This is a genomic window from Lysinibacillus sp. NPDC056185 (assembly GCF_047737915.1).
In the GTDB taxonomy this organism is placed as follows: domain Bacteria; phylum Bacillota; class Bacilli; order Bacillales_A; family Planococcaceae; genus Lysinibacillus.
In genome coordinates this window covers 1-52,588 of the sequence record NZ_JBLLLQ010000031.1, presented here as the reverse complement: position 1 = coordinate 52,588, position 52,588 = coordinate 1, and the positions used below count along the sequence as shown (strand labels likewise).

34 protein-coding genes, 3 pseudogenes and 1 riboswitch are annotated in these 52,588 nt (G+C 37.5%); of the genes and pseudogenes, 9 read left to right on the top strand and 28 right to left on the bottom strand.

Annotation, left to right across the window (positions count from 1 at the left end; translation table 11 throughout):
• Positions 1-549 precede the first annotated feature (549 nt).
• The 8 genes from ACMZ42_RS22305 to ACMZ42_RS22270 form a co-directional block, all read right to left on the bottom strand.
• Positions 550-3,609 carry a hypothetical protein gene (locus ACMZ42_RS22305; protein WP_415732816.1) on the bottom strand — a complete coding sequence of 1,020 codons (3,060 nt, stop codon included), beginning with the start codon at positions 3,607-3,609 and terminating at the stop codon, positions 550-552.
• Between the two features lie 321 nt (positions 3,610-3,930).
• Positions 3,931-4,962 (bottom strand): DUF916 and DUF3324 domain-containing protein, encoded by a 1,032-nt coding sequence (locus ACMZ42_RS22300; protein WP_415732815.1) that lies wholly within the window; start codon positions 4,960-4,962, stop codon positions 3,931-3,933.
• Positions 4,963-5,214: 252 nt separating this feature from the next.
• Positions 5,215-5,976, bottom strand: a complete 762-nt coding sequence (locus ACMZ42_RS22295) for a WxL domain-containing protein (RefSeq protein WP_415732814.1) — start codon at positions 5,974-5,976, stop codon at positions 5,215-5,217.
• Between the two features lie 19 nt (positions 5,977-5,995).
• Positions 5,996-6,769: a WxL domain-containing protein gene (locus ACMZ42_RS22290; RefSeq protein ID WP_415732813.1), complete on the bottom strand. Its 774-nt coding sequence runs from the start codon at positions 6,767-6,769 to the stop codon at positions 5,996-5,998.
• 1,088 nt (positions 6,770-7,857) lie between these two features.
• Complete coding sequence (locus tag ACMZ42_RS22285) at positions 7,858-8,724, bottom strand: GNAT family N-acetyltransferase (protein WP_415732812.1); 867 nt, start codon at positions 8,722-8,724, stop codon at positions 7,858-7,860.
• Positions 8,725-9,194: 470 nt separating this feature from the next.
• Positions 9,195-11,027 carry an ABC transporter ATP-binding protein gene (locus tag ACMZ42_RS22280; protein WP_415732811.1) on the bottom strand — a complete coding sequence of 611 codons (1,833 nt, stop codon included), beginning with the start codon at positions 11,025-11,027 and terminating at the stop codon, positions 9,195-9,197.
• Entirely contained in the window at positions 11,027-12,748 is a 1,722-nt protein-coding gene (locus ACMZ42_RS22275) for an ABC transporter ATP-binding protein (RefSeq protein WP_415732810.1), read from the bottom strand. Before ACMZ42_RS22275 ends, ACMZ42_RS22280 begins: the two co-directional genes overlap by 1 nt.
• A gap of 77 nt (positions 12,749-12,825) precedes the next feature.
• The gene (locus tag ACMZ42_RS22270) at positions 12,826-13,059 is read right to left on the bottom strand and encodes a hypothetical protein (RefSeq protein ID WP_415732809.1); all 234 of its coding nucleotides are present in this window, start codon (positions 13,057-13,059) and stop codon (positions 12,826-12,828) included.
• 577 nt (positions 13,060-13,636) lie between these two features.
• Here ACMZ42_RS22270 and ACMZ42_RS22265 point away from each other — a divergent pair.
• Positions 13,637-15,661 carry an EAL domain-containing protein gene (locus ACMZ42_RS22265; RefSeq protein ID WP_415732808.1) on the top strand — a complete coding sequence of 675 codons (2,025 nt, stop codon included), beginning with the start codon at positions 13,637-13,639 and terminating at the stop codon, positions 15,659-15,661.
• A gap of 89 nt (positions 15,662-15,750) precedes the next feature.
• Here ACMZ42_RS22265 and ACMZ42_RS22260 read toward each other — a convergent pair whose 3' ends face one another.
• Both ACMZ42_RS22260 and ACMZ42_RS22255 read right to left on the bottom strand, forming a co-directional pair.
• Positions 15,751-16,218, bottom strand: a complete 468-nt coding sequence (locus tag ACMZ42_RS22260) for a threonine/serine exporter family protein (protein WP_370082392.1) — start codon at positions 16,216-16,218, stop codon at positions 15,751-15,753.
• A 13-nt stretch (positions 16,219-16,231) separates the two neighbouring features.
• Positions 16,232-16,984, bottom strand: coding sequence for a threonine/serine exporter family protein (locus ACMZ42_RS22255; RefSeq protein ID WP_415732807.1), 753 nt, complete (start codon positions 16,982-16,984; stop codon positions 16,232-16,234).
• Between the two features lie 272 nt (positions 16,985-17,256).
• Between ACMZ42_RS22255 and ACMZ42_RS22250 the strand changes: the two genes are divergently transcribed.
• A complete protein-coding gene (locus ACMZ42_RS22250) occupies positions 17,257-18,666 on the top strand; it encodes a polysaccharide deacetylase family protein (RefSeq protein ID WP_415732806.1) in 1,410 nt (469 codons plus the stop codon).
• Positions 18,667-19,547: 881 nt separating this feature from the next.
• Here ACMZ42_RS22250 and ACMZ42_RS22245 read toward each other — a convergent pair.
• From ACMZ42_RS22245 to ACMZ42_RS22220, 6 genes and pseudogenes are all read right to left on the bottom strand, one after another.
• Complete coding sequence (locus tag ACMZ42_RS22245) at positions 19,548-21,632, bottom strand: beta-propeller domain-containing protein (protein WP_415732805.1); 2,085 nt, start codon at positions 21,630-21,632, stop codon at positions 19,548-19,550.
• Positions 21,633-21,868: 236 nt separating this feature from the next.
• Positions 21,869-22,201: pseudogene (locus ACMZ42_RS22240) on the bottom strand (PPC domain-containing protein); the annotation flags it as partial.
• A gap of 12 nt (positions 22,202-22,213) precedes the next feature.
• Positions 22,214-25,099, bottom strand: a pseudogene (locus ACMZ42_RS22235) (collagenase); the annotation flags it as partial.
• 412 nt (positions 25,100-25,511) lie between these two features.
• Positions 25,512-26,705, bottom strand: a complete 1,194-nt coding sequence (locus ACMZ42_RS22230) for an acyl-CoA dehydrogenase family protein (protein ID WP_370082402.1) — start codon at positions 26,703-26,705, stop codon at positions 25,512-25,514.
• Positions 26,706-26,715: 10 nt separating this feature from the next.
• A complete protein-coding gene (locus tag ACMZ42_RS22225; protein WP_370082404.1) occupies positions 26,716-27,888 on the bottom strand; it encodes a saccharopine dehydrogenase family protein in 1,173 nt (390 codons plus the stop codon).
• Positions 27,889-27,914: 26 nt separating this feature from the next.
• Positions 27,915-29,393 (bottom strand): aldehyde dehydrogenase family protein, encoded by a 1,479-nt coding sequence (locus ACMZ42_RS22220; protein WP_415732804.1) that lies wholly within the window; start codon positions 29,391-29,393, stop codon positions 27,915-27,917.
• Between the two features lie 484 nt (positions 29,394-29,877).
• Between ACMZ42_RS22220 and ACMZ42_RS22215 the strand changes: the two genes are divergently transcribed.
• A complete protein-coding gene (locus ACMZ42_RS22215; RefSeq protein WP_370082408.1) occupies positions 29,878-30,678 on the top strand; it encodes a TIGR00266 family protein in 801 nt (266 codons plus the stop codon).
• Positions 30,679-30,823: 145 nt separating this feature from the next.
• Here ACMZ42_RS22215 and ACMZ42_RS22210 read toward each other — a convergent pair whose 3' ends face one another.
• From ACMZ42_RS22210 to ACMZ42_RS22195, 4 genes are all read right to left on the bottom strand, one after another.
• Complete coding sequence (locus ACMZ42_RS22210) at positions 30,824-31,786, bottom strand: 2-hydroxyacid dehydrogenase (RefSeq protein ID WP_402874794.1); 963 nt, start codon at positions 31,784-31,786, stop codon at positions 30,824-30,826.
• A gap of 434 nt (positions 31,787-32,220) precedes the next feature.
• Positions 32,221-33,522 carry a protoglobin domain-containing protein gene (locus tag ACMZ42_RS22205; RefSeq protein ID WP_415732803.1) on the bottom strand — a complete coding sequence of 434 codons (1,302 nt, stop codon included), beginning with the start codon at positions 33,520-33,522 and terminating at the stop codon, positions 32,221-32,223.
• A gap of 391 nt (positions 33,523-33,913) precedes the next feature.
• Positions 33,914-34,747, bottom strand: a complete 834-nt coding sequence (locus ACMZ42_RS22200; protein ID WP_415732802.1) for an undecaprenyl-diphosphate phosphatase — start codon at positions 34,745-34,747, stop codon at positions 33,914-33,916.
• 116 nt (positions 34,748-34,863) lie between these two features.
• Entirely contained in the window at positions 34,864-35,943 is a 1,080-nt protein-coding gene (locus ACMZ42_RS22195) for a metallophosphoesterase (RefSeq protein ID WP_415732801.1), read from the bottom strand.
• Between the two features lie 426 nt (positions 35,944-36,369).
• On the opposite strand from ACMZ42_RS22195, the gene ACMZ42_RS22190 reads away from it, so the two are divergent.
• Positions 36,370-37,518, top strand: coding sequence for an acyl-CoA dehydrogenase family protein (locus tag ACMZ42_RS22190; RefSeq protein WP_415732800.1), 1,149 nt, complete (start codon positions 36,370-36,372; stop codon positions 37,516-37,518).
• 374 nt (positions 37,519-37,892) lie between these two features.
• Here ACMZ42_RS22190 and ACMZ42_RS22185 read toward each other — a convergent pair whose 3' ends face one another.
• Genes ACMZ42_RS22185 through ACMZ42_RS22170 form a run of 4 tightly spaced genes read right to left on the bottom strand, consistent with a single transcriptional unit; the run spans position 37,893 to position 41,401 of the window.
• The gene (locus ACMZ42_RS22185; RefSeq protein ID WP_415732799.1) at positions 37,893-38,342 is read right to left on the bottom strand and encodes a hypothetical protein; all 450 of its coding nucleotides are present in this window, start codon (positions 38,340-38,342) and stop codon (positions 37,893-37,895) included.
• 22 nt (positions 38,343-38,364) lie between these two features.
• Positions 38,365-40,560 (bottom strand): histidine kinase dimerization/phospho-acceptor domain-containing protein, encoded by a 2,196-nt coding sequence (locus ACMZ42_RS22180; protein WP_415732798.1) that lies wholly within the window; start codon positions 40,558-40,560, stop codon positions 38,365-38,367.
• Between the two features lie 15 nt (positions 40,561-40,575).
• Positions 40,576-40,731 (bottom strand): hypothetical protein, encoded by a 156-nt coding sequence (locus tag ACMZ42_RS22175; protein ID WP_370082424.1) that lies wholly within the window; start codon positions 40,729-40,731, stop codon positions 40,576-40,578.
• Entirely contained in the window at positions 40,709-41,401 is a 693-nt protein-coding gene (locus ACMZ42_RS22170; protein ID WP_415732797.1) for a response regulator transcription factor, read from the bottom strand. The genes ACMZ42_RS22175 and ACMZ42_RS22170 overlap by 23 nt, the downstream gene beginning before the upstream one ends.
• Positions 41,402-42,058: 657 nt before the next feature.
• Between ACMZ42_RS22170 and ACMZ42_RS22165 the strand changes: the two genes are divergently transcribed.
• Complete coding sequence (locus tag ACMZ42_RS22165) at positions 42,059-42,289, top strand: excisionase (RefSeq protein ID WP_053594071.1); 231 nt, start codon at positions 42,059-42,061, stop codon at positions 42,287-42,289.
• A gap of 51 nt (positions 42,290-42,340) precedes the next feature.
• Here the strand turns inward: ACMZ42_RS22165 and ACMZ42_RS22160 are convergent, their stop codons facing one another.
• The 3 genes from ACMZ42_RS22160 to ACMZ42_RS22150 form a co-directional block, all read right to left on the bottom strand.
• Positions 42,341-43,327, bottom strand: a complete 987-nt coding sequence (locus ACMZ42_RS22160; protein ID WP_415732796.1) for a homoserine dehydrogenase — start codon at positions 43,325-43,327, stop codon at positions 42,341-42,343.
• Between the two features lie 843 nt (positions 43,328-44,170).
• Positions 44,171-44,557: a hypothetical protein gene (locus ACMZ42_RS22155; RefSeq protein WP_415732795.1), complete on the bottom strand. Its 387-nt coding sequence runs from the start codon at positions 44,555-44,557 to the stop codon at positions 44,171-44,173.
• Positions 44,558-44,951: 394 nt separating this feature from the next.
• Positions 44,952-46,253, bottom strand: a complete 1,302-nt coding sequence (locus ACMZ42_RS22150) for an O-acetylhomoserine aminocarboxypropyltransferase/cysteine synthase family protein (RefSeq protein ID WP_370082432.1) — start codon at positions 46,251-46,253, stop codon at positions 44,952-44,954.
• Positions 46,254-46,370: 117 nt separating this feature from the next.
• A riboswitch (SAM riboswitch) is annotated at positions 46,371-46,484 on the bottom strand.
• Between the two features lie 258 nt (positions 46,485-46,742).
• On the opposite strand from ACMZ42_RS22150, the gene ACMZ42_RS22145 reads away from it, so the two are divergent.
• A complete protein-coding gene (locus ACMZ42_RS22145; protein ID WP_370082434.1) occupies positions 46,743-47,375 on the top strand; it encodes a glycerol-3-phosphate acyltransferase in 633 nt (210 codons plus the stop codon).
• 186 nt (positions 47,376-47,561) lie between these two features.
• Positions 47,562-49,043 (top strand): DASS family sodium-coupled anion symporter, encoded by a 1,482-nt coding sequence (locus ACMZ42_RS22140; protein WP_415732794.1) that lies wholly within the window; start codon positions 47,562-47,564, stop codon positions 49,041-49,043.
• A 172-nt stretch (positions 49,044-49,215) separates the two neighbouring features.
• Here the strand turns inward: ACMZ42_RS22140 and ACMZ42_RS22135 are convergent, their stop codons facing one another.
• The gene (locus ACMZ42_RS22135; RefSeq protein ID WP_370082438.1) at positions 49,216-50,736 is read right to left on the bottom strand and encodes a succinate CoA transferase; all 1,521 of its coding nucleotides are present in this window, start codon (positions 50,734-50,736) and stop codon (positions 49,216-49,218) included.
• Positions 50,737-51,020: 284 nt separating this feature from the next.
• On the opposite strand from ACMZ42_RS22135, the gene chrR reads away from it, so the two are divergent.
• Both chrR and ACMZ42_RS22125 read left to right on the top strand, forming a co-directional pair.
• A complete protein-coding gene (chrR, locus tag ACMZ42_RS22130) occupies positions 51,021-51,752 on the top strand; it encodes a class II chromate reductase ChrR (RefSeq protein ID WP_370082440.1) in 732 nt (243 codons plus the stop codon).
• Positions 51,753-51,911: 159 nt separating this feature from the next.
• Positions 51,912-52,375 (top strand): annotated as a pseudogene (locus ACMZ42_RS22125) (GNAT family N-acetyltransferase).
• Positions 52,376-52,588: the final 213 nt, after the last annotated feature.

Sequence of the window (52,588 nt, the reverse complement as noted above, 5' to 3'; positions counted from 1 at the left end):
TTGATGTCCAAAATTTTGTTTCGTTCACCAACTCAAGGTTAGCTACTAAAAACTTTATTGATTACGTTTTGCTTGTTCAGTTTTCAAGGTTCATTTCGTTACCATTTCTTCAACAGCAACTTTTATATAATATCATGTCGCAAACTCTACGTCAACAACTAATTTACTTTAATTGTTTTTCAGCAGCTGTCTTAACGACTTGTATAATACTACACTTTTAATTCAAAAAGGTCAACATTTTTCCTGAAAAAATTGCATAGTTTTTTACTTTATCGATAATCTTCCTATTATAATGGTTAAGAAATAATTTAATATTAGACTCACAATTTGAAGTTAATTTAATGTTTTATTATTATCTAAAATATCATTTCTTCATAATTTCTATTAAAAAATTAAACAAAAAGAGCCTGAGACAAAAAAAGATGACTCCAAGCATCGAAGTCATCTAAATGCCGCATAGTACGGCAATCCCTTTTTATTAAACTGTCTACTTTATAAGGTTCAATTCATGTTTGATACACTTTAGTAGCTTTCAAAACTTCACTAGATTTATTCGTTAGGCGGTACATCCTGAAGCATCCACGTGATTGATCCTTCAAAAGCATCAGCTCTTGCCTTTCCAGCTGGCACTTCTAGATAAAGTCCGTCCCCATCTTCACTCCATGTATCGGAAATATCGACTGTTCGACGATTATCTGTTGTTTTCTTTGTATAGATCTCTGCTGAGGTATCTTTAGTAAGGAATGAATCCTTCCCATTATAACGGTAAAGTAAACTATCTAATTTAGCATCTGTTTTCTTCCCTATTAACGGCTTATTAAGCTTAGCCACCACGGTCCAAGAATGTGACTTTTCCGAAAATTGCGTACGAGTATCTTTTACAGCTAAAGGCATATCGAGCTTGATTGGCTGATACTTTTTAGTTCGTGATGAAATCACTAGATTTTCTCCAAAATCGATAACTTTAGGTACCGAATCGAACTTCAACACGGCAGCAATTACAGTTCTCACTTCATTTGATGTCCCTTTGAATTCATCTTTATTACTATATGTTCCAGATACTGTTGCCTGGCCTACAATCTCTTCTTCCGTTACAGCATCTTCTTTCACTGTAGCATTATACGTAACGTATATTTTCTTAGAACGCAGTAAGTCAGCATCAGTATTCAGACTTGCTTCAATTACATTTGAAGATTCATTGTATGTGGCTTTACCAACATCTTTTCCGTCTTCATCAATTACTTTTAAGTCTGCTGGTGATTTTAAATGACGTGTATCATATGTTTGGGTAATGTTAACTTGATCATATTTACCTGTATCATACGTAATATACCCGGTATCTACTAAAATACTATAGCTTAACGTTTCTTCTGGTGCGACTTCCTCTGCTTCTTTACCGCCTTCATCAAACACTCGTTCTACAACAGTTAGTTTTGGGCGGAGTTTTATCGTTTCGATATTAGATTCCAGATCCACTTCGTCCATCACATATACAGAAATCTCGTGATCTAATCCCTCTTCCCATTCATCACTCTGAATTATGAGTTCCCACGGAGCATCTGTATTTAAATTTTCATTTTTATAATCTCCGACTTTCTTAGGCTCACTACTATCTATCATATAATAAAGACTGACCGTATCACTGTCTTTATCTTTCCATGTTCCTGTAATACGATAACCATTATCTGTATATTCGCCATCATTGTCTAATTGCAAGACTGGCGCAGCATCCGGCCTGTCAGTAACGGCCACCTCAAGATTCGCTTCAATAACTTCTCCATATCCTTGAGCTTTAGGTTCCCATCTTAATGACCAACCTGGGTGTGGCTCAAATTTATACATAGTATTTGCGTCAATGTCATTTTCAGGATAACCCGGCGAATTCAATCTATTATAATATGGACTATTATAATAGATACCATCTTTACCTGCTTGACTGAATGGTTTATAATTCGGGTTATCACCAACTCCTTTAAATTCAGCTGGTGGATTCGCAAAACCATCACGGAAGAAAGTAAGAGCATAACTTGTACCGTCACCGTCTTTCAGTCTCTTCTCATAAAAGTAAAACCCTTCATCATTTCCTAACGAAAATAGCCTACTTTCTTCGTGCTTCCCGCCAATATCCATATGAACCGAATAAGCAAAATTTGTAATGGGCCACGTACTGTTTAATTTCCAATATTTCATACTTATATTAATACGCCCTTTAATATCACCCACCGGCTGCATTTTAATTTTTACATATCCATCTACTTTATATCCACTAAGGGGATAATAGACAATTACAGCTGCATAAGCAATCAACTCATGTGTCTCTTCATTTTTAAATAGTTTTAGTATTGGCATATGTCCAGATTGAAACCTTGCGTTATCGTCCTCACTATTCCCATGAGCAATCACAAGTCCATTACCTTCCCACGATGGATCGGAAGCTATCCCTTTGTTATAATAATATGTTACGATACCATTTGCTGAATCTGGTTTCTTGTCTAGAGCTGTCGCTATTACAAAATTTTCTGCCTGTATATACTTTATTCCATCCTTGTGTCTATCCACTACACTGGCAAGTGTTGTATCCATGGTTGGCAACGGACGGGACCAATCATCACCATAGGCTATATAAGACTCCTCATCTTCCAATGAGTTAACTGACCGCGTATTGTTAAGATCCCCGAAATACAGGTACTCAGCTCTTCCACTTTTATCTCTTACTGGAAATTCAACCCCCTTATTTGTTTCCATTTGTGTAAATCTTTCTAATTCATTAGGATCATCCTCATCCAACTTTGAAAAATCAATCTCACCGATTGGACCAACTCTACTTACTGGTGGTCCCAAAGGATAAGATTTTGGAGAAAAATTTTTACATTTAGGTGCTGAATTTTCTTCACTATCTAAATCTTTTGGTTCCTCTCCTTCAATTGCTGGTTCTTCTTCACTGTTAGACCCTAGCTGTTCCTCTTCTTCAGTTACTGGTTCTTCTTCACTGTTAGACCCTAGCTGTTCCTCTTCTTCAGTTACTAGTTCTTCTTCACTGTTAGACCCTAGCTGTCCTTCTTCTGTTACTAGTTCTTCTTCAAGATAAAACTCTTCCTCACAGTCAATTGCTATATTTTCTTCATCTTTAGACTCTAGCCGTTCCTCTCCAACAGTTGTTAGATTTTCTTCACTTTCAGACTCTGATTGACTCTCACATGCATTTGCAAGATTTTCTTCATTTTCAGATTCTGGCTGCTCTTCTCCTTCAGTTGTTGGAGCTTCACCATTCTCTGTCTCTGTCTCTGGCTCTGTCTCTGGCTCTTTCTCACCTTCAGTTGTAAGATCTTCCCCATTTTCAGACTCTGGCTGTTCCTTACCTTCAGTTGTTGGATCTTCGCCATTTTCAGTCTCTGGCTTTTCCTTACCTTCAGTTGTTGAATCTTCGCTATTTTCAGTCTCTGGTTCCTTACATTCAGTAGTTATATTTTCCTCGTCGTCTGATTCTAGTTGTTCCTCACATTCAATTTCCGGCTCTGTTGGATCACTCACAATTGTTTCTGCTATAAATACATTCAGCTCGGAAAAGACTAGAACAAAAACTAATATCGATATTACTATTTTCCGCATATTTTCTTTTCACCGACCTTTTTATATGTTAAGCAGCTTCATAACGAACAATGAAGCTAACCGAATACTGATCACTTTGCTCATCTTCTCATTTTTTCAAATTATTTTTTTAATTTTTAACAAGTGATTCATCTGAATTTTTATTGATTCACTTGCTAAAAAACCAATCGCTATTAAAAGCTTGTCGTAATCAGCGTTAACTGATACACGCCTCTATTCTGCACCTCAGAAACATAAATTGGTGTATAATTTTTCTAAAACGAAGAGTCAGCAAAGTAACCGGTACAGCTACTTCAAGAACAAAGGCGTATGTTTGATCAATTAATTATTCATTTCTTCTTGTTGTTTCTTCTGCTTCTTTTTGCTATAAACTATATAGAATAGTAACCCTGCTACTAGCAAAATTAACAATCCTACCAAATACGCTAGATAATTCGGACCTTCAATAGATACATCTGTTGCGTTAAATTGCTGTACTTCTTCTGCTTTAATGGTAAAATCCTTCTCAAATTCCCATGATTCTTTGCTCGACTTAGCCTTTACATGTAACGTATAAGTTCCAGATTTGAATTTTTCACCATCTAGTGAAATCGGATATTTAAAGTTTGAATTTGGCGCCATTTGCATGTCTTGTTTTTTCGCCTCATAGAGCACCTCTTTCTTACCTTTTTTCGTAACTTCCGCATCCACCTCAAAACGGTTTAAATACGTTGCCGTTGGATTTTGAAGCGTAGCATTAATGACGTTACGCGCATTCACTTGTCCAGCTTTAACATCGTGTAATTGTAAATCTTGCTTCACTACTTCAACCGTTTCTTGCAGGGTAATACCAACTACATAAGCATATTTATTTTCAATACTTAAACCTTTAGATGATTCTTTGGTATTTTTTGACGCTGCTTCCTTCTCTTCTAATGTAATACCGCCCGCTAAAATTCCATCGAATTCTTCTTCTGGCATCGTTACATGTAACTGTAAATCCTTACTTCCCTTAGCTGGAATTGTAACTACCTTCTCTGTTTCTATTAAATCTCCTAATTCATATGGCAATGAAGAATCACGTTCAACACTTGTAGGGCCGTACTCTACAACTCCATTAATATTCGTTGTAGCTGAATGAATGATCGGCTCAATGACGACATCCTCTTCTGTATTATTTTTTAATTGAATCGTTAATGTCTGCTTTTGATTAGGCTCCATTTTTAGATTGAAATAAGATTTTTGTTTATCTATTTGATTGTCTGGAATGACGGTATACACACCAAAATTAAATTCAGATGCAGACGCAAAGGGTGTTAACCACAGGCTTACCATCAATAGTCCGATTATGGTCAATAACGTATTTTTCTTCATATTTTTTACCATCCTTACTACTTAAAAGTCATCAAAGATTTAAATTTATTGGTAAAAACCCGCAATGCTTCCCGCTATGAGCAACAGGATGTCACGAAGGAGTGATATTCCTGTCGCTACACTTTAATTCGCGCTTGTTGTAAATTGAATTAGCAGGAGTTTATACGGGTTTTTACCTGTATCTTGCAATATTGCAATGACATGATAGGATACTATTTTTACTTTTATGATAGGTCCCATCATGATTTTTTATTATTCTTGTCCTGGTACGTCTGTCAGTGTCCATGTTAATGACGTAGCATATTTTTCTGCATATTTTGTCGTTGAACCCGGGACAGAAAGTTCAATACTATCTGCCGCTGTATTGTCATCACCAAATACTAAGACGTAAGTACCGGAGCCTTCTCCTGCTTTAGCAGACATAATATTTTCGGCTACACCAGTTCCATCCGGTTTTAAACTAAATGAAGATTTTGCAATAGATGGTTTTGGAGAGGTAGAGACTGTATTCACCCAAGCTTTATTAAAAGTAATTTCAGCACCCGTCAGTAATTTACCTGAAGTGCTCTTGAATTGCCCGTCCTGTTTCACCTGCAGTGACCAACCTTCTTCTGTACCACGACTATCTGTCACTTGAACATAGTTCGGACCGTCGCCACGACTTTCTTTTTTAAATTGTTGCGCTTTTGCTTTGTAAACTTGATTGGTGGAAGTAATTTTTGGCTTACCGAAGTCTAAACTAGAAGCATAGTCAATGCTTAATGGACCAGGTGTTCCTGGTTTTGGACCGTTTGGATCAGTTGGATCTATTGGATCTATTGGACCTGGATTACCTGGATCAGTTGGATCTACTGGTGGTGTTATGATATTATCAGCTGGTTTAAATTCGATAATTGCTTTCGAATCATACACGCCACCATTTGCTGCATAAGAAGTGACGCTTCCTCCTAACACCAAACCTGTTAACATTGTTGTCGCTACGCCTAGTGCTTTTAAATTAGTATTGATTTTCATGTTTCATCATCCTTTATTATTATTTGTTACCTGGAACATCCGATAAGTTCCAGGTTAATTTTGTACTGTATGTAACAGTATCTTTTGGAGTTTTCCCCGGAATAGAAAGGGAAATTGCTTTGTTTTTTTGTACTTTTTGCCCTTCAGCATTCGTCATCTCATCTACTGTCCCCCAAAGGTTTACCCAAAGGCCAGCCCCTTCATTTGGGCCTGCTGACATGACAAGTGAATCAGTCCCAGGAACTAACGTAATTTCTTCAGCTTTTGGCGGTGTCACCTGTGTTTTACCTGTGACAGCCGGACTTTCAAATTTGATTTGCGCTCCAGTTAATTTTTTATTTTGCGTGTTGGCATTAGAAAACTGATCTTCTTGTTTAACAGTTAATGTCCATCCGGCATTTAATCCGCGACTATCTGAGATTTGCACATAGTTCGGTACATATTTACTTTCCCCACCAGAACGTATAAACTGTGCATTCGCATAATAAATCTTATTTTTGTTCGAGATTTCATTAATACCAAAATCGAGATTCGATACAAAATCAATGCCTAATGGGCCGCCAGTTCCTGGGCCTGGTGGTACTCCCGGATCAATCGGATCTACTGGATCTACTGGCTTCTCTGGATCTGGATCAGTTGGATCTACCGGGCCTTGCGTATCTTCATTCGGAATAAATGTCACCACTCCATTCGACACATATTCTTTTTCTTCTGCTGAAGCAAATAGCGATGAAATAGCCATACCACTTAGTACAATAGCGATTGCTGCAACTTGCATAGCCTTTTTCTTCAATAGTTAAATTTTCCTTTCATGTATTTTTTTATATTTACGTATCAGATAAAATGCTAATACGATAAATAACACTTCCTACAAAATAGTCGAATTACAAATCAACTATTTTTTAAATAATTTGTAATAAAATTACATTTTTAAAGTAAAAAAGGGCCTCATTTCCATTTAATTATCCTCTTATTTCTCATTGTATTTTTATTTATATTTACGTATCAGATAAAATGCTGGTACGGTAAATAACAATCCAGAAAATGTTATTCTTCAATAAGATACGTCCCTCATTTGAGGATTTTTTCTTGCCAATAGACGATGGATCCTTTCCGAATCAAGGGCTTACAATTTAGCATTAGATGAAAAAGAAATAGTTAGAAACGTCACTATTATTACCAAAAATACTAGTTTGTTTACTTTTTACACTTAACATATACCTTAATCCGAACTTCTTTAAACCTATTTTTTCTCTTTTAATTCTTTTTTTCTTTTCATCACTTGCAGTTACCGATTGTAACGTATTTTACAACACAATAAAAATCAACTTTTGTTGCTTTCTTAACATAATTTGATAATGGCAAATTTCGAGTGAATTATCATAAAATTCACGCTTTGTTTAAGTTTTTTAACGGGTATTATAAATGGTTATCGTTACTATTAGGTTTTTTTTAAATATTACATCGCAGGTTGAACGTTACCACCTTCTATATTCCTAGCAACAGACTGATTAAAAACCTCCATTTTCATACTGTTTTTGAAAAATTATTCCATCCTTGAATCAAAACAAAAAGGATTCCTTTTATCTTTTATTAAACATAAAACCTTCCAGAAAAAGATGCAAATCAATCTTTGCTCACTTTTGAACATATTTTGATAAACTTTTTACTTGAATTATTAGAATCACATTTCCGACCATATATTATGGGTTTGAATGATAGTTCCCTGGATTTCCTTCAAAAGACTTTCCTTTCCTTTTATGTCGTTCACCTATCTCCATCTGAAAATTCTCCACAACCTTTATTGCTTAGATGTCTGAACTTCATTTTTAAACAAAAAAAGTGAGGAGCGATGCACAAAGCACACTCCTCACTCTTCACTTAGTGTTTTACATAATAGTCTATTTGTTGAGCCTTCATAAAGCCGGCCTTCTCATAAACAGAAAGCGCCTTTCGATTGTCAATTTCTACATCGAGCATGACGAATTTGACTCCAATTTTGCTCGCATAATCTTTGGAAAATGACAGCATCGCAGTACCAATCCCTTGCCCCTCACAGTTTGGATGAACTGCCAATGCTGTTACCCATTGAATTTCATTTTCCTGGGCAGTCGTCACAGTTCCAACAACTTCGCCATCTTTACGCGCTACCCATAGCTTTCTTCCAGTCGTTGATGTATTAAAAGCGATTAGCTCCTCAGATTCTTCAGGTAGGTCTCCAAACGCTGCACTATAAATAGCAATCAGCTCTGCCTGTTCATCTGTATAAGGAATGATTTCGATATCATTCTTTAATTCTACTGACTCTGCTCTTGTTTCTAAAGTGGCCTCTGAAAAGCTATATGTAAAGCCTTTCTTTTCAATAAACTTGTGTCCACAAGGTGAGCCATCTATCACTACCGCCAATTGACCTTCTGCCCCACGATCTTCGAGGCCGGCCTGTAAAGCTTCTACTAAAGCGGTTCCTATTCCATTTTGACGGTACTTAGGTGTTACAACTAAAGACCATTCATATGTATGCAGCCCCATTAAATCTATTGCACTAGCTGCACCAACTAATACATCTTTGTCATCTTCATATGCAAGTACCATAAAGCCCTTCGATTCAAAGGAACTCGCCATAGGCAAACCCATAGCAGTCTCATATACACGATAATCATGTGTGGTCGCTTCTTCACACAATATTTTTAATTCATTTAATGTTTCCCCATCTAACGGAAAAGACACTGTCATCACTGAAATATTCATCATTTACTCCGTTCTTGTATAGACTATTGCCCTATTGTAGCAAGAAAGAAAATAATCTTGCAACAAAATAAATTTGATACTTCTAATTATTAACAATTTCACTTTAAATATAGTGAAATTAAAAGTTTTATATGATTATTGACGGTTATAATGACTGAAAGTTACTAGAATTAGGTGTGTATTTTTATACACGGCCATTTATCTGAAGATCCGATTTCTACTGCGAATTAACGTCTAGTCGCTCCCTCACCTAAGCAAAATATCATCAATAAATCTTCTATCGGTGAATAATAAACCTCTATTTTCCATTTGTCATTATCCATAATTATACTATTTTTATAGATAAATTACATTTAAAATTTAAAATGATATGCTATATTCCAACTAAAAAAGAGCAATCCCAAAAATTTCGGAATCACTCTTTCTTATGTTTGAGGAATGAAATTTATACCTACATCGTTTCGTTCACCCTACTCATCAAGATGATGGGATGAAGATTGTAACATCTGCGCATAGATGCCACCGGATTCCATTAATTTTTGTTGAGGACCTGCTTCAACTAATTCACCTTTGTGCATAACAAGCACAATATCAGCATTGTGCACTGTATTTAAACGGTGAGCAATAACAAAGCTTGTGCGTCCTTGCATTAACACATCTAGAGCATCTTGTATCGCAAGCTCCGTAACAGTATCAATACTGCTTGTCGCCTCATCCAACAACAATATTTTCGGATCAGCAATCAATGCTCTTGCTATTGACAATAACTGCTTTTGGCCTTGCGAAATTCCACTGCCATCTGCGGCAAGTACTGTGTCATAGCCATCCTTTAGCGTCATAATAAAGTCATGTGCATTCGCACGCTTCGCCGCTTCCCCTATCTCTTCATCGCTAGCATCTAATCGACCATAACGGATATTTTCACGTACAGATGCTTCAAACAAAAACGGATCCTGTAATACAAAGGCCATTTGCGAGCGCAATGCTTGTCGTTCTATTTGCTGAACGTTTACACCATCAAATAAAACCTCGCCCTTTGATACTTCATAAAATCTTGCAATAAGCTGCAAGATCGTAGTTTTTCCTGCCCCAGTAGCCCCAACAAGAGCTACCGTTTGTCCGGGCTCCACGTTAAAATTAATGTCCTTCAAAATGTAAGCTTCCTCTGCTTGCTCATATTTAAAGTACACATGTTGAAAGCTCACTTGCCCTAATAGTTTATGCTTCTGTGCGGAAGCAACTTCCTCCTCAGGCTGTTCATCCAGTAATGCAAATACACGCTCAGCACCAGCAATCGCAGACAGTACGGTATTAAATTGATTGGCCAAATCATTTAAAGGTCGTGTAAATTGCCTTGCGTATTCTGTGAAAATAACAATTACGCCAATTGATACATGCCCGTAAAAAGCAAGTACACCGCCAATACCAGCTACAATTGTAAAGCTCATATTGTTTAAAAAGTTCATGACCTTTGGGATATACCCAGAGTATGTCTGTGCCCAAAAGCCAGTACTTTTTAAGCGTAAACTTTTTTCGCGGAATTCCTCTTTCATACGTTCTTCTTGTGAGAAAGCTTTGACAATTCTCTGACCCGAAATTGTTTCTTCAATCATGCCATTCAGAGCTCCTATGGCAGCTTGCTGTTCTTTAAACAAAGGTGCCGTTCTCCGTGTGATCCAACGCATTGCCCAAAACATAATCGGTATAATGGTCATCGTTAATACCGTTAGTAAAGGGCTTAAACTTAGCATGATAATCACCGTTCCCGTAAGCGTTACTACACTAGAAAACACTTGGATAAAGGAGCTATTTAATGTTGAGCTAACTGCTTCAATATCATTCGTCATCCGACTCATTAATTCTCCATGCTGACGACGATCAAAAAAGGCAATCGGCAGCCTTTGGAAATGAGCAAATACACTCGTTCGTAATCTATAAATCGTTTGTTGGGCAACACCAATCATCCAATAGTTTTGCAAAAATAATGATATTGCTAAAAGAGCATAAATGCCGATTAACAGCATAATCCCCTTCTCAAGTCCTGCAAGCTCTCCATGCGTTACGTACATGTCAATCATTTTACCGATTAAATACGGCCCAAGAAGAGACAAAATGGAACTCGCCAAGACAAGTAACAGCACAATAATTAGTAGTACACGTTGTTCATCGACTATTTTCCATAAACGTAGTAGTGTGCTTTTCCAATCTGTCGCGCGAGGTCCCTTCTTTTTCTTAACAACTTGCTTCACATCATCTTTCGTCAAAATCGGCTCATAGCCAAAAGGCTTTTGGAAAAATCCCATTATTCCTCCACCTCCTGTTGAGAGATTGCGATTTTTTTATAAAGCACTGACGTTTGTAAAAGCTCTTCATGCGTCCCGTATGCGACCACTTTTCCTGCATCAATAAGTAAGATGCGATCTGCACCTTTAGCTGTCCGAATTTTTTGAGTGACTACTAGCATCGTTGCTTGTTCCTCACTCAATGCTTCCCATAATGCCTGCTCCGTTTTAACATCAAGTGCACTTGTACTATCATCAAGCATTAATATATGCCCTTTTCTTAATAACGCTCTTGCAATCGATAATCTTTGTTTTTGACCGCCTGAAAGATTGACACCCTTCTGACCGACTTTTGTTTCGTAGCCACTTGGGAAATCCTCCACAGAAGCATGGATTTGCGCTTGCATTGTAGCCTGTAGTACTGCATCCATTTCAGCCTCTGCATCACCCCAACGAACATTATCAGCAATGCTTCCTGTAAATAATAACGATTGTTGTGGAACATAGCCGATGATTTCACGCAGTTCTTGTAAATCCCATTGCTGTACATCTTTCCCCTCAACTACTATTGTGCCTTCTGTGACATCATAGAAACGTGGAATAAGCTGTAACAGCGTTGATTTCCCTGCACCTGTTGCCCCCATAATGGCAAGCTTTTCACCAGATGTCACTCGGAAGCTTACATCGGATAGTACAGGCGAGTCTTCCCCAGGATAAGTAAAGCTAACATGCTCAAAAGCTAATTCTCCAAAACTCAAATCTTTAGACGTTTTCTCTGAAGATGATGGTAGCTCAATCTCATTTTCAGTTGAAAGAACTTCTGCCATACGCTCTGCAGAGGCTTTGGCACGTGCATAAAAAATAATAATAAAGGCAAACATCGAAAACGAGCCTGTCATACGCATTGCATAATTGACAATGGCAACTACATCTCCAAGTGGTGTTGTACCTGAAGCTATTTGTTTTGTCCCAAACCACAATACTGCAAGTAGACTCATATTCATAATGAATAACAGCACAGGCATAATATACTCCATTGTGCGTAGAGCCTTTACAGTATCTATTTTTAAGCGTGAGGCAACTTCATCAAAGCGAGAGGCTTCATAGGCACCACGTAAGTATGCTTTCACCAATCGAATAGCCTGTAAATTTTCCTGTAGTACTCGATTCAAACGATCTACTCTCTTTTGCACACGTCCAAAATAAGACACGCCTTTTGCCACCATAAATATAAGAAAAATCAAAATAATCGGTGCGCCAATCACTAAAAACAACGCTAATTTAGCATTGACAACAAAGGCCATAACGATGCTACCAACAACGGCAAGTGGTGCACGAAGCATAATACGCAAACTCATAAACAACACCGTCTGAACTTGTGTCACATCATTCGTTAACCTTGTAATAAGAGATGCTGTTGGGAATTTTTGATAAGTGGTTAATGTAAAGGATTGTATTTTTTCAAACAATACATTTCGTAAATCATAGGAGAAACTCTGTGCAGTATGCGATGAAAAATACGAATTAACGACACCAGCTATAAAGGCTACGAAAGATAAGCCAAGTAAAACAATACCCCATTGCCAAATCATCCCTTGGTTTTGAGCTCGTACTCCATCATCTATGATTTTAGCCATGATCAGTGGCTGAGCGAGCTCCACAAACAATTCCAACAGCATTAAACAAAACGCGATAAATGCAGTCCATTTATATGGCTTTACATAGGAAAAAATCTCTTTCACATTCTTCCCCCTTGCTCTTCGCAAAGAAGTTCCATAAATTTCAAACATAGTAAAGAACTCCTGTGCAGATAGTATTTTTATGCTTTTCCTCTACCTACAGAAAGCCATGTTACACAAACAAGCATAACTAATTGCCAAAAATCTAACGATGTACCAAACACGATAACTGAAATAACCATCGCTGTTAGCAATACTTGTCTCAACTTAAAAATAGCACAAAAACCACTGATTTGACTCCAATTGCAACAATTAGTCTCTAATGTAAATCCCCTATCAGCATTCCCCATCCGACAACAAGTAGTACGTTCCATTCTTTCACCATACGTGCAGGGTACAATGTGAGAAGGCAAAAGTAAAACCAACCGCTACTCCCGCAATAGGGCTTTACTACTGACTAACAAAAAATCAAATGAAGCGTTCGTTAGTAGGAGTCAAAGACCCATAAGTGTACCAATAATCCCTATCACTTGATATTTCGATGGACATTTCTTTAAACTAAGAGAGACATAGGCAACTACAAATAACTGCAATAAGGTAAACCCACTGAAGATCAATATGTAAGTACTACTGCGAGCGATCAACGAATTGTTAACATAAAGGAGACTGTCAATGGTTTACGGTTAAGCAACTACTCCACAAAAGTCAGTTACTCCCCATAAAATCGCAACCAAGACAATAATTACTATTTTTTATCCGTTTCATACACTTCTAGCTTCCTATATATATACTAAAAAATGTTATTTTTCTTCAAATCTTTCCATGTTTTTCGTTAAAAAAGTCCCTATTTTTTTTATTATCAAATATTTACAATCATATTCATAATGACTAATTCCCGATAATTAACTATAATAATAGTATATATAGATTACTCAAGGAGATCGAATAATCATGAGTCATATGCATAAATCATTTACGATCGATGAACATTATTTAAATTCACTTCCTTTTCCTGCTATTGTCATGAATCAAGATGGACAAGTTATAAATTTGGGAGAGCTTGCTGAACAGCTATTTGATTTTTCAGTTACTACTATTAAAGAACATACTACTTCATTCATTCATGAAAATTTACTACGTCAGCTTTCATTAGAAACCTTTCAAGCCATTTTGCAGAATAATGACAGCACGTATATTAATCAAATTCAATTAAAAACGTATACAAATGAAGAAATTACAACAGCGCTACTAGCTAAACCATTTACTGAACAAGGAGAGCATTTCGTTCTTATGATGTTCATGCTACCAGAGTTAATGATTAATTCTGTCTCAAGTAGCAGCACTCTCGTAGACTTAAAACAGGGATTAGACTCGACATTTATGACAGTAACACTTGATCATGATGGGTTCATTTTAGAATGTAATAATGAATTTCTAAAAACGAGTCAATGGACACCAAAACGCGTGATTGGCAAAACATTTTGGCAGCTATTCCCTGAAAATAAAGAAAGTGAAAAGATCACAAATACGATCTGGCGGAATTTAAACAATGGCCAAACGTGGCAAGGTGAAGTCGAAAAAGTTACAAAAGCAGGTCAATCTTATTGGGTGCTACTAACGGCTATCCCAACATTTAATATTGAAACGAATGAGCAACAATTTTTTTTAATTGAAAAAGATATCACGAAGTCCAAGACAATACAACATCAGCTTGAAAAAATCGCTTATATTGATACAGAAACAGGTCTGATGAATGCGCATCGACTCGAAAAAGTGATTTCTAATATGATTGAGGATGAAAGAAACTTTTCTTTTGTCTATTTAAGTATTGATAAATTTTATACATTAAAAGAGTTACATGATCAGCAAATCGGTCAAAGTCTTATTGTAGAGTTTACAAATCGTATAAAAATGTACTTCCAAGATAGCACAATGGCACGTATTAACGAAAATGATTTTGTCGTGATTACACCATTAAGTGAATGGTTTATTCAAGGCTTCTTGTCTTACTTACAACAACATCCAATTTATAACAGTAATGTTGCTGTCCCTATTTCTATTAGTGGCGGAATTACACGTTATCCAGAGGATCAAACTACATTCTCCCAACTAATGAAGGCATCCATTGCTACTATTACAACTGTACGTGAAGCAGGTGGCGATAAAGTCGTCTCACTATCCAAAGCAACACATAAAGCATTAAATCGTAAAGCTTTAATTGAAAAACGTTTACTTCAAGCTCTTGACCAAAAAAACCTAAAAGTTCTCTATCAGCCGCAAATTGATGTTAATACAGGTAAAATCACAGCTGTAGAAGCACTAGTTCGTTGGGAAGATGAAGTAATAGGCGTTGTCTCACCAGATGAGCTAATCCCAATTGCTGAGGAAACTGGTCTTATTAATAATATCGGTTCCTATATGCTAGAAAAAGCTTGTGAACAGGCACTAATCTGGAAAAAAGCTGGTCTTGATTTAAAAGTATCCATTAACTCTTCTGTACGCGAATTCCGTGATAAAAACATGGCAAAGTCAATCCTTGGAACTTTGGCAAAAACCGGCTGTCCTGCAAGCCTTATTCAAATCGAAATTACTGAGAAATTTGCGTTAGAAGCAGAAGCTGCTACCTTTATCACACAGCAAATGCGTAAGCTTGAAAATGAAGGTATTGCCTTTATACTAGATGATTTCGGTACCGGATATGGTTCATTTAGATATATGCAGATTCTACCAATAGATACATTGAAAATCGATAAAACATTTACAAGTTCTTTATTAAAATCTGAGAAAACCCAAAAGCTAATGCATGGTATGGTGCAGCTCGGAAAATCTATGGAACTTAAAGTTGTCGCAGAAGGTGTCGAAACGGCTGAACAAGCAGATCTTTTAACTTCTTATGGCTGTGATGCTATTCAAGGTTACTATATTAGTAAACCGGTTCATGCAGAGGAAATTGAAGCATACTTGGTAAATAGTTAATTTGAAAAAGGAGGCTACGTTTAAGACGTAACCTCCTTTTTTATATTTGTTCTATCCGCCGTGCTCATTCCTACATTTGATGTAGAACCTTATTTCTTATAGACCTTTTTGAATGTCGCTTTACTAGTACGTACAGAACGGAAAATAAGCTGTATTAGTACCTCTGCAAATACAAGTCCTATAACGATGGCACCTGTAATTAAAAATGCCTTTAATCCATACTGTAGCCCTTGTATATAATCATCCTCTACAATATTTCTCATTGCATTATAAGCCATACCTCCCGGAACTAACGGGATAATACCACCGACAATAAAAATAATCATTGGCATTTTGAAGCGCCGAGCATATAAATGGGAAACGATAGCAATTATGAAAGAACTAAAGAATGAGGCATATACTATATCCATGCCATGCTCTGTTAGGATGAAGTAAATCATCCAGCCTACTACCCCAACAAAACCACAATAAACTAGATTTCTTCTAGGTACATTAAAAATAATTGCGATCCCTGCAGTCGCAAAAAAACTAAGTATCAACTGTATGATATAGTCCATGTCATCTGCCCTCCTAAAACGATAGAGTGACGGCAATAGCTGCACCGATTGCAAAAGCTGTTAAAAAGGCCTCTACGCCCTTCGCCATCCCCGACATAAAATGACCTGCTATTAAATCCCGAACTGCATTCGTAATCAAAATACCCGGTACTAGTGGCATAACGGAGCTAATAACAATTTTATCTATTTCCGTACCATGGCCATATTTCACTGAAAAGACAGCAATAGACCCTACTACTAATGAAGCTGTAAATTCTGCGAAAAATTTTACTTTTGTTAAATCATTTATCAATAAAAGCACTAGGAAGCCTAACCCCCCTGCTAAACAGGCAAAAAGGAAATCGGACCATCCTCCCTTAAACATTATAAGGAAACAACCACTCGCAAGAGCAGCTGATATGACTTGAATATATGTTGGTAAAAAATAATTTGTTTTTTGTATCGACTTTAGCTCGTCATAAGCTTCTTCTAATGTTATCATGTGAGATGTGAGTCTCCGAGATACTGAATTTACCAAGGCTATTTTTTGCAAATCTGTCATCCTGTTGGAAATTGATGTAATTCTCGTCGGCTGTGTCTTGCCTAACGAAAAGATGATCCCTGTAGGTGTAGCATAACATTGTGCATCTAGCATATTTTGAGAATGTGCCATGCGTAGCATTGTATCCTCCACACGGTATGTTTCTGCACCACTTTCAATCATAATTCGACCTGCAAGCAATAAGCAGTCAATCGTAAATTCATTATCCACTTCATGTAAAACCATTACAGTTATCTGCCTCCTTTAAAAGGTTCCTTGCCAATAGTATCGAACTGCAAATAAAAACTCAACTAAAAAATTTTTTAACTTTTAACCAAAGTACTTTGGCTTTCATATGCTGAAAATGGTAAGCTATTGAGTAATTTATTTATGAAGATGGGTTTCCCATAAATTGATAGCAAAACTTTATAGATTCGTATAACTTTTTCAAAGACTAACACGTCTGATTTTATAAGCAGTATAGAAAATTAAATAAGGAAAGGAGCGTATCCACCAAAATGCCGGAACGCAGAAAAAAACGCGGCCCAATGATTGATTTCCTATTAATTGGCCTCATCATTACATTAACAACTATTATTTTAGTCATTATCCTATCAAAGGATGACTTTAAGTTTCAAAAAATTAGTGCCTCTAAAGAGGAGAAAACTTCAGATTCAATAAAGAGTAACCTATCCACAGATAGCTCTGCGTTTCCAGGCATACGTATTGTAACAGATGTCTCTAATGATAAGCGAACTCCTTTTGCTATTCACTATCCAGAAACAGATAATAAAGCTTTTAATGATGCTGTATTACAGTACATAACGGATTCAAAAGAAAACTATCTGTCATCTATGAAAGAAAATAAAGATAAAGAGGTAATGGGTGAGCTTAATATTAGTTTTGAGACTTTCCCATATCAAAAGCATTACTATTCCTTTGTGCTAACAAAAATGTTGTATACAGGTGGTGCCAACCCAGAAGTTTCAACAAAAACATTCTTCATCAATCATGAAACTGGTGAACTAATCTCCATTAAAACATTGTTGAACAACGATAAAAACAACTTATCAGCCTTAGCTACTCATGTACGTAACGACTTACAACAAAATCTCAAGTTAAAGGATGAGCTTTTCAAGGAGGATTTAGTAAAGTCAACTGAACCAAAGTGGTCTAACTTTAATCGCTTTGCTATCGTTAATGATTCGATACAATTCTATTTTGATGAGTATGAGATTGCTAGCGGGGCAGCTGGTTCTCCAATTGTGAAGCTCCCTTTATCACTTATCAATCCGTTGTTAGCTTCTGATTTCCAGATTGCTATGGAAAAGCCGGTAAAGCCAACTAATACAGGAGATCCAAACAAAAAGCGTATTGCCTTAACTTTTGATGATGGCCCACATCCAAAGGTAACAGAACAGATTTTAGATACGCTCGATAAATATCATGCCAAAGCTACCTTCTTTATGCTTGGTAGCCGTGTACAATATTATCCTGATATCGCTAGAGACGTTCTTGCAAGAGGACATGAAATAGGTAATCATTCATGGAACCATCCTGTATTAACAAAACTGTCACTAGAGTCGGCAGTAAATCAATACACATCTACAGTTGCGGAAATTGAAAAGGCTATTAATCAAAAGCCAACTGTATTTAGACCACCGTATGGAGCAACAAACGATACAATTAACGCTCAAATTCCAATTCCTGTTGTTTTATGGTCGATCGATACATTAGATTGGAAGTATCGCAATGCGCAACAGTTACTACCTAATGTCAAAAATAATTTACACAATAACGCCATTGTCTTAATGCATGATATTCATCAATCGACTGCCGATGGTCTTGATTCCGTGCTTGCTTATTTACAAGGGCAAGGCTATGAATTCGTGACAGTATCAGAAATTCTTCCATATCGTCAAAAATAAGAAAAAGTCCAATAGACCTTGAGTTTATTGGACTTTCTTTTGTTGAAAAACTTATTACATCAATGAACTTCGGCATAATGAGAGGTTGAGCGCGAGCCGCTTCCTCCGCCATTGTTGCTGTCGCTTCGCTTTCGCACAGATATAAAGCATTGTTGCTGCCGCTTCGCTTTCGCACAGATATTAAACATTGTTGCTGCCGCTTCTTCAGGCGGTAGATGTCGATAAAAAGTAAAAGTTAGTAGATAAAATGCGAAAGTTAGTAGATAAAACTCAAAAGTTGGGTGATAAACTAAAAAGTTGGGTGTCATTTTGTTATAACGTATGTCATGCGGATAAGTTGAATCGCAGTGGAGGCTAGGCGACATAATAAAGTAAAAGGATTTACACACAGTTTTGTGTATGAATCCTTTTTGCTCTTTGAACGGTGGATGTCGATAAAAAGTAAAAGTTAGTAGATAAAATGCGAAAGTTAGTAGTTAAAACTCAAAAGTTAGTAGATAAAACGCGAAAGTTAGTAGATAAAACTCAAAAGTTGGGTGATATTTTATTAAAAACGTTTGTCATGTGAGTAAGCACCATACGTTATTGTGATGAATTCATTTTTACATGAATACTTTGAAGATTTATCGGAACAAAATCTCATTTTATCGGAACAATTTTAACTTTTATCGGAATATTTTCTCGTTTTATCGGAACAATTCCAGTTTCTCTTCAGCGCCACAGACGAGACCCTACAGTAAAGTGAAGCGGCTCACCTAGCAGGAACGAAATCAGCCCCTCGCTGTGCAGATGAACTTTGTTTTGTAAGACACCTACATAATAGTTTTTCAACAACGCGAAAAGTCCAATAAACTCCACCTTGAGTTTATTGGACTTTCTTTTTATTTTATCGTTAATGTATCAAGTGGTTTGAAGTCTGTTAGCTGATAGCTCTTCACTTCATTGTTCGCTACTGTATAAAGAGCGTCGTCTATATAGACTACTCTTTGTACACGTTGTTCCCAATTTTCGTACTGATCGCCAGTGCTTTTATTAACAATATTTCCTTTTAGGACGATTCCTTTATCTGAAGTGATTTCATAGATTTGTGCACCTTGACCTTTGTAGACGATTTCATCGCCCTTCCCTGCATCGTACAGGACAACTGGGAAACCGAAGTAATTGTATTCTTTATTGCGGAATAGCGCTTTAGGATTGTATTGGACTTCGGAGTACGAGCCTTCTCCACCGATTTTTACTGTTGATTGTTCCTTTGGATTTTTGAAATCTGAAACATCAAACAATGACATTTTCATATTAGTTGTGACCGTAAAATTACGCTTCGAATATGCATCATAGCGTTGCTCGGTGTCATAGCCGATGCCGATTAAATGTGTATCGTCTAGTGGATGCAAATAGTTACTAAAGCCTGGAATCTTTAGCTCACCTAGCACAGTTGGCTTTTTTGGATTTGCGACATCAATAACAAACAGCGGATCCACTTGCTTAAATGTTACTACATATGCTTTTTCGCCCATAAAGCGTGCAGAATACACTTTTTCACCAGGAGCTAAATCTTTTACTGCACCGAGCTCTTGTAAATTTTTATCGAAAATAAATAGGTGGTTTCGTGATATTTTTTGTTCATCCCACGCATTTCCTTCAGTTGTAACGATACGAAAATTGCCTTCATACTCATCCATTGAGTATTGATTTAACACTGAGCCTTTTACTTCCGTTGTACCCACAAAATTCATGGCAGTTCCATCAACATTCCATTTAAAAACTTGTGTATTAGTTGTTCTTGGCATCCAGATCATATCCATCATGCGACCAGTAGCAGGTACTGGATTTCCATCATAAATTGGTGTTGTTAAATAAAGTGCATTCTCCGACATATAAAGCCCGCTACTACCTCCTAAGTATCCCTTAGTGTTCGCAGTTGTCTTTGCACCATTTTTTAAATCCACAGTTGTAATTAAGCTATATGTTCCATCCATTGTATTTGGTAAAATAGAAATTTTCTCTAGGGGTAAACTTTTGTACTCATTTCCTTCTACACTATCAAATGTTTTCGGTTTTAAATCCGGCGTTTTTTGCTCTCTAAGCATCCAATAATTCGGATACATATTACCGATTAAATATAATGTGTCATTTGTAATTCGAATATCTTGTAAATACCCCTCTTGCCCCACTTCACGTATGAGCTTCGGATTCTTTGGGTTTGAAATATCATACAAAGTAGCTGTCGACATGCTTGAGCCTACTTTTTCTAAATATTCATCCCCAATCACTATTAATAAATTTTCATATAATGCTAGCTTCGAAATATATTGTGACTCCTTCAGCTTGATTGTTGTTGCTAACTTTAAATTTTTCGGATCTTTAGCATTCACTACAGTAATGCCCTGATCTTTTACAGCATAAATAAAGCCATCTTTGACAACAACTATATCGCCTTCCTCCACTCCTTCGACTTGATTATTCGTTGTAGAGGATTTGTCTGCACTCGCCTTGTCATCGCTCTTTGCCAATTCTACGGTTGCCTCATTCAGTTCTTTTTGTGAGTTAGCTAAAAGTGTTTCGAAATATTGTTGTAGTTCTTGTTCTGATTTTACAGCTTCAAGCTTTTCAATGATGGTAAATGCTATTACTTGCGATGTTGTTTTAGGCCCATCTAGTACAAACGCTTCTTTCTTCACATGTAATTTATAGCTTCCAGGTACTAAATCGCTTACGATCATTGTCTTTTTATCTTCCCCCATTGTTACCGTCGCTGCTACCTTTTGATTTTTGCTATTTGTTACGAAAACATTCGCTATCGCGTTTTCTTTTAGTGCCTCAGTAAAGGATACTTGCCAGCTATGAGTTGTCATACTCGCACTCGCTGTCTGCGCCTCTACTTTTGGGGTCGACATCAGCATAAAAATTCCTGGCAACATAGCTAGTACGGCGATGAGTGAAATTGCTACCCACTTCTTTTTCATTAATTTACCTACCTTTCATAATTTCGTTTATTAATTAGACTACCAAAGAATAGGAAAGTTACATTATTCCGAATTTTTTCTCAATAAAAAAACGAGAGGAAGTGAATCCCTCTCGGCTTATAATTACGAGCAGCAGCAAATGTATTCTACGTTAGCGGTTGCTCTTTTTTATGGTTTGACACTTGATTATGGTTTGCATTATAGAGATTAGATCAACCTCTACTAATTAAATATAATTATTGTACATTTACTGTATATGTCCCGTTTTCATTATCAAATTTATAAATATATAAATAATACTTTCCTGGTTTCGCAGTAAATTTACCTTTTATAACATTTCCATCTTCCTGCCCATAGGATGCGTAATTTTGCATATCAGACTCATGAAGAAGCACCCATGTCATTCCGATTTGATTTTCATTTACGACAGAAATATCTATTTCTTTTGGAGACGTAACATCGAATGTGTATACATCCGTATGATCATCATCAATCAAACTACCTTTTAGGAGCATATTAAGTGGAATCATTTCCGCTTCTTCTGGATTATTATTTGGTTCTATATCTGTTTTTGCTTCATTTTGTACATTTACTGTATATGTCCCATTTTCATTATCAAATTTATAAATATATAAATAATACTTTCCTGGTTCTGCAGTAAGTTTACCTTTTATACTATTTCCATCTTCCTGTCCAAATGATACGTAGTTTTGCATATCTGACTCATGATAAAGCACCCATGTCATTCCAATTTGATTTTCATTTAAGACAGAAATATCTATTTCTTCCGGAGACGTAACATCAAATGTGTATACATCCGTATCATTATCATCAATTAAACTACCTTTTAGGGGCGTATTAAATGGAATTATCTTGGCTTCTTCTGGATGATTATTCTCTGTTTGTTCTCCTTTCAGTACAGTTACAATTGCATGATCCTTACTTTCTATCCCCTTATCATTTTTCACTGTTAATGTCACATTATATGTGCCTTCTTTTTCGAATACATGAGTAGGATTTGCCTCTTCACTTGTTTTTCCATCACCAAAATCCCAAAGGTAAGAAACTATTTCTCCATCCTTATCTTTTGAACCATCGCTCTTGAACTGGATTTCTTCATTTTCGATTCCAGCATATGGACCATTTATATTTACAATAGGCGCTTGATGATCTCCTTCATCCGTCGCAATGCCGTGGAAAACAATATCATATTCAAACTGGTTTGCTGCATTCACACGGTAGTTTACAAAATACGCTGTCACTGTTTTATAGCCGCTCCACTCTTTTTGCGATAGTTGATCCAGTACTTGGTTCACTTGTTCACTCATCGTTTTCCAGTCTTTAGATTCACCCTTTGCTTCACTACCTACATACGTACCTTCGACTGTAAATGTATTAAAAAACTGAGACTTATGTTTTGTAATTTTTGCATCTTTTACGTTAGCAACATCGGCAATTTCTTGTACTACTTCATTTAACGCTTTTGGTTCATGTTTCACTAAATAATCTTCTGATACTTGTGGCACCTCGTATTTTTCTTGATTATCAATCAATTGCTGCATATACGCTTGGTATTCCGAATTCAGTTGTGGATCTTTGCTTAATACGTCGCGATACGCATCATAATTTTTCACATCGTTCGCACGAATTAAATCTTGAATCTTAACAAATGTATCAAATTGATGATTATACATATAAGATTGCAGTGCAAATGAATAATTATAAAAATCCCACGATCCATATTTTGCAAACATTGTTTGTTCAGCGGTGTAGCGTTGTGATGGTTCATATGATAATCCACTAATAATACTATTACGTGGAACTACATCATTTGTACGTGTTGATCCTGCAAAGAATTCTGCATTTCCTTCCTGGAACCATGTAAGCCGTTCATTTTGATACATATCTCCTGTTCCGAATAAACCAGGAACCTCGTATCTTCCCTGTAAATAATGTGTAAATTCATGGCGGAACAACTCTTCTAAACTATAAATACTTTGTTCCGACGTACGTTCATATGTAAAGAATGTTCCCTTCTCTTCAATATAAATACCACCATTATTTGTTTCATACCCGTACAATTGACGATTTAATCGATATTGATCTGGAGAGTCATAAATTACAACTGTTAATACATCGTCAGCATTACCTGGTTCTAATGCTTTATCATTCCCAATTACACGGTGATATTGTGCTTTTACTTCTTTTGCAGCCCAGTATAATCTTTGAATTTTGTCTTCTGTTACGTTTTCTCCCGTCTTAAATACAATCGATCCATTATCAAAAGTATATGTTTTCGGTAAATACTGCTTCTTTCCCTCTTCACGCATTTTCTGTAAATCTACTGTATTGCCACTATAGTCTTTTCCACCATAATTTGTAGTAAGTTGCTCTACTGCCACAAAATAAGCTTCACTTAAATATGGATACATACGCAATGCTTGTGTAACAACTTCTAAACCTTTATCCGGATTACTATGGAATCCTCCTAAACGCCCTGCATAATAAATGCCATTATTGATTAACCAACTATTGCTATCTGTAACATTATGTATAAGAGCAATTTTATTCACTTCATTGATGAAACTATCAATCTTTCCATACCACATCGTCGTATTAGCTTCTTTACCTGTCTCATGCAAATACGACTGCAAGTCATAATCAATTCCATGTATTAAATCATAGATAGCTTGCCCTTTTAAAGAATCGCTTTCATATGTAGAGAGATTTTCGTTATACTGTTTTAAAATCTTCGCAGCATACTGAACTGTTTCTGCATCACTAGAAGCATTACCTATTAATTTCCCATAGGCGGATACTACTTTATCTTGCTCATCTGTACCAAGTTCAAAGTTCGGATTTTTAGCCATTTCCTTTAATGCTGGTAAACACTTATCATGGAAACTTCTCTCATTTAAATACCCTAGTTCCTTATTATAAAATCCAACATAAAAAGCAGAACGCAATAGCTCAACAAATGTTTCAATACCCTTTGAATCATCTTTCGTAAAAGAACTTCCTCTTTTCCCTAACTCATTGATGATAACTTGCATGCGTTCTTTATTTTGATAAAAAGCTTTTGTTTCATCATTGAATTGGAATAGGTCTGTAATTTGATACCAGCGAATATTTCCTAGCGTATCAATTAGCTCACTATTGCTCATTCTATTAAGCTCTTCCATCGAGTACTTTTCCTGCAATTGCTTCGTTTCAGCAAGTTTTATTGTTGGAGCTGGGTGTTCCGAAAAATCTCCAATTTCCAAACGTTTTTCAAATGATAATGTTTCATCAGCCGTTGTAGAATGTGCAATTTCATCTTTCGGAGTATCTATGCCAACAGGCTTCATTTGTAATACATTATAAGGCGTTTTTTCTGCTGCTGATACTTCCGCTTGTAATGCTCCAAACGACAGTGCCATTGTACTTACTCCAATTAACACTTGATTGAGTTTTAATTTCTTTTTCATAACAAATCCTCCTATAGTACTATTATTAAACAATGGTAATATATTGATTATTTGGAACTATATCGCCCATCTAAAAATAACATATTATGTGAATAAAGCAACATAATATGTTATTTTTAGTAATATTTGCTTGTATAATTTGAACACTAAGACACAATTAGACCATAAAGTCATTCTTTAACATAAAAAAAGAACCCGAAATTCGGATCCCTAACTAGAAAGCAACTGCATCATTTAGACTCTCTGCGGCCACTACAGACTACTTAACAGTAAAAAGCCGATTATCCCTTTAACGTTTAGGAAATCGGCTTTTCTTTATGAATTTTACATTTGTAGGTGCTACCCCCGAAAGAAGTTAGAAGAAACAAGTCTAATTAACTTCGAACCAATCAATAAAGTCTTAATAAAACGCCTACTCTTCAAACGGCCATTTTGGTAACATTTTTGTCAATGACTTATCTTGGCGTTTTCCTAATACATAGTCAGCCTGCATAATCGTATGAATCTCCCGCGTACCTTCATAAATAACCGGTGCTTTCGAGTTACGTAAATAGCGAGCGACCGGATATTCATCCGAATAACCATATGCTCCATGGATTTGGACAGCATCATCCGCAGCTTTATTGGCAAAATCACAAGCTTGCCACTTTGCTAATGATGTCTCTCGCGTATTGCGTACACCTTTGTTTTTCAACTCTCCAACACGATATACAAGTAGGCGACTCATTTGATAGCCCGCTTCCATTTTGGCAATCATTTGCCCTACTAGCTGGTGCTCGCCAATAGGTTTACCAAATGTTTCGCGTTCATGACAGTATTTCACACTCGCCTCGAGACACGCTTGAATAAGACCGACAGCACCTGCCGCTACTGTAAAACGACCATTATCTAACGCAGACATGGCAATTTTAAAGCCTTCTCCCTCTTCTCCAAGGCGATTCTCTGCAGGTATACGTAGATTTTCGAAAAAGAGCTCGCCCGTATTACCAGCACGAATACCGTATTTACCTTTAATGGCCTTCGATGTAAAGCCCGCCATGGAACGCTCTACGATAAATGCACTAATGCCATGATGTTTTTTCGATTTATCAGTGTAGGCAAAAACGATAAAATGGTCAGCTAGATCACATAAGGAAATCCATGTTTTCTGTCCATTTAACACGTAAAAATCTCCATCCCTTACAGCGGTGGTAGACATTGCAGCTACATCTGACCCTGCTCCGGGCTCTGTTAAACCAAATGCCCCAATCCGAACTCCTTTTGCCTGTGGTATAAGATATTGCTGTTTTTGAGCCTCTGTTCCCCATTGCATTAAAGTCATGCTATTCAAGCCTGTATGAACGGATACAGCTGTGCGAAACGCTGTATCTCCACGTTCAAGCTCTTCACAAACGATGGCAAGTGCATTGTAATCCATCCCACTGCCACCGTATTGTTCTGGTACACAAACACCCATTAAGCCAAGCTCAGCAAGTCTTGACCAAATCTTCGGATCGAAGCCACCCTCTGCATCCCACTTCGCAATATGTGGAATAATCTCGGCATCCACAAACTGTCGTACTGTTTTACGTAACATTTCCTGCTCGGTGGTAAATTCGAAATTCATGACCACGCACCTACCATTTCACGATCATTGCAGATATGTGAGACGTCTCCTTAATGACAACACCACGTTTTGCCATCTCTTGAATATAAATATCGCCCGGTACAATTGATTCAGGTGCAAATACACCGCGCTCTGTAATTTTATTTTCCCCAATCATTTGAGCAACGACAGAAATTGTATTTGCTGTTGCCCGAGCCATAGCCGTTTCATTAATCGTCATATCTTTACGCACAACCATTTCGAACTCATAAGTCACTTGTTGTTGCGCTTTTTCACCCGCTACAATTACGCGCAGCAGCACTGCATCTGGTTTTGTACCAAGCTCAAGTTTCTTTTTAAGTGCCTCACGAACAACTGGGCGCACAGAAACTTCTTGATCTTCTACCTCTACCTTATTACTAGCATCGAGGAATCCTAAATCTGCTAATAGCTTAAACTTCTCAGCATGTCCTTTATATCGAATCGTTTTATATTCTAGTGTTTGGACATTTGGGAATGTCTTATCCAACGTCGATATACCACCAGATGTATAAAATGCCTCAAGCACACCAAAATCTTTAAAATAAATAGGTTCAACGCCTGATAACGACGGAACTTCTTGAAGTTTACCTTTTAGAATCACTTTTGATGGCTCTGTGTAATGATCAAAGACACCATCTAGAGAAAATACTCGCGTATAGTGAAGAGGTGGCTTCGGCTCTGTTGGAATACCGCCTACAAATAGTTTAATAGATTCTACCTCATCTAATTTCGAAGCACCGTAGCCCGCTAAAATGTTGACCATACCTGGGGCAACACCCAAGTCCGGAATAATGGTTACACCTTTTGCTTTTGCCTCTTCGTCAAGATCTAATATTTTTTCAGTTACACCGCCAATATGACCACCTAAATCCACGGAATGGACACCAGCCGCGATTGCCGCTCTTGCCACACGCTCATTAAAGGAATAGAATAATGCATTAACGACTACATTGCCTTTTGAGATAACCTCCATTAACGAGTCATCGCGCTCAGCATGAAGCTCTACAACCTCAATCTTATCTGTATTTAGCGAGTCCACAAAGTTCTGCGCTAAATTCACGTCAATATCCCCTAAAAATACACGTTCCACATTGCTATTTTTTATTAAATCACGAGCTACCTCTTTCCCCATTAAACCTGCACCTAATACAACAACTTTCATCAAGAACATCCCCTTTCATTGATCTGTTATTCTGTATCGATTTGTGCTCTTTGTAATTTACCGCTATAGTCTACATAAATACTTTTCCATTCTGTATAGACATCTAAGGCAGCTACACCCGAGTCGCGGTGACCGTTCCCCGTGCCTTTTGTGCCGCCAAATGGTAAATGGATTTCAGCACCTGTTGTGCCAGCATTCACATAAACAATACCTGTATCTAAATCTCGTTGTGCGCGGAAAATCGTATTCACATCTTGTGAGAAAATTGAACTGGATAAGCCAAATTTTACGCCATTGTTTACTTCGATTGCTTCATCCAAACTTGCTACTTCAATTAAAGAAACGACCGGACCAAAGATTTCTTCCTGTGCAATAATCATGTCAGGCTTTACGTTGGTAAATAGTGTAGGCTCATAATAAAACCCTTTATCATAAGGAGGCTCAGATAAAATTCTACCCCCAGCTAACAACGTAGCCCCTTCTTGTTTGCCGATTTGCACATAGTGATTAATCTTTTCTAACGCGGCTTTGTTAATCACAGGTCCGATTTTTACCCCTTCATCCAGGCCGTCCCCAATTGTTATCTTTTGCATTTCGTCTAATAGACGTTTTTCTAGTTCTTCTCTTACATCTTTATGCACAATCACGCGACTACATGCTGTACATCTTTGTCCAGCAGTGCCAAATGCACTCCATAAAATGCCTTCAGTGGCTAACTGTAAATCGGCATCATCCATAACTATGACTGCATTTTTCCCGCCCATCTCTAATGAAATCTTCTTCAGGTGTTTACCACCTAGCTCTGCTACCTTACTGCCTGTTGTTGTAGAGCCGGTAAATGAGATGACCTTGACGTCTGGGTGTTCAATCAATGCTGTTCCAACTGTTGGCCCTGAACCAAAGACGATATTTGCTACCCCACCTGGTAAGCCAACCTCTTCAAAAATTTTGCCCATTTCATAAGCCATCATTGGTGTCTCATTAGACGGCTTCCAAATGAACGTATTGCCAGCAACTATTGCAGGGAATGACTTCCAAGTAGCAATAGCTACAGGGAAATTCCACGGAGTTATTAAACCTACAACGCCAATTGGTGCCCGTACACTCATGGCAAATTTATTAGCTAGCTCTGACGGTGTTGTCTCCCCAAATAACCGTCGCCCTTCACCAGCCATATAATAGGCCATGTCGATCCCTTCCTGTACTTCACCTCTAGCTTCTTCAATAACCTTCCCCATCTCTTTTGTTAAAACGGTCGCCAAATGTTCCTTCTTTTCTTTCATTTTCTGACCGATGGCATATAAATAGTCAGCACGTTTAGGTGCAGGTACTAATGCCCAGATTTTTTGTGCATTTTTTGCAACCGCTACCGCTTCATCTACCTCACTTGCAGTAGATAGCGGTATTGTAGCTAGCTGCTCCCCATTAGCAGGGTTGGTCACTACTATACTTTGTAAATGCGAATGTGTTACCCATTCACCGCCGATATAGTTTTTGATTTCCACTACATACACCCCCTGAACTATCTATTGTGCCTCTGCCTCATTGTTACCAATTGCATTGCTTTCAGACAGATATCATCTATTACTCTATAGTATATAGAAATAGATGCGTCAAAATTCCGAATTTTTAATATATAGATGTCTAAAGAACATCCTTTTGGATTAATAACATCGGTGACAATTGTCAGAGGCTTTATTTTCTTTAGCTGAACATTGATGTCATCTTTTGTGAGCAACCAATTATGCCTTGGCATAATTGCGTCCGGAGGCTTTAACTTCTTTTAGCAGGATGTTTGACACTCACTAAAAGAAGTTAAAACAATCACAAATTTCCAGCTGAATGAAAATAAAAAATACTTATTCTAGTGTTTTATATTCGACATTTACTATCTTATTCCCTTTTTTTCTAAGATATTTAATTATGTGATGAAACTAATACAACTTATAATCGTATATAATAACAAAATATTTTTTGGAGGAATCCTTTATGAATAATCACGAAATTGACTACAAATTATATGGCGACGATATGCAATATGTGGAAGTTGAGCTTGACCCTCAAGAAACAGTAGTAGCTGAAGCTGGTGCTTTAATGATGATGGATGATTCTATCCATATGGAAACGATCTTTGGCGATGGTTCAAGAGGAAGCCTAGAAAGTGGTCTTATGGGTAAATTATTTGGAGCTGGAAAACGTCTAATTACAGGTGAAAGTTTATTTATGACGACATTTACGAACGTTGGTTCAGGTAAACGCCATGTGTATTTTGCTTCTCCATACCCTGGTAAGATTATTCCAATGGATTTAAGCCAAATGAACGGAAAGATTATTTGTCAAAAAGATGCATTTTTAGCTGCTGCTAAAGGAGTTTCAATCGGTGTTGAATTCCAGAGAAAAATCGGTGTTGGCTTCTTTGGTGGTGAAGGCTTCATTATGCAAAAGCTTGAAGGAGACGGCATGGCTTTTGTACATGCAGGTGGCACTATTCACGAAAAGACTCTAGCACCCGGTGAAGTATTACGTGTTGATACAGGCTGTTTAGTTGCTATGACATCTGATGTAGATTACGATATCGAGATGGTCAAGGGCGTAAAAACTGCATTATTTGGCGGTGAAGGTATCTTCTTTGCTACTTTAAAGGGTCCGGGTAAAGTATGGATTCAATCATTACCATTTAGCCGTTTAGCAAGCCGCGTCTTCGCTGCAGCACCAATTTCTCAAGGCGGTGGCGGTCAATCTAAAGGTGAAGGTGGCATTGGCGGTTTATTTGATATGTTTAATAAATAATGGGCGCTATTTATTTAAGGAGCACATCTAATTACGATGTGCCCCTTTTTTTATTACAGCTGATTTAGACCATTTATTCCTAACACAAAAAGTCTTTGCGGCTTTATTGCAAAAGATATTCCTACTTCTATTATCTTCGGTGTTATTAATCTATTCGATTCGTTACAGCCTTACCTTGCCCATATGCGGTAAGCTCTTTAACGTTCAGCATCAGCATTGCAGTTCTAGTTTGAAGCGAGGCACTGCCGATATGTGGAAGTGCTACAACATTAGGAAGTGTCAACAATGGATGATCCAACGCAATAGGCTCTTGCTCAAAGACATCTAAGCCTGCTGCCCACAGCTTACCACTTGTTAAAGTTTCATAAAGTGCGTTCTCATCGATAATGCCACCACGTGATGCATTAATTAATACCGCGTCATCCTTCATTAAAGCAAGTTCTTCTGCGCCTATAAGTCCTACCGTATCATTGTTAAAAGGTGTCATAATAACAACAAAATCCGATTGTTTTAAAAGATCCTCCAACGATACATACTGAAAGCCATACATTTCTTCTACCTCATGGCGACGTCTACGATTGTTATATAAAATTTTCATATCAAAACCTTTTGCTCGTCTAGCAACAGCTTGGCCAATACGTCCCATACCAATAATTCCTACAGTGGAACCTGAAACATCTTTACCTACTAATTGCATCGGATACCAGCTTTTCCATTTACCCTCACGCAAATATCGTTCACTTTCCGGAATTCTTCGAGCAGTAGCAAGCAATAATCCCCATACTAAATCTGCAGTCGTATTTGTTAAAACTCCCGGAGTATTAGTCGCCATTATCCCACGCTTACGCAAAGCTTTGACATCAATATTATTGTATCCAACAGCTAAATTAGTCACGAGTTTTAGATTGGGTGCGTGTAATAATAACTCTTCATCGACTTGATCAGCAAGCGTTACCCACAATACTTCGCAATCTGCAACGGCTGCCAATAGTTTTTCCCGTGGTATAACAATTTCCTCCTCCTCCCATTGTTCGATATCATAATACTCTTTCAACGGTTCAACTATATGCGCTGGGAACTTTCGTGTAATAAATAATTTCTTTTTCATATTCCGAACACCCCTCAATTCAATTCGCCTATAGCGTAACACTTAGAACGCTCATTTTCTAGGGATTTCTTATCTTTGCGTGTGTGATAGCTATTCTTTGGGATTGGGGATCAGCGATAGAGGAACGAAGGCTAAAACCATCATGTCCTGTGATAACGCTTTCGTAACAACATCGTGCTGTTGCCGCTGTCGCACAAAAAACATCTGTTGGCCCGAGACCCTGTAGCGAAGCGCAGTCGGAACGGAATTAACCATACGTTATTGTGATGATTATGAATATCTTGAAGATTTATCGGAACAAAATCTCATTTTATCGGAACAATTTTAGCTTTTATCGGAATGTTTTCCCGTTTTATCGGAACAATTTCAGTTTTTTACTTGGGCATCAGCACCACAGACTAGCGGAAATCAACCTCACGTTAAGGGCATAGTCGTTAGAAATCCCTGATTGTTGTATCTAATCGATTGGCAACTTGTTTTAATTCCTCGGAAGATTCTCCAATCGTTTCTATAATTTCCGCCAGTTCCGTTATTTTCAGTCCGACGTTTTGGAAGTTTGAGATAGAACCGTTTACTGAGCCAGATATTGCATCAAATGCTTTTAAAGATTCCTCATTTTGCTCGATACTATTGTTCACCAGTTCTTGAATCTCATGAATTGCTTGAACAACTTGTTGTGTAATTCCATTAGACATAGTTATGAGATCCGCAATTTGTTCAACCGAAGTTTTCGTCTGGTCTGCAAGCTTACGAACTTCGCTCGCCACGACCGCAAAGCCTTTTCCATGCTCTCCTGCTCGCGCAGCCTCAATAGCCGAATTTAACGCGAGTAAATTTGTTTGACCAGAAATATTTTTTACTATTTCAATAACAGCATTAATTTTGGAGGAAGAATGATCTAATTGCTCCACCATACCCGACATTTCAACTGTCTTATGATGAACTTTTCCTGTTTGCTCATTAATTAATATTATTTTAGAATAACCTTCAGACGATACCTCTTGCATTGTTTTTGCCTCATCGATACTTTCCTTCAAGTATTCATTCACTTCCTTGGCGTTATAAACAAGTTCGGTTACTGTTTCATTGGTACTATGAGATTGAGTTTCTAGCTGCGTAGATATTCCACCTATAATTTCCTTCACATGTGCTCGAACACTATCCTGTTGCTTCTCCATTAATGTATTAGCATAATTATCATATTCCTCTAAGACAATCTGTTGTTCGAAATTGCAGATTTTACTGATGGCATCACAAAACTTTTCTTCTTCGTCCCTCGATAATTGAAGCTTATAAACAATCTTTCTTAAAAATTTTTCAAGGTTTTGAAAGGCTGCTAAATACCACTTAGGATACAAGTTAATCTTCACATGCATTTTCGCTACTCGCCTTCTCTTTTCCAAAAATGCATCGTCTATACGCCCTTCGAACATTTCTATAATATGATGGCGTAATGTTTGGCGTAACTTCTCACTAGAGCTATACTTTTCAATAACCTCACGTAATGCTGGCACACTCTCAATCGCATGATAAAATGCTGCTACTACCTCTTCAACATTTCGTTCAATATACGGTTTTAAACTTCTAATTAATCGCAAATCTTCTCTAGTTAAATTTACTAGATTTAACTGTAGTAAACGTTCCTGATCTTGAATAATAACCCCTATACTTGATTCATCAGTAATCTCAATTGTATTCTTCTTAGACTTATTTCCAATTTGAAACAATTTATCCACCCCGTTGTGTCTATGTCTATTCTACCGAATATAATCCGAAAACAAAAAACTCTCTGAATTCAATTATAAGTTCTTTACAACTGTAATGACAATATATAGGTAAAAAAATCTGTTTTGCAATAAGCAATAAATCATACTGAACAATACTTATAACCATGTATTTCTTCTTAATTTGAGCAATTATACCTCGGCATAAATGTCGCTTTCGCGCAGTCCGGAATCCGCTTTGTGCTTTGGCTTGCATGAGGGCCGACACGATGTCGGTCATATTCCTCTATTTTAGCGGATGTCTTTTGTACCGAAAGCATAGCGACAAGTACGGATGTTTGTACACCCGCTGAAAGAAGTAAAAAAAGCCACTCATTCTGTAATAGAAGAGTGACTTTATTATTTACATAAAGATAATAACAGCTAGTACAGCAGCTAGTACTATACGATAAATAGCAAATGGCATTAATTTCACTTTTGAAATGAGTGCTAAGAAGAATTTAATTGATAGTAATGCAAAGATAAATGAACTAATGAAGCCCACTGCATAGAATCCAAAATAATCCATAGATAGCGTATCCCAGTTTTTCAGTACAGATACTAAACTAGCACCCGCCATAATCGGAACTGCCATAATGAAAGTAAAATCTGCCGCCACGCGGTGACTCATGCCAAATAGTACACCACCGGATATTGTTGCCCCTGAACGGGAGAATCCTGGCCAAAGTGATAAACATTGTACTAACCCTACTTTAAAAGCTAAACCATAAGAAATTTTATCTAGAGAATCCACTTTCGGTCTTTTCGGTGCTAATTTATCGGCAGCAATCATTAAAAGTGCTCCAGCTACTAAAGCATAAATAACATGCTCTACTTTAAATAAATGATCATCGATAAAATCTTTGAACGCAAAACCTAATACAACTGCTGGCAACATACCCACAATCACATGTAGTAAGTTGAAGTGACCTTTCACTGATTTCGATTGGCCATCAATTTTATAAAGTCCCACTAAATTTAACATTCGCTTCCACATAACAACGACTACGGCTAAAATGGAGCCAAGCTGTACAACAATTTTAAATGTATTGGCGGGATACTTCCCTAAAAACTCCTCTGTCTTTAGCCACATATCGTCTACAATAATCATATGACCTGTCGACGACACTGGCGCAAACTCCGTCATTCCCTCGACAAAGCCTAAAATAAGCGCCTTTAATAATTCAATGATATCCACATTGTCACCTTACCTTTTGTTAATTAAATACCAACATATTATAAAATACACTTTTTCATATACTATGACTATAGCATTCAGTTATGAGTAGACTGAGGGACATGGCAACTTACCAACTAACGAAAATTTATATCCACAACCCATAATTCGGAACGGCTGCCTATTCGCATTGGAGGACCCCAAAAACCAAAACCTGATGAAACAAGTGTATGCATTTTTTCCTTCATTTTATAACCATAGTCGAGCTCAAATACACGAGCCGTTATATACTGATTAGGCCATAGTTGACCTTTATGTGTATGCCCTGACATATGGAAGTCTACGCCCATTTTTGCAGGCGTCATTAAATCATTTGGGGTATGATTCATGACAAACCAAGGCAAGTCATCTGCTGTCTTCAATGCATCAAGTTGCTTTCTATCCTTGTTTGTAATATCCTCTTGCCCCGTTAATACTATCACATTATCGATTCTAATAGTTTCATCACACAAAACTTTTACATTAGCGTTTTCCATCTCTTTAATAAATTCTGGGATTTTCTTGCCATAGTATTCGTGATTGCCTAATACACCGTACACCCCATATGTAGATGTTAATTGCTTCATCACATCTGCCATTCCATCTTTAACAAACCATTTAGGATCATCATCCACAATATCCCCAGCTAAAAAGACGATGTCCGGCTGTGCTTCATTCGATAACGTAACAAAGCGCTGTAAATGTCTTTTATTTGAGAGAACACCTAAATGAAAATCTGATGCAACCACTACTCTCATCGAATCTAGCTCACTACTCTTTTTATCCATCGTTATTTCTAAATGACGGACAACAGGCGAATATGCTAAATAAGTGCCTACAATACTTAGTACAAAAAACATAACAATTGCTATACTTCCAATGATTTGTACACTTTTAAAGGGGCTTAGCCAAATAATCAAGTGTGCTAACAAGCAAAGCAATAATCCGTATTCAAAAATAAACATCCAGTAATTATGGATTATTGAAAAGACCCGTAAGGATTCATGCAATCTACTGATAACAATACTAAACGCAATGATATACAGTACTAACCAATATAAAATTGGAAATCGAAACCACCCTATTGCCACAAGCCATTGTCTCAATCCCCATCCTAAGTAAAAAGTTAAGGCACTATATATACTTATTAAAAGAATTCCACCGATTACTTTTGGCATTTCAGTTCCCTACTTTCATATAGTCTTAGTTGATTATAGCATTATACTTAACACTCTCTGATAGAAAGTAAGTGCAAAAGGACAAGCAACAGCTCATGATATTAAGTGTATATTTCCCTTAGTAATTTAATTGTATGATTTACATGACAATCTAATTAGGGAAGTGACAATATCGTAATCTAGGCAAATGATTAGACCTCTTTTGGTTTACAGATGAGACCTTAGAGCGCTCATCGGACGCCTCAAGAAAGCGCCTATGAAATCAAATTATGTTATGAAAGACCCCTCCTTACAATTCATTATGATTATAAGATTACGTAAAAAATCTATGAATAATATACTTTAATTTTTCTGAATATTTCAGTAACATTATAATTGCAATAGAAAATTTACGCATGTACGATGGGAAAAAGGGGTGTTGTTCATATGGCAAAATATAAATTCGAATCAACAGAGCATGAATTATTTCGTAAAACGTTACGTAAGTTTTTAGCAGAAGAAGCCGAGCCAAACTATCCACAATGGGAAAAAGATCATCTTATTCCACTTGAATTTTGGCGTAACCTTGGGGAAATGGGTTATCTATGCCCTCAAGTAGAAGAGCAATATGGCGGTCTCGGACTCGATTTTAGTTTTGGCGTTATTATTCAAGAAGAGCTTGAGCGTGTAGGTTCGAGCCTTATTGGTGTTGGTCTGCATAACGATATTGTTGTTCCTTATATTGAGGCATACGGCTCAAATGAGCAAAAATCACGCTGGCTACCGAAATGTGTTACAGGAGAACATATTACAGCAATTGCTATGACGGAGCCAGGCACAGGTTCAGATTTGGCAAACATCCAAACTACTGCTATTCGTGATGGCGATCACTATATCGTCAACGGACAAAAAACATTTATTACAAATGGTATTCATACAAATTTAGCGGTTGTTGCCGTAAAAACAAATCCTCAGGCTGAAAAAAAGCATCGTGGCATTAGCCTCCTTGTCATTGAAGACGGGACACCAGGCTTCACAAAAGGTCGCAAACTCGAAAAAGTTGGTATGCACGCGCAGGACACAGCAGAGCTATATTTTGAAGATTGTCGCGTACCTGTAGAGAACCTCCTGGGAGAAGAAGGTAAAGGCTTTATCTATATGATGGAAAAGCTACAACAAGAGCGTCTAGCAGTAGCCATAGCTGCGCAAGCGGCTGCTGAGGACATGCTATCTTTAACAATTGATTATGTGAAATCACGCGAAGCTTTCGGAAAATCAATTAGTGACTTCCAAAACACGCAATTTAAAATAGCTGAAATGGCGACAAAAATTGAACTCGGCAAATCATTTTTAGAATCTTTAATAGAGGAACATATCGCAGGAAATGATGTTGTGACAAAAGTTTCAATGGCAAAATACTGGATAACGGAAAATGCACGTGAGCTTGCTGTCCAGTGCATGCAGTTACATGGTGGCTACGGTTATATGGAGGAATACAAGATTGCTAGAAGATATCGAGATATTCCTGTCATGTCCATTTATGCAGGTACCAATGAAGTCATGAAAGTGATTATAGCCAAGAATTTAGGTTTATAACTAAGTATTTAAATCAAGTATGGCTCTTCGGCAAAACGAGGGGTTGAAGTGACGGATTGCAGTGCTGAAACGACGGATGAAATTGTCTAAGCGACGGATTGATGGGCCGAAATGACGCATTGAAACCTAAACGACGGATTAAAGGGCCGAAACGACGGATGAAAGGGCCTAAGCGACGGATTGATGGGTCGATATGACGGATTGAAACCTAAGCGACGGAATAAAGGGCCGAAACGACGGATGAAAGGGCCTAAGTGACGGATTAATGAGCCGAAATGACGGATTGAAACCTAAGCGACGGATTAAAGGGCCGAAACGACGGATTAAATTGCCTAAGCGACGGATTGAAGTGCTGAAACGACGGATGAAATTGCCTAAGCGACGGATTGATGAGCCGAAATGACAGATGAAATTGCCGAAGCGACGGATTGATGAGCCGAAATGACGGATTGAAACCTAAGCGACGGAATAAAGGGCTGAAACGACGGATGAAAAAGCCTAAGCGACGGATTGATGGGCCGAAACGACGGATGAAAGGGCCTAAGCGACGGATTGATGGTTCGATATGACGGATTGAAACCTAAGCGACGGAATAAAGGGTCGAAACGACGGATGAAATTGCCTAAGCGACGGATTGAAGTACTGAAACGACGGATGAAATTGCCTAAGCGACGGAATAAAGGGCCGAAATGACGGATAGAACCGGCAAAACCGTGGATAGAACAGCCGAAATCGCGGATAGAACCGGCAAAATCGTGGATAGAACAGCTAAGTCGCAGATAGAACGGCCAAAGTTGTTTTTCAAAGTAAAAGAACAGCGGCAAAATGTTTGCCGCTGTTCTTTGTCTATGCTGTTGGAATTCGAACGATTACTTTAAATAAATCTCCATCTACCTCTATACTCATACGAGCACCATGTAAATCTACAATGGATTGTGCAATGGCTAAGCCTAGCCCTGAGCCCTCTGTATGGCGTGAAGCATCCGCTCGCTTAAAGCGTTCAAATAACTCATCGGCATTCTCGCTAATTTCATATTTTGCAACATTCTTCACTGTGAATTCTGCATCGCCCTCAGCAGTACGCTTCAATGTTACATAGACACGTGTGCCTTCTAATGCATATTTCAATACGTTAACGATTAAATTATCGATCAGTCTCCACCATTTTTGTCCGTCCACATACGCGTAGATTGGCTCATTTGGTTTTGTCAGGCGTAAATCTAAATGAGCCTGTGCTAAATCTTCCTCATGCTCCCCTACCGCTTGCTGTATAAGCTGGGTTAAATCAACTCGAGTGCGATGAAGCTCCATATTACCACTCGCCATTTTAGACACTTCAAAAAGATCCTCAATGAGTAATTTTAGACGTTCTGATTTTTTATCAAGGATATGAATGTATTGCTTACGCTCTTCCTCAGTAATATCAGGATTTTTCAGTAAATCTGTATACGTAATAATAGATGTTAACGGCGTGCGTAAATCGTGACTAACATTCGTAATAAGCTCTGTTTTTAAACGCTCACTTTTTGCCTGCTCATGCATAGATGTGCGTACGCCTTCTCTTAAATGATTAAGATTTTCTGCATGCCCCGCGAGTGGTGATTTGCCCATTACCTTGACATCGCGATTTAAACGCCCTTCTGCCATGTCTTTTGTGTCCTTCATAATTCGATTTAAATAGCCCATTCTAGAAAGGAAGAGAATCATAGCTGGAATACCGATTATTGCGCAGATGCCCAATACTAGAACGGTGAATCCGCTACCTCTTAGCATTGAAGCAACAAGGCTTCCACCACCGAAAAATGCTGCCACAATCATCACAATAGAATGTGATGCAATGGAACGATTTATAAATAAATCCGTGATTGATTCGCCAAGTGACCATAAATAGCTAGCTTTTAAGTTCTCCTTTAATTTCTGTGCTGTATTCACTCGATCATACAACCAAATAAGCTGTACAAAGAACAGCATTGCAATAATGATTAAGACACCTATTTTAAACAGCAAACTAATTAAGTAATGTACATAGTTAGATTGATAAGAAACAAACTCAATCGATTCAAAAGCAATATAAGATGCCATCAAATATATGAATGCGCTTATTAATAATAATCCAATTTGATAATCAATTTTCATCTTTGCAAGAGCTTCTTTTTCCTTTAAACCTTGTACCATCTGCAGTACTTCTTTACGCCCTTTCCATGCAAAAATAGCTGCCACAATACTCGTTAACCATATAAAGTAGAATGTGTATTGATTGCGTGTAAAATGGTCATATCCTTCCAAGATGTCGACTGCTTGTGCAGATTTTTTTGAGATGGTTATAATACCAGTGTAATCAGAAGTCTCCCTCAAATCCTCTATATCCACGTAGGTATCAGTTCGGTAAACAAATTGGTTTAAATTATTACTTATATTCCAAGTAGTTAATGGGTGTTGTCCGTTATACTTAATTTTGAACGCACTACTATCCGAAACATCACCTGAACGATATGTTTTGCCTGTTTCAGTGTTCGTTAATTCATAAGACCAATAATTATTATTTTTCACAAAACTCTTTGCTTCTTCTTTTGCTGCCTTTATATATTGATCAACAAGCTCTTCCTTTTGAGCCAGAATTTTTTTACGGACATGCTCATCATCCTCGAAATTAGTCGTAATATCTTTAATTGTTGCATCCCGCTCTTTCTCAAGCTTTGTTTTTAATTCCGTTGCATTTACATTAGCAGCTTCTTGAATACGTCCTTCATATTGAGCTTTAATATTATCTATCTGTTGTCCTAATGATCCATAGTAATTACGATGTTCTTCAATTTCGCTTTGCGTAACCACAATTTTACTTTTTAAATCTTCAGCCGTCGGTAAATTTATTACTAATGGTCCTAATTCTGACTGAAAATTATCTAGTTCACCCTGGAAACTTTCAGATTGAAAATACGACTTCCCAATATATTGGTACCCGATATTAGAGAACGTAAATATACCGAATATTACCCAGATTAAACAAATAAGAGCGAGAAGAGGTTTCCAATTTTTCAACATACTTTTAACTCCTCTCTAAAAAATTCTCTCAAGCAATTGTAGCATTCCCGAAGAGCGTGCAGTTACTATTTGATAGGCATACACACCGAAATAAATTAGTCCAATAACCCCTGCTACAAATCCTGCAATTGTAACATACTGCTCTATTTTATTTTTCCATTTTATAGCCAACGCCCCACACCACCTTTAAATAGCGTGGATTTTTCGGATCTGCTTCGATTTTTTCACGTATTTTTCGAATGTGTACAGCCACAATATTTTCTGCATTGTAAGCTTCCTCATTCCACACACGCTCATAAATCTCTCTTATCGAAAATACACGCCCTGCATTTTTCATTAATAATTCCGTAATCTTATATTCAATTGGTGTTAATCGAACAGGCTCGCCTTCTAAAATGACTTCCTTTGCATCTTCATCTAATATAAGTCCGTCGATTTCTACCTTTGCTGCTTCCTCATTGTACGTCCCAAGTTGTACATAACGTCGCAGCTGAGATTTTACTCGAGCCAATAGCTCTAACGGATGAAAAGGCTTTGTAACATAATCATCTGCACCTACAGACAAACCATGAATTTTGTCGCCATCCTCCGCCTTTGCACTAAGCATAATAATTGGAATATTGCGCTCTTCTCTAATTTTAAACGTCGCTGTAATTCCATCCATATTTGGCATCATAATATCTAAAATAATTAAATGTACTTCATTGTTTTCTAATTTTTCGATTGCCTCTAAGCCGTCAGCAGCTTTAATGACATTGTAGCCTTCATTCTTTAAATAGATTTCAATACCATCACGAATATCTTGATCATCGTCTGTTACAAGAACTGTTAGTTTCGTCATGATATACACCTCGCTCTCAATTAATAGTGTACCTTTTAAATCTTAAAAACCAGTTATTATAAAAATGAAGAATTTCTTAAGGTTTTAATTCTTTCAGGGGTGTCCAAATATCCGCTGAAAGAAGTTAAAGCCCCACTCCAATCAACTTATATACAGGGCATATGTTTCAACATATATTTACAAAGGAAAGACCAGCAGAAAGGGCTAGTCCAATTCCCCCCATACGGACAGCCCCTTCCTCATTAACAAATTGCCATTACAGTTGCTATTCGCCACACCTTTGTCGGCTGTGATTTCCATAGTACTCATTCTAAAGCATCACAAAAGACAGGAGAGCTACCAATCGTTACAGCGGTTCCAATAGCTACACCTGTAAGACGAATTGATGAGAAAAAAAGACCTTGAATAACACAATGCTAGCAGCAGCTAAAATTGTCAATTCCCATGACCATTTCAGAAAGTTTATTTTACTTGGCAAAATGGTATTAGCTAATCTTCATTTATTGTCCCTCGACCGTCACTACTCATTAACATTAATAATACAGATTTATCCAAAATCAAACAATTACCATTTTCCTTTTTCTTTCATTTATTAACCCATAGTAGGCTTTCTATTAAAGGGGGGTTATAATAAAAACAATAAAAGGAGCGAAATTTATGTATAAAACAATTGAAGAAACAGCCATCGAACTTAGTATGCCAGAAGATCAAGTACTTCGCCTAGTTTACGAGGGCCGTATTCGTTCAGTATACGACGGGGACCAAATACTGATTAATAGTGGGCAGTTCAGCACTTATTTTGAGCAGTTAGATCGTATTAAAGAGGAAATAGAGATTTGGCGGAATACACCTATTCCAGAGGATATTGATGTTAAAGATGAGGATTAAAAAATGCCTATCATTCAAACAATTAGAACATTGTTGAATGATAGGCATCTATTATATTGTTACGACAAATCCAGCTCGTTTACCGATAATTTCCGCATAATCCTCAACCATTACACTAGCTGTTGGATACATACCTGCTCCGGGTCCAATTAGCGTTAATGTGCCAATATAATTTGTGTCCAATGCCACAGCATTATTGACGTCATCAACTGGATAAAGTGGATGTTCTTTATCAACTAATTGCGGCCCAACCTTCGCGACCACTTTACCATCTGCTAGCTTCTCAACCTCAGCTACATGGCGATAACGCAAGCCTTTTTCACACGCTTCTTTTACTTGCTCTGCCGAAATGCTATCAATTCCGACTACTTCGACGTCAGACCAGTCTGGTTGTTCACCAAATGCCAAAGCACTTAAAATCATTAATTTTTTGAAGGCGTCCTGTCCTGAGATATCATTAAATGGATCTGCCTCCGCATAACCTAAATTTTGCGCCTCTTTTAATGCAGTTTCGAACGACCAGCCCTGTGAACGCATTTTCGTTAAAATATAGTTGGATGTCCCATTTAAAACACCCTGAATACGACTAACATCATTGACAAGCAAAATGTTTTTCATCGTTTTAATAACTGGTACACCGCCAGCGGTCGTTGCTTCAAATCCTACAAAAACACCATTCGCTTTTGCAAGATCCTGTAACTCCAAGCCTCGTTTTGCAAACATTACTTTGTTAGCTGTGATGACATGACATTTATGTTCAACAGCGCGCTTTAAATAAGTAAAAGCTGGCTCCTCATTGACGATTGCCTCAAAAACAACCTGCATACCTGGTTCTGCTAAGACTTCATCCATACTAGTTGTCATTAAATGCGCGGTACCTGGTACACGTTCACGGCTAGTGTCTGTAACTAAAATTTTTGCTACTTCTAGCTCAATTCCTAATTTATTTTTAAGCTCTTCACGCTTTTCGTTTAATATATGGTAAATTCCTTGACCTACCGTTCCAAATCCTAATATAGCTGCCTTTATAGTTGCCATTCCTATTCCCTCCAACTTACATTCCGCAGTTTCATTATATTTATTTCGTCTCAGCTTAATTCTTACAGATTTTGAATTGTGTGCCGACTATACAAAGCAGGTCAGTTTGCCGTGTTTCTAACACTTCGTCTTCAAACAGATATTTAGTCATGGCGTTTCACTTTCGCTACAAAAAACATTCTGAATGAAGATACACTGTGAAACAAACAAATTCAAATAATTCAAAAATCAACTTAAAGAAAATTGTAACGTAAATACATACATTGCACAAGAAAAATCTTTCTAGGATGGACATTTGTTTCCTGTAGACGTGCAAAGGAAATCGTTTTCATCCCTTTTATTATATGTTTTTTCACTTGAATCTATAATAATTGAACAAATATTGACGTTTCTTTACCAATTATGCCTCGGCATAATTGCGTCCGGAATCGGCTTTGTGCTTAGGCCTGCGTGATGCAGGTCAGTTAGCCGTTATCGCATGGATGCGATGATTTTAGGCTAACATCCTATGTGAGCTCCTTTCCGATTCCGTGACATCCGCCGGAGGCTTTGGGCCAACGTGATGTTGGTCACTCAGTCGTGTGTTGCTGTCGCTGCGCTTTCGCACAGATAAATTGCTACAGGACGTGGCGTTCTTAGACTGAGTTCCTCTATTTCAGTGGATGTTTACTGAAAGAAGAAAATAAATGCCTTTCTTCTATTATATATATGTATGTAAAGACATTCATAAAAATTGTTCTTTTGAAATATATTAATAAAATTTTTTCTGTATATCTTCATCATCTAATTTAAAAAGCTCATTCCCTGTAGCAGCAGAGAATGAGCCAAATATATGAGGGATAATTAACTAGCTTTGGCTAGCAATTTATAACGATATTGTGTTAAAGCTTGTTGCACCAGTCTTATTTCCTCCTGCGTAAAATTTGGTATTGCATACGTACGTTCAACTAATTGGAATGTGCCGTATTTTAAATAATACTCTGTCGCAGGTAGAGGAATATGATTTGCTCCATAGCTTTCATAAGCTTCGAAAACTTCTTTTACTGTATAGCCTTCCTCTTTGACATAAACCATTTCCTTAAAAGCAGAATGTCCAAAGATCTCTTGCCATTTACGCTCAACTGACGCAAGTATGTTTTGAATGGACATGTTGTTCACAAACACATGACCTTCATTTAATTCATAAATAAGATAAGATGCAATGTTTTGCGCACTATACACATTTCCCATTTAAAACACTCCTTTATCATCAGTTTTGTAGATAAGAGTAGCTACTGGCTGAGTAACTACTCCGCTTCATATATTCAAAAGTGGGGGAGCACTTATGAAACTAAATTAGTTTGAGCATTAATTGAAAACACTTTACCGATCAACAAGTCGGCGCTTTAAATTGGTTCTAGGTTGGTAGCCCTTCGAACACTTTTCTTATTTCCTAGTATAAAACAAGGATTTAACCAAGTCAACAATACTTATAAAATTACTTGGTATTAATTTTAAACCATTTCATTACTCTCACCAAATGAGGCGAGCGGATGATGTAGCAACGTTTGACGCATTACCAAATGAGGCCTATCGAATGAGAAAATACGTAAACGCTACAACATTAGCCAATGTATTTTATTTATTAAGCTTCTACTTCTTGTTGTGAAGCTGTTACTTGTTCAATAGCTTGTTCTAAATCTGCAATGATGTCCTCTACTGCCTCTAAACCGATTGATAAGCGAATGAGCGACTCGGTTACGCCAGTTTGGATTAGCTCTTCAGCAGATAGTTGCTGATGTGTAGTAGATGCTGGATGAATAATTAATGATTTAGCATCCCCTACATTTGCTACGTGTGAGAATAATTTCACACTATCGATTAACTTACGCCCTGCTTCACGTCCACCTTTAATGCCAAATGTAAGTACAGAACCGAAGCCATTTCTTAAATATTTTTTAGCTAAATTATGGGTAGGGAAATCTTCTAAGCCGTTGTAATTTACATATTCCACAGATGGGTGGTTTCGTAAATATTCAGCTACTGCTAATGCATTTTCATTGTGTTTAGGAATACGCAAATGAAGCGTTTCTAAACCTTGTAATAAATTAAATGCCGCATCAGCACTTAATGTTGGTCCAAAGTCACGTAGCAGTTGCACACGCAGTTTTGTGGCGAATGCTGCATCAGCTGTGTCAATACCATAACGCAAACCGTGATAAGAAGCATCTGGCTCAGTAAAGCCTGGGAAACGTCCACGAGTCCAATCGAACTTCCCTGCATCTACTACAACGCCACCTAAAGTTGTTCCATGACCACCAATCCATTTCGTTGCAGAATGAACAACGATATCTGCACCGTAGTCAATTGGTGTAGAGCCATATGGTGAAGCAAATGTGCTATCAATAATTAATGGTAAGCCGTTTTCATGTGCTATATTTGCTACTGCTTCAATATCTAGTACCTTTAAACTTGGGTTACCGTAAACTTCAGCGAACACGGCCTTTGTTTTATCAGTAATAGCAGCTTTGAAATTTTCTGGATTTGTTTCATCTACAAAAATCGTTTTAATACCGTAGTTTGGTAGTGTGTTAGCGAATAAATTATAAGTACCTCCGTATAAAGAGCTACCTGCAACAATTTCATCGCCTGCCCCTGCAAGATTTAAAATGGAAAACGCGATTGCTGCTGCACCAGATGAAAGTGCTACTGCTGCTGTACCGCCTTCTAATAAAGCGACGCGTTTTTCAAAAACATCTACAGTTGGGTTTGTAATACGAGTGTAAATATTACCAGCTTCCTCTAAGGCAAAAAGACGTTGCGCATGAGCAGTGTCTTTAAAAACGAAAGCCGTTGAGCGATATACGGGTACTGTACGAGATCCTGTTACCGGGTCTGGCTCTTGGCCACCGTGTAACAGCAATGTTTCTGGTTTAAATTTTGTCATTGTATACCTCCAAATGGTTATTTTTTTACGATGGTACCGGAGATGAGGAGGATTTTTTCAGTAGAAAACAAAAACCCTCTTCAGCTAAGAAGAGGGTTGCGGTTGCAAGTTTTCCTCCCCTTATCTGCCAGATCCAAGTAAGAATCTGTAGGAATTAGCACCTTAGCAAGTTCGTCACTTACTGGTTGCCGGGCATCATAGGGCCTATCCCTCCGCCGCTCTTGATAAGAGTATGAGATTCAATTTCCATCGTTGTTACAAAGTATAAACATAGACTTTTTCTCTGTCAATACTAAAATTTTATTTTTTCCGAAACTTCTGTCTGCTTCTTTACGTAATCCAAACACATACACTATTTTAGATATTTATTGTTTTGGTCACCAAAGCATGGACTGATTTCCGTTTCAGCTGGGCGTTTCCTAGGGGCTTCGGGCTAACACAATGTTAGAACTTTTGTGATGAACCCATTATTTGGAAAGGAGAATTTTTATGATAAAAGCCGTTATTATTTTTCTTCTTGTTGGTTATTTGATTGGCTGTATTCACGGCTCTAAAGTTGCTCAGTTTTTATCAGGGGTAGATTTAAAAATGGCCGGTCATGGCAATGCAGGTGCCTCTAATGCAACACTTTCCCTTGGCTGGAAATACGGCATATTAGTTGCACTGATCGATATCGGTAAAGGCGTTGCAGCTATAATCGGTGCACATGTTTATTTAGCAGATATAACACAATTAACAGAAGTACAAGTTTGGCTCTTCATCTATATCGTAGCTTCCGGTGTCATTCTAGGTCATAATTTCCCATTTTATATGGGCTTCAATGGCGGTAAAGGAACTGCTTCAATCATAGGAATATTACTTGCGATTGATTGGAAAATTGGCTTGTTTGCACTCATTTTATTTGTTATTTTATCTTTCGTGACGAACTATTTAATTGTCGGTGTACTTGAATTTTATCTCGTTTTTTGTACAGCCACTTATTTATGGATTCCTGGAGTTGGCCCAACGATTTTAGCCCTATTACTTTTTGGTATAGCCATCATTTTGCATATCGAAAATATTAAGCGATTGATGCTAGGAACTGAGCCTAAAGTAACTTCAGCATTCAAAAAGAAAAAATAAAATCTTTTGGATATTTTTGTCTTTTCTTTGACCGTATATTTTCTCGCAACTGCCCATTATCGCTATAAATAGAGGGTATTTCACATACTAGTTTTTTTACAATAATTAGACAAATTAACTTTCTTAATAAAGCATTTTACTAGCCGATGTGAAAATTACAGTCATGTTTAAGAAAGGATGAAAAGTATGTCTACTTCTGAACAAGCAAAACAGAAACGTAATTTGAAACCACTCTGGATTGGATTAGCCTTCGCTTCATTAATCATCATTACTTTTTTACCTAACAACGGCGATTTACCTGTAGCCGGACAACGAGCTTTGGCTATTTTAGCTTTCGCGGTCATCCTATGGGTTACAGAAGCAGTATCCTATCCCGTTAGCTCTGCCATGATTATTGCTCTCGTTACAATCTTACTAGGGCTAGCTCCGTCAATGGAAGATCCAACGAGAGCGTTAGGAACATCGGATGCATTAAAGTTAGCATTAAGCGGATTTAGTAATTCTGCAGTTGCACTAGTAGCCGCAGCTCTTTTCCTAGCGGCAGCCATGCAAATTACGAATTTACATAAACGTCTTGCGCTTTGGATACTTTCACTAGTTGGGACAAAAACGAAAGCCATTGTATTCGGTGCTATTTTAGTATCTATTGCACTCGCATTCTTTGTCCCTTCTGCTACTGCACGTGCAGGCGCAGTTGTACCAATACTACTCGGAATGGTAGCAGCATTTGGTTTACCACGTGATAGTCGACTTGCTGCTTTACTAGTCATTACTTCTGTACAAGCTGTTTCCATTTGGAACATCGGTATTAAAACGGCAGCAGCTCAAAATATGGTCGCTTTAAATTTCATCAAAGAACAATTCGATGTAGATATTTCTTGGGGTGCTTGGTTACTTTACGCTGCCCCCTTCTCAATCATCATGTCAGTGGCTCTATTTTTCATTATGATTACACTAATTAAACCTGAAACAAGTAATATTGAAGGTGGTAAAGAAGTAATCAAAAAACAGCTTGCGGAACTTGGTCCATTAAAAGCTCCCGAAATTCGATTAATCATCACATCGGTAGTTTTACTATTTTTCTGGGCAGCAGAGGGTAAACTCCACCCATTCGATACGACAACCGTCACAATCGTTGCAATCGCCATTTTATTAATGCCAAAAATCGGAGTTTATTCGTGGAAGCAAGTTGAGCCTCATATTCCTTGGGGAACAATTATCGTCTTTGCAGTAGGAATTATGCTAGGAACAGTCTTGCTTAATACTAAAGGTGCATCGTGGTTATCTGATAAGGTATTCGGTTCACTCGGTTTAGATTCTATGCCAATTCTTGCAACAATTGCGCTTGTCACTTTATTTAATATTCTTATTCATTTAGGCTTTGCGAGTGCAACAAGCTTAGCATCTGCACTTATACCAGTATTTATCGTTTTAGCCTCAACATTAACGGCTAATGTCGATCAGATTGGTTTCGTTATCGTACAACAATTCGTTATTAGCTTCGGCTTCCTCTTACCTATTAGTGCACCGCAAAATATGCTTGCCTATGGTACAGGAGCCTTTACAACAAAGGATTTCTTAAAATCTGGTATTCCATTAACGATTATTGGATACATCCTAGTTCTTCTATTCTCCGCAACATATTGGAAATGGATTAGCTTATTGTAAAAAGCAGCTAGGGTTTTCTTTGGACACCTGAGCACTTAAGGGGGTTACCCGATCACTTACCGGGCTTACCCGATCACTTCGCGGGGCTACCTAAACTTTCGGGACAACATTAATAACAATCAAAAGCCTTGAAGGAACCGGTCAACTGTCCTTCAAGGCTTTTATTACTTTATTATTTCAATAAAGCAGGGTTCTTCATCGTACCATTTTTTGCGTAATTCACATGCCAGGAAAGCGCTTTTTCTAGTTCGTGTGGCGTATGGTGCCCACCTGTTGCTTCATTGGCATCGTTAAAATACTTCCATAATTGCTCACGATATTCCGGGTGTGCACAGTGATCGATAATGAGCCCAACCCGTTCTTTTGGAGCCAGCCCACGTAAGTCTGCTACTCCCTGCTCTGTTACGATAACGTCTACATCATGCTCTGTATGGTCTACATGCGATACCATTGGAACGATACTAGAAATATTTCCGCCTTTCGCGTAAGATTTTGTGACGAAAATACCTAATCGTGCATTACGTGCAAAGTCTCCAGAGCCACCGATTCCATTCATCATTTTCGTGCCAGAAACATGCGTAGAATTCACATTCCCATAAATATCTACTTCGAGTGCTGTATTAACAGAAATTAACCCGAGTCGGCGAATAATTTCTGGTTGGTTTGAGATTTCTTGCGGACGTAATACTAGCTTATCTGCATACTTTTCAAAATCACCATAAACTCGGTTTCCTACTTCTTCGGAAAGGGTAATAGAAGTAGCAGATGCGAAGTTTACTTTTCCTGCATCAATTAATTCGAATACTGCATCTTGCAGTACTTCTGAATATACTTCTAAGTTCTCAAACTCAGAATCTCTAAAACCTAATAAAACGGCGTTTGCAACTGAGCCTACACCGGATTGAATTGGTCTTAAGCTTGTTGTTAAACGACCTACTTTAATTTCTTCTCGTAGGAAATTTAATAAATGATTGGCCATAATATCTGTTTCTTCATCTGCAGGAACAATCGTTGATGGCGCATCTAAAATATCTGAAATCACTATGCCCTTTACTTTATCTAAATCTAGTGGTATGCCAATTGCGCCAAGCCGATCGGATACATTTTGTAATGGAATTGGATCACGTTTTCCCTGTGGACCTGGTACAAAAATATCATGGACACCCTCTAATGCATCAAGCTGAGCTACGTTCAACTCAATGATTATTTGGTCTGCTTCTTGCACAAAAATCGGAGAGTTACCAACTGAAGTTGTAGGAATTAGTAAGCCGTCTTCTGTAATAGCAGCTGCTTCAATAATCGCAAAATCAATAGGACCAATAATGCCTTGACGTACTAACTCCGCATTATGTGAAAGATGAGCATCAACAAATGCGATTTCACCACTGTTGATTTTGTTACGAATACCAGCATCCGCTTGGAAAGGTCCACGTTTACGAATAACGCCAGCTTCCGCTAAGTATTGGTCAACCTCTGGGCCAAGTGATGCACCTGTATACACATCTACCTGGAAGCTCTCTTTTTTAGCTTTCTCCACAAGTGCAAGAGGTACCACTTTAACATCACCAGCACGTGTAAACCCGCTCATTCCAAGTACCATACCATCTTTAATCCAAGATGCTGCTTCTTCTGCTGTTACAACCCTGCTCCGTAGCTGTTCATTACGAAGCTTTTTCGCCAACTTTTCTGCCATCCCTTATTCCTCCATCCGACTTTATTTTTATTCAACTAATTACTCGGTTTAATCCACTGGTATAGTCATCCAATTATTAGAAATCTAACCAAATAAACCGTCCATACATAATTTTAAACTATTTAGAATTTTTAATCTATAACCAACAAAATATTTTATTATACGAGAGATTTTATGCATTCGTAAATTATCTGAAAATAACTTCAACATCGAAAAAATTCGATTTTGAAGACGAAGCGTGATATGCTCTTGGTATATATAAAGGGAAAAAGGAGATTTTATAAATGGTTAAAGAACTATTACGGAACCACTCTTCGGTTCGTATTTATGATGGAAATCCGATTTCAAAAGAAATTATTGAAGAATTAATTGCTACTGCACAAATGGCTGCTACATCACATTTTGTACAAGCTTATAGTGTCATTTGGGTAACAGATGCCGAGAAAAAAGAAAAATTAGGATTGCTCTCTGGTAATCCTCGTCAATACGAAACTTCTGGCGGTGCCTTTGTCTTTTGTGTAGATTTCAAACGTCTTCAATCAGCAGGTAAATTAGAAGGTGTAGACATTGTAGCTGATTCGGCAGAAAACGTACTTGTTGGAGTAGCCGATGTATCATTATTCGCACAAAACTTTGTCGTTGCCGCAGAATCTATGGGATATGGAATTTGTTACATTGGAGGAGTGCGTAATAAGCTTGAAGAAATAAGCGAATTATTCAATCTACCTGACTATGTTTTCCCACTATTCGGCTTAACAATTGGAGTTCCTGCTCGTCGCAATGAAGTAAAACCTCGTTTACCTGTCGCAGCAGTATTACATGAAAATGAGTACAATGCAGAAAAATACGAGGAGCTTTTACCAGCTTACAACGACACAATGGAAGCATACTACAATTCTCGCTCATCCAATCGAAAAATTGATAACTGGACAAAGCAAATGGCTGATTTTTTAATTGAACAACGCCGTCCTCATATCAAAGATTTCTTAGCGAAAAAGGGTTTTAATTGGAAATAATTTCATCAGCAAGCTATGTGGAGTTACTATCTTATGATAGTAACTCCACTTTTTTTATGTTTTGTTTAATTGGATTGTATGATGAGCGGTTTCAAGTATCATTATCGGAAATTTTAAAAAGATGCTAAAATTAAATAAATAGAATAGGAGGAAAATAAATTGATTACATTAAAACCTATGAACCAAAGGAGTTCAAACAATATATCAGCTATGCAATTGAAGACTACGCAAAAGACAAGATTGCTTCCGGAAATTGGACTGAAGATGAAGCGCTTGACTTGTCGAGGGAATCATTTGAACGACTACTACCACAAAATGAGAAGACCGAGAATAATCATTTATTCTCTATCTTTCACAACGATATCTTAGTTGGAATGATTTGGATTTCGCAAAAGGCGCCTACAAATCCTAATGAAGGTTTTATATATGATTTTGTGATTTTTGAACAATATCAAGGGCAGGGGTATGGCAAGAAAGCAATGAAAGAAGCTGAAATTATTGCTAAAGAGTTAGGTATGAATAAAATTGGTCTAAACGTTTTTGGTCATAATAAAATTGCACGTGGCTTATATGAAAAAATGGGTTATGAAATTACGAATATTACAATGGCTAAAATGATTTGATAATGCAACACCAAAGCCCAAGTACTAATTAATTTTGAGCCTGGGCTATATAATGTCGACACTTCTTCAACTAATAAGGTAGGGTTAACGTTTACTAAAAAATTGCAAACAAAAAAGTCGAGGAATAAATCCTCGACTTTTTCAGGTGCCTAGCGACGTCCTACTCTCACAGGGGGAAGCCCCCAACTACCATCGGCGCTAAAGAGCTTAACT

What these genes read in the sequence shown, in the direction of transcription:
- ACMZ42_RS22305 (WP_415732816.1), bottom strand. Translation starts at nt 3,609, where the DNA reads ATGCGGAAAATAGTAATATCGATATTAGTTTTTGTTCTAGTCTTTTCC.
- ACMZ42_RS22300 (WP_415732815.1), bottom strand. Translation starts at nt 4,962, where the DNA reads ATGAAGAAAAATACGTTATTGACCATAATCGGACTATTGATGGTAAGC.
- ACMZ42_RS22295 (WP_415732814.1), bottom strand. Translation starts at nt 5,976, where the DNA reads ATGAAAATCAATACTAATTTAAAAGCACTAGGCGTAGCGACAACAATG.
- ACMZ42_RS22285 (WP_415732812.1), bottom strand. Translation starts at nt 8,724, where the DNA reads ATGAATATTTCAGTGATGACAGTGTCTTTTCCGTTAGATGGGGAAACA.
- ACMZ42_RS22280 (WP_415732811.1), bottom strand. Translation starts at nt 11,027, where the DNA reads ATGGGATTTTTCCAAAAGCCTTTTGGCTATGAGCCGATTTTGACGAAA.
- ACMZ42_RS22270 (WP_415732809.1), bottom strand. Translation starts at nt 13,059, where the DNA reads ATGGAACGTACTACTTGTTGTCGGATGGGGAATGCTGATAGGGGATTT.
- ACMZ42_RS22265 (WP_415732808.1), top strand. Translation starts at nt 13,637, where the DNA reads ATGAGTCATATGCATAAATCATTTACGATCGATGAACATTATTTAAAT.
- ACMZ42_RS22260 (WP_370082392.1), bottom strand. Translation starts at nt 16,218, where the DNA reads ATGGACTATATCATACAGTTGATACTTAGTTTTTTTGCGACTGCAGGG.
- ACMZ42_RS22255 (WP_415732807.1), bottom strand. Translation starts at nt 16,984, where the DNA reads ATGGTTTTACATGAAGTGGATAATGAATTTACGATTGACTGCTTATTG.
- ACMZ42_RS22250 (WP_415732806.1), top strand. Translation starts at nt 17,257, where the DNA reads ATGCCGGAACGCAGAAAAAAACGCGGCCCAATGATTGATTTCCTATTA.
- ACMZ42_RS22245 (WP_415732805.1), bottom strand. Translation starts at nt 21,632, where the DNA reads ATGAAAAAGAAGTGGGTAGCAATTTCACTCATCGCCGTACTAGCTATG.
- ACMZ42_RS22230 (WP_370082402.1), bottom strand. Translation starts at nt 26,705, where the DNA reads ATGAATTTCGAATTTACCACCGAGCAGGAAATGTTACGTAAAACAGTA.
- ACMZ42_RS22225 (WP_370082404.1), bottom strand. Translation starts at nt 27,888, where the DNA reads ATGAAAGTTGTTGTATTAGGTGCAGGTTTAATGGGGAAAGAGGTAGCT.
- ACMZ42_RS22215 (WP_370082408.1), top strand. Translation starts at nt 29,878, where the DNA reads ATGAATAATCACGAAATTGACTACAAATTATATGGCGACGATATGCAA.
- ACMZ42_RS22210 (WP_402874794.1), bottom strand. Translation starts at nt 31,786, where the DNA reads ATGAAAAAGAAATTATTTATTACACGAAAGTTCCCAGCGCATATAGTT.
- ACMZ42_RS22195 (WP_415732801.1), bottom strand. Translation starts at nt 35,943, where the DNA reads ATGCCAAAAGTAATCGGTGGAATTCTTTTAATAAGTATATATAGTGCC.
- ACMZ42_RS22190 (WP_415732800.1), top strand. Translation starts at nt 36,370, where the DNA reads ATGGCAAAATATAAATTCGAATCAACAGAGCATGAATTATTTCGTAAA.
- ACMZ42_RS22180 (WP_415732798.1), bottom strand. Translation starts at nt 40,560, where the DNA reads ATGTTGAAAAATTGGAAACCTCTTCTCGCTCTTATTTGTTTAATCTGG.
- ACMZ42_RS22170 (WP_415732797.1), bottom strand. Translation starts at nt 41,401, where the DNA reads ATGACGAAACTAACAGTTCTTGTAACAGACGATGATCAAGATATTCGT.
- ACMZ42_RS22165 (WP_053594071.1), top strand. Translation starts at nt 42,059, where the DNA reads ATGTATAAAACAATTGAAGAAACAGCCATCGAACTTAGTATGCCAGAA.
- ACMZ42_RS22160 (WP_415732796.1), bottom strand. Translation starts at nt 43,327, where the DNA reads ATGGCAACTATAAAGGCAGCTATATTAGGATTTGGAACGGTAGGTCAA.
- ACMZ42_RS22155 (WP_415732795.1), bottom strand. Translation starts at nt 44,557, where the DNA reads ATGGGAAATGTGTATAGTGCGCAAAACATTGCATCTTATCTTATTTAT.
- ACMZ42_RS22150 (WP_370082432.1), bottom strand. Translation starts at nt 46,253, where the DNA reads ATGACAAAATTTAAACCAGAAACATTGCTGTTACACGGTGGCCAAGAG.
- ACMZ42_RS22145 (WP_370082434.1), top strand. Translation starts at nt 46,743, where the DNA reads ATGATAAAAGCCGTTATTATTTTTCTTCTTGTTGGTTATTTGATTGGC.
- ACMZ42_RS22140 (WP_415732794.1), top strand. Translation starts at nt 47,562, where the DNA reads ATGTCTACTTCTGAACAAGCAAAACAGAAACGTAATTTGAAACCACTC.
- ACMZ42_RS22135 (WP_370082438.1), bottom strand. Translation starts at nt 50,736, where the DNA reads ATGGCAGAAAAGTTGGCGAAAAAGCTTCGTAATGAACAGCTACGGAGC.
- chrR (WP_370082440.1), top strand. Translation starts at nt 51,021, where the DNA reads ATGGTTAAAGAACTATTACGGAACCACTCTTCGGTTCGTATTTATGAT.